At 70.1% G+C, this 55,096-nt stretch carries 58 protein-coding genes and 1 tRNA gene; 26 read left to right on the top strand and 33 right to left on the bottom strand.

The genetic code is table 11. The features are described from left to right. Positions 1-178 precede the first annotated feature (178 nt). Positions 179-322: a hypothetical protein gene (locus tag ACWEOO_RS28000; RefSeq protein ID WP_452145557.1), complete on the top strand. Its 144-nt coding sequence runs from the start codon at positions 179-181 to the stop codon at positions 320-322. Here ACWEOO_RS28000 and ACWEOO_RS27995 read toward each other — a convergent pair. Beyond that, complete coding sequence (locus tag ACWEOO_RS27995) at positions 319-759, bottom strand: MarR family winged helix-turn-helix transcriptional regulator (RefSeq protein WP_359941224.1); 441 nt, start codon at positions 757-759, stop codon at positions 319-321. The genes ACWEOO_RS28000 and ACWEOO_RS27995 overlap by 4 nt on opposite strands. 47 nt (positions 760-806) lie before the next feature. After that, a complete protein-coding gene (locus tag ACWEOO_RS27990; RefSeq protein WP_359941227.1) occupies positions 807-1,151 on the bottom strand; it encodes a winged helix-turn-helix transcriptional regulator in 345 nt (114 codons plus the stop codon). Between the two features lie 75 nt (positions 1,152-1,226). Between ACWEOO_RS27990 and ACWEOO_RS27985 the strand changes: the two genes are divergently transcribed. After that, the gene (locus ACWEOO_RS27985; RefSeq protein ID WP_452145556.1) at positions 1,227-1,829 is read left to right on the top strand and encodes an NAD(P)-dependent oxidoreductase; all 603 of its coding nucleotides are present in this window, start codon (positions 1,227-1,229) and stop codon (positions 1,827-1,829) included. Between the two features lie 165 nt (positions 1,830-1,994). Next, positions 1,995-2,669, top strand: a complete 675-nt coding sequence (locus ACWEOO_RS27980) for a sugar isomerase domain-containing protein (RefSeq protein WP_452145555.1) — start codon at positions 1,995-1,997, stop codon at positions 2,667-2,669. A 48-nt stretch (positions 2,670-2,717) separates the two neighbouring features. Here ACWEOO_RS27980 and ACWEOO_RS27975 read toward each other — a convergent pair whose 3' ends face one another. Continuing rightward, positions 2,718-3,476, bottom strand: coding sequence for a GntR family transcriptional regulator (locus tag ACWEOO_RS27975; RefSeq protein WP_452145554.1), 759 nt, complete (start codon positions 3,474-3,476; stop codon positions 2,718-2,720). 199 nt (positions 3,477-3,675) lie between these two features. Here ACWEOO_RS27975 and ACWEOO_RS27970 point away from each other — a divergent pair, with 199 nt between their 5' ends. Further along, complete coding sequence (locus tag ACWEOO_RS27970) at positions 3,676-4,623, top strand: glutathione S-transferase family protein (protein WP_452145553.1); 948 nt, start codon at positions 3,676-3,678, stop codon at positions 4,621-4,623. On the opposite strand, the gene ACWEOO_RS27965 is transcribed toward ACWEOO_RS27970, so the two are convergent. Next, the gene (locus ACWEOO_RS27965) at positions 4,624-5,205 is read right to left on the bottom strand and encodes a TetR/AcrR family transcriptional regulator (protein ID WP_452145552.1); all 582 of its coding nucleotides are present in this window, start codon (positions 5,203-5,205) and stop codon (positions 4,624-4,626) included. 50 nt (positions 5,206-5,255) lie between these two features. Here ACWEOO_RS27965 and ACWEOO_RS27960 point away from each other — a divergent pair, with 50 nt between their 5' ends. From ACWEOO_RS27960 to ACWEOO_RS27945, 4 genes are all read left to right on the top strand, one after another. Continuing rightward, on the top strand, positions 5,256-5,918 hold the full coding sequence (locus tag ACWEOO_RS27960; protein ID WP_452145551.1) for a haloacid dehalogenase type II: 663 nt from the start codon (positions 5,256-5,258) through the stop codon (positions 5,916-5,918). A 71-nt stretch (positions 5,919-5,989) separates the two neighbouring features. Next, positions 5,990-7,204, top strand: a complete 1,215-nt coding sequence (gene nhaA / locus ACWEOO_RS27955; protein WP_452145550.1) for a Na+/H+ antiporter NhaA — start codon at positions 5,990-5,992, stop codon at positions 7,202-7,204. A 52-nt stretch (positions 7,205-7,256) separates the two neighbouring features. Further along, the gene (locus tag ACWEOO_RS27950) at positions 7,257-7,700 is read left to right on the top strand and encodes a phage holin family protein (protein WP_452145549.1); all 444 of its coding nucleotides are present in this window, start codon (positions 7,257-7,259) and stop codon (positions 7,698-7,700) included. A 116-nt stretch (positions 7,701-7,816) separates the two neighbouring features. Beyond that, entirely contained in the window at positions 7,817-8,629 is an 813-nt protein-coding gene (locus ACWEOO_RS27945) for an alpha/beta fold hydrolase (RefSeq protein ID WP_452145548.1), read from the top strand. Here the strand turns inward: ACWEOO_RS27945 and ACWEOO_RS27940 are convergent. From ACWEOO_RS27940 to nth, 6 genes are read right to left on the bottom strand one after another with little or no spacing between them, the layout of a single operon-like run. Then, the gene (locus ACWEOO_RS27940) at positions 8,592-9,242 is read right to left on the bottom strand and encodes a hypothetical protein (RefSeq protein ID WP_452145547.1); all 651 of its coding nucleotides are present in this window, start codon (positions 9,240-9,242) and stop codon (positions 8,592-8,594) included. The two genes, ACWEOO_RS27945 and ACWEOO_RS27940, sit on opposite strands and share 38 nt — an antisense overlap. A gap of 1 nt (position 9,243) precedes the next feature. Next, complete coding sequence (locus tag ACWEOO_RS27935) at positions 9,244-9,729, bottom strand: SigE family RNA polymerase sigma factor (RefSeq protein ID WP_452145546.1); 486 nt, start codon at positions 9,727-9,729, stop codon at positions 9,244-9,246. A gap of 42 nt (positions 9,730-9,771) precedes the next feature. Further along, positions 9,772-10,950 (bottom strand): MarP family serine protease, encoded by a 1,179-nt coding sequence (locus tag ACWEOO_RS27930; protein ID WP_452145545.1) that lies wholly within the window; start codon positions 10,948-10,950, stop codon positions 9,772-9,774. Further along, positions 10,947-11,717, bottom strand: a complete 771-nt coding sequence (locus ACWEOO_RS27925) for an NUDIX hydrolase (protein WP_359941264.1) — start codon at positions 11,715-11,717, stop codon at positions 10,947-10,949. Before ACWEOO_RS27925 ends, ACWEOO_RS27930 begins: the two co-directional genes overlap by 4 nt. Beyond that, positions 11,714-12,319 carry a TlpA family protein disulfide reductase gene (locus tag ACWEOO_RS27920; RefSeq protein WP_452145544.1) on the bottom strand — a complete coding sequence of 202 codons (606 nt, stop codon included), beginning with the start codon at positions 12,317-12,319 and terminating at the stop codon, positions 11,714-11,716. Before ACWEOO_RS27920 ends, ACWEOO_RS27925 begins: the two co-directional genes overlap by 4 nt. Then, entirely contained in the window at positions 12,316-13,095 is a 780-nt protein-coding gene (gene nth / locus ACWEOO_RS27915) for an endonuclease III (RefSeq protein ID WP_359941269.1), read from the bottom strand. The genes ACWEOO_RS27920 and nth overlap by 4 nt, the downstream gene beginning before the upstream one ends. 211 nt (positions 13,096-13,306) lie before the next feature. Between nth and ACWEOO_RS27910 the strand changes: the two genes are divergently transcribed. Next, the gene (locus ACWEOO_RS27910; RefSeq protein WP_167203704.1) at positions 13,307-13,984 is read left to right on the top strand and encodes a cyclic nucleotide-binding domain-containing protein; all 678 of its coding nucleotides are present in this window, start codon (positions 13,307-13,309) and stop codon (positions 13,982-13,984) included. Here the strand turns inward: ACWEOO_RS27910 and ACWEOO_RS27905 are convergent. From ACWEOO_RS27905 to ACWEOO_RS27890, 4 genes are all read right to left on the bottom strand, one after another. Next, on the bottom strand, positions 13,981-14,742 hold the full coding sequence (locus ACWEOO_RS27905; protein WP_452145543.1) for an MBL fold metallo-hydrolase: 762 nt from the start codon (positions 14,740-14,742) through the stop codon (positions 13,981-13,983). The genes ACWEOO_RS27910 and ACWEOO_RS27905 overlap by 4 nt on opposite strands. Continuing rightward, positions 14,739-15,569, bottom strand: a complete 831-nt coding sequence (locus ACWEOO_RS27900; RefSeq protein ID WP_452145542.1) for an NUDIX hydrolase — start codon at positions 15,567-15,569, stop codon at positions 14,739-14,741. Before ACWEOO_RS27900 ends, ACWEOO_RS27905 begins: the two co-directional genes overlap by 4 nt. Before the next feature lie 169 nt (positions 15,570-15,738). Continuing rightward, complete coding sequence (locus tag ACWEOO_RS27895; RefSeq protein ID WP_359941278.1) at positions 15,739-16,200, bottom strand: RidA family protein; 462 nt, start codon at positions 16,198-16,200, stop codon at positions 15,739-15,741. Continuing rightward, positions 16,197-16,358 (bottom strand): DUF4177 domain-containing protein, encoded by a 162-nt coding sequence (locus tag ACWEOO_RS27890; protein ID WP_166679940.1) that lies wholly within the window; start codon positions 16,356-16,358, stop codon positions 16,197-16,199. The genes ACWEOO_RS27895 and ACWEOO_RS27890 overlap by 4 nt, the downstream gene beginning before the upstream one ends. Before the next feature lie 84 nt (positions 16,359-16,442). Here ACWEOO_RS27890 and ACWEOO_RS27885 point away from each other — a divergent pair, with 84 nt between their 5' ends. The 4 genes from ACWEOO_RS27885 to ACWEOO_RS27870 all read left to right on the top strand — a co-directional run bounded on the left by ACWEOO_RS27885 (position 16,443) and on the right by ACWEOO_RS27870 (position 23,609). After that, on the top strand, positions 16,443-17,393 hold the full coding sequence (locus tag ACWEOO_RS27885; protein WP_359941282.1) for an ArsA-related P-loop ATPase: 951 nt from the start codon (positions 16,443-16,445) through the stop codon (positions 17,391-17,393). Further along, positions 17,390-18,511 (top strand): ArsA family ATPase, encoded by a 1,122-nt coding sequence (locus ACWEOO_RS27880; protein ID WP_359941285.1) that lies wholly within the window; start codon positions 17,390-17,392, stop codon positions 18,509-18,511. Before ACWEOO_RS27885 ends, ACWEOO_RS27880 begins: the two co-directional genes overlap by 4 nt. A 218-nt stretch (positions 18,512-18,729) precedes the next feature. Next, positions 18,730-21,081 (top strand): endopeptidase La, encoded by a 2,352-nt coding sequence (gene lon / locus ACWEOO_RS27875; RefSeq protein ID WP_452145541.1) that lies wholly within the window; start codon positions 18,730-18,732, stop codon positions 21,079-21,081. Positions 21,082-21,212: 131 nt separating this feature from the next. Continuing rightward, entirely contained in the window at positions 21,213-23,609 is a 2,397-nt protein-coding gene (locus tag ACWEOO_RS27870) for a penicillin-binding protein (protein ID WP_452145540.1), read from the top strand. A gap of 51 nt (positions 23,610-23,660) precedes the next feature. Here the strand turns inward: ACWEOO_RS27870 and ACWEOO_RS27865 are convergent, their stop codons facing one another. Beyond that, the gene (locus ACWEOO_RS27865) at positions 23,661-24,128 is read right to left on the bottom strand and encodes a GatB/YqeY domain-containing protein (RefSeq protein ID WP_452145539.1); all 468 of its coding nucleotides are present in this window, start codon (positions 24,126-24,128) and stop codon (positions 23,661-23,663) included. A 26-nt stretch (positions 24,129-24,154) separates the two neighbouring features. Here ACWEOO_RS27865 and ACWEOO_RS27860 point away from each other — a divergent pair, with 26 nt between their 5' ends. The 9 genes from ACWEOO_RS27860 to ACWEOO_RS27820 all read left to right on the top strand — a co-directional run bounded on the left by ACWEOO_RS27860 (position 24,155) and on the right by ACWEOO_RS27820 (position 31,003). Next, entirely contained in the window at positions 24,155-25,090 is a 936-nt protein-coding gene (locus ACWEOO_RS27860) for a metallophosphoesterase (RefSeq protein WP_452145538.1), read from the top strand. A 24-nt stretch (positions 25,091-25,114) separates the two neighbouring features. After that, positions 25,115-25,191, top strand: a tRNA-Pro gene (locus ACWEOO_RS27855). Between the two features lie 67 nt (positions 25,192-25,258). Next, positions 25,259-26,650, top strand: coding sequence for a J domain-containing protein (locus ACWEOO_RS27850; RefSeq protein ID WP_452145537.1), 1,392 nt, complete (start codon positions 25,259-25,261; stop codon positions 26,648-26,650). A gap of 4 nt (positions 26,651-26,654) precedes the next feature. Next, entirely contained in the window at positions 26,655-27,284 is a 630-nt protein-coding gene (gene lipB, locus ACWEOO_RS27845) for a lipoyl(octanoyl) transferase LipB (protein WP_452145536.1), read from the top strand. Positions 27,285-27,293: 9 nt separating this feature from the next. After that, positions 27,294-27,776 (top strand): hypothetical protein, encoded by a 483-nt coding sequence (locus ACWEOO_RS27840; RefSeq protein ID WP_452145535.1) that lies wholly within the window; start codon positions 27,294-27,296, stop codon positions 27,774-27,776. Next, entirely contained in the window at positions 27,769-28,467 is a 699-nt protein-coding gene (locus ACWEOO_RS27835; RefSeq protein ID WP_452145534.1) for a carbohydrate-binding family 9-like protein, read from the top strand. Before ACWEOO_RS27840 ends, ACWEOO_RS27835 begins: the two co-directional genes overlap by 8 nt. A gap of 61 nt (positions 28,468-28,528) precedes the next feature. Beyond that, a complete protein-coding gene (locus ACWEOO_RS27830; protein ID WP_359941318.1) occupies positions 28,529-29,452 on the top strand; it encodes a tetratricopeptide repeat protein in 924 nt (307 codons plus the stop codon). 131 nt (positions 29,453-29,583) lie between these two features. Continuing rightward, the gene (locus ACWEOO_RS27825; protein WP_452145533.1) at positions 29,584-30,372 is read left to right on the top strand and encodes a CoA transferase subunit A; all 789 of its coding nucleotides are present in this window, start codon (positions 29,584-29,586) and stop codon (positions 30,370-30,372) included. 1 nt (position 30,373) lies between these two features. Further along, entirely contained in the window at positions 30,374-31,003 is a 630-nt protein-coding gene (locus ACWEOO_RS27820) for a CoA transferase subunit B (protein WP_363707485.1), read from the top strand. On the opposite strand, the gene ACWEOO_RS27815 is transcribed toward ACWEOO_RS27820, so the two are convergent. Continuing rightward, positions 30,993-32,252 carry an alpha/beta hydrolase family protein gene (locus ACWEOO_RS27815; RefSeq protein WP_452145532.1) on the bottom strand — a complete coding sequence of 420 codons (1,260 nt, stop codon included), beginning with the start codon at positions 32,250-32,252 and terminating at the stop codon, positions 30,993-30,995. The two genes, ACWEOO_RS27820 and ACWEOO_RS27815, sit on opposite strands and share 11 nt — an antisense overlap. A 76-nt stretch (positions 32,253-32,328) precedes the next feature. On the opposite strand from ACWEOO_RS27815, the gene ACWEOO_RS27810 reads away from it, so the two are divergent. Further along, positions 32,329-33,234 (top strand): carbohydrate kinase family protein, encoded by a 906-nt coding sequence (locus tag ACWEOO_RS27810; RefSeq protein ID WP_452145531.1) that lies wholly within the window; start codon positions 32,329-32,331, stop codon positions 33,232-33,234. A gap of 3 nt (positions 33,235-33,237) precedes the next feature. On the opposite strand, the gene ACWEOO_RS27805 is transcribed toward ACWEOO_RS27810, so the two are convergent. After that, complete coding sequence (locus ACWEOO_RS27805; RefSeq protein ID WP_452145530.1) at positions 33,238-33,921, bottom strand: NUDIX hydrolase; 684 nt, start codon at positions 33,919-33,921, stop codon at positions 33,238-33,240. A gap of 75 nt (positions 33,922-33,996) precedes the next feature. Here ACWEOO_RS27805 and ACWEOO_RS27800 point away from each other — a divergent pair, with 75 nt between their 5' ends. Further along, positions 33,997-34,989: an SPFH domain-containing protein gene (locus ACWEOO_RS27800; protein WP_452145529.1), complete on the top strand. Its 993-nt coding sequence runs from the start codon at positions 33,997-33,999 to the stop codon at positions 34,987-34,989. Then, a complete protein-coding gene (locus tag ACWEOO_RS27795; protein WP_452145528.1) occupies positions 34,986-35,861 on the top strand; it encodes a hypothetical protein in 876 nt (291 codons plus the stop codon). The genes ACWEOO_RS27800 and ACWEOO_RS27795 overlap by 4 nt, the downstream gene beginning before the upstream one ends. Before the next feature lie 131 nt (positions 35,862-35,992). Here ACWEOO_RS27795 and ACWEOO_RS27790 read toward each other — a convergent pair whose 3' ends face one another. Further along, complete coding sequence (locus ACWEOO_RS27790; RefSeq protein WP_452145527.1) at positions 35,993-36,739, bottom strand: SDR family oxidoreductase; 747 nt, start codon at positions 36,737-36,739, stop codon at positions 35,993-35,995. Between the two features lie 92 nt (positions 36,740-36,831). Between ACWEOO_RS27790 and ACWEOO_RS27785 the strand changes: the two genes are divergently transcribed. Further along, positions 36,832-37,656 carry a helix-turn-helix transcriptional regulator gene (locus ACWEOO_RS27785; protein ID WP_452145526.1) on the top strand — a complete coding sequence of 275 codons (825 nt, stop codon included), beginning with the start codon at positions 36,832-36,834 and terminating at the stop codon, positions 37,654-37,656. Here ACWEOO_RS27785 and ACWEOO_RS27780 read toward each other — a convergent pair. The 15 genes from ACWEOO_RS27780 to ACWEOO_RS27710 all read right to left on the bottom strand — a co-directional run bounded on the left by ACWEOO_RS27780 (position 37,653) and on the right by ACWEOO_RS27710 (position 55,013). Then, positions 37,653-38,624: a hypothetical protein gene (locus ACWEOO_RS27780; RefSeq protein ID WP_452145525.1), complete on the bottom strand. Its 972-nt coding sequence runs from the start codon at positions 38,622-38,624 to the stop codon at positions 37,653-37,655. The genes ACWEOO_RS27785 and ACWEOO_RS27780 overlap by 4 nt on opposite strands. 311 nt (positions 38,625-38,935) lie before the next feature. Next, positions 38,936-40,093, bottom strand: a complete 1,158-nt coding sequence (locus ACWEOO_RS27775) for a glycosyltransferase (RefSeq protein WP_452145524.1) — start codon at positions 40,091-40,093, stop codon at positions 38,936-38,938. Next, positions 40,094-42,727 carry a glycosyltransferase family 4 protein gene (locus ACWEOO_RS27770; protein WP_452145523.1) on the bottom strand — a complete coding sequence of 878 codons (2,634 nt, stop codon included), beginning with the start codon at positions 42,725-42,727 and terminating at the stop codon, positions 40,094-40,096. Continuing rightward, positions 42,724-44,025, bottom strand: a complete 1,302-nt coding sequence (locus ACWEOO_RS27765) for a nucleotide sugar dehydrogenase (RefSeq protein ID WP_452145522.1) — start codon at positions 44,023-44,025, stop codon at positions 42,724-42,726. Before ACWEOO_RS27765 ends, ACWEOO_RS27770 begins: the two co-directional genes overlap by 4 nt. Positions 44,026-44,050: 25 nt before the next feature. Further along, positions 44,051-45,115 carry an acyltransferase family protein gene (locus tag ACWEOO_RS27760; protein WP_452145521.1) on the bottom strand — a complete coding sequence of 355 codons (1,065 nt, stop codon included), beginning with the start codon at positions 45,113-45,115 and terminating at the stop codon, positions 44,051-44,053. A gap of 142 nt (positions 45,116-45,257) precedes the next feature. Beyond that, complete coding sequence (gene wecB, locus ACWEOO_RS27755) at positions 45,258-46,310, bottom strand: non-hydrolyzing UDP-N-acetylglucosamine 2-epimerase (protein WP_452145520.1); 1,053 nt, start codon at positions 46,308-46,310, stop codon at positions 45,258-45,260. A gap of 2 nt (positions 46,311-46,312) precedes the next feature. Continuing rightward, entirely contained in the window at positions 46,313-47,314 is a 1,002-nt protein-coding gene (locus ACWEOO_RS27750) for a Gfo/Idh/MocA family protein (protein WP_131292813.1), read from the bottom strand. Between the two features lie 2 nt (positions 47,315-47,316). Further along, complete coding sequence (locus ACWEOO_RS27745; protein WP_359941398.1) at positions 47,317-48,408, bottom strand: DegT/DnrJ/EryC1/StrS family aminotransferase; 1,092 nt, start codon at positions 48,406-48,408, stop codon at positions 47,317-47,319. Beyond that, positions 48,405-49,016, bottom strand: a complete 612-nt coding sequence (locus tag ACWEOO_RS27740; RefSeq protein ID WP_452145519.1) for an acyltransferase — start codon at positions 49,014-49,016, stop codon at positions 48,405-48,407. The genes ACWEOO_RS27745 and ACWEOO_RS27740 overlap by 4 nt, the downstream gene beginning before the upstream one ends. Continuing rightward, positions 49,013-50,200 (bottom strand): hypothetical protein, encoded by a 1,188-nt coding sequence (locus ACWEOO_RS27735; RefSeq protein WP_452145518.1) that lies wholly within the window; start codon positions 50,198-50,200, stop codon positions 49,013-49,015. Before ACWEOO_RS27735 ends, ACWEOO_RS27740 begins: the two co-directional genes overlap by 4 nt. Before the next feature lie 11 nt (positions 50,201-50,211). Further along, entirely contained in the window at positions 50,212-50,928 is a 717-nt protein-coding gene (locus ACWEOO_RS27730) for a hypothetical protein (RefSeq protein ID WP_452145517.1), read from the bottom strand. Then, a complete protein-coding gene (locus ACWEOO_RS27725) occupies positions 50,925-52,247 on the bottom strand; it encodes a glycosyltransferase (protein WP_452145516.1) in 1,323 nt (440 codons plus the stop codon). Before ACWEOO_RS27725 ends, ACWEOO_RS27730 begins: the two co-directional genes overlap by 4 nt. Further along, positions 52,244-53,338 (bottom strand): glycosyltransferase, encoded by a 1,095-nt coding sequence (locus tag ACWEOO_RS27720; RefSeq protein ID WP_359941386.1) that lies wholly within the window; start codon positions 53,336-53,338, stop codon positions 52,244-52,246. Before ACWEOO_RS27720 ends, ACWEOO_RS27725 begins: the two co-directional genes overlap by 4 nt. Before the next feature lie 3 nt (positions 53,339-53,341). Then, on the bottom strand, positions 53,342-54,130 hold the full coding sequence (locus tag ACWEOO_RS27715) for an ABC transporter ATP-binding protein (protein WP_452145515.1): 789 nt from the start codon (positions 54,128-54,130) through the stop codon (positions 53,342-53,344). Between the two features lie 16 nt (positions 54,131-54,146). Further along, positions 54,147-55,013, bottom strand: a complete 867-nt coding sequence (locus ACWEOO_RS27710; RefSeq protein ID WP_359941389.1) for an ABC transporter permease — start codon at positions 55,011-55,013, stop codon at positions 54,147-54,149. Positions 55,014-55,096 lie beyond the last annotated feature (83 nt).

Here is a 55,096-nt window from a genome sequence, read left to right as displayed (position 1 = left end):
GCGCTGGAGCGCCCGGTTACCTTTCTACCAACGCCGACCCCGCCACGGGAACCGGCGTATCGCCGAGCCGGTCCGAATCTGCGCCGAACAGGCCGCGCCGGAGGACGGGCGGCCCGGGAATTCCGGTGTACGGCGGAACCAAACCGCCCGGGCGTGCATCGGACTTGATGTGAACCCGATGCAGCCGAACGCCCAGACGCCGACTCTCGCCGCCGAGGAACGCCGGAAGATCTCCTGGGCCGCGCGCCGCCGGGTGCACGCCCGCGAGCTGCGCGTCCGCCGGACCCAGAAGGCCGCCCGCGCGCAGCTGCCGACGTACTAGGCCTGGTGGTAGGCGAGGAGCTTGCCGAGGATCGTGGTCAGCCGGGTACGGTCCGTGGCCGACAGCGGGGCGAAGATCTCCTCCTGCGCCTTGCCGACCAGATTCGTCAGCCGCCGGTACTGGCGCTTGCCGGCCGTGGTGATCGTGATGACGTTGCGGCGGCCGTCCTCCGGGTCCGGGCTGCGCTCGACGTACCCGTCCGCCTCCAGTTCGTTGAGCGCGGCAACCACATCGCTGCGGTCGATCGAGCTGCGCCGACCGAGCTCGGCCTGACTGGCCGGCCCGAACTCGACCAGCGTCGCGAGCAGGCGGAAGTGGTACGCCCGCGCGCCGCCGGCCGCGAACGACTCGGTGACGACCCGGTGCGCCTGGGCCGCACTCTGGGTCAGCAGCCAGCTCGGCAGTTGGGTCAGGGCGGTCGGAGTCTGCTCATCCACCCGCGCAGTCTAAGCGCTGACCGGTTCGTCGCCAGCGTTGGCACAACCTACGATTCGCGGGCGTCCAGAAGCTCGTCCCAGTGATCCTCGGCCCAGTCGCAGAACGCGCGCAGCGGACCGAGCAGGCTGCGACCCAGAGCGGTGAGCTCGTAGGTGACCCGTCGTTCGTCCTGCGCCCTGCTGACGAACCCGTCGCGCTCGAGGTTGCGGAGCGACTGGGTGAGCATCTTCGGGCTGATCCGGGCGAGCGGGACCCGCAGCTCGGAGTACCGGCGGGGGCCGTCCTCCAGGCAGCGCAGCACCAGGCCCGCCCACTTGTCACTGCCGATCCGGAACGGCAGCACCGTCGACGGGCAGATCTCCTCGAACATGTCCGCTCGCAGCGCCTCCATGCCTCCCAAGGTATCCAATCGGTAACCACACCCCCTTCTACGGTCGCCGTACCTGTTTCGGAGGAGGAGGTTGCGGTGAGCAAGATTCTGGTGATCGGAGCCCGTGGACGGGCGGGTGCGGCGGCGGTCGCGGAGGCGCGGGGGCGCGGGCACGACGTGCTCGGGGTCGCCCGTACGGCGGAGGGTGGGCTGGTTGCGGGGGACGTGACGGACGCGGGACGGATCGCCGGCCTGGCCGCCGGGTACGACGCGGTGATCGCCGGTGTATATGACGGCGGGAGTGACCCGGGCGAGTTCTTCCCAGCGGCGGCTCAGGCGCTTGCGGAAGGGCTGGAGAAGGCCGGCGTGTCCCGGCTTGTGTGGGTCGGGCTGGCGTCGATCCTGCCGACCGCCGACGGGACGTTGCTGATGGACACCGGCGGGTATCCGACCGAGTACCGCTCGTTCTTCCTCGCCCATCAGGCGGCGCTGGACATCTTCGTTGCCTCGTCACTCGACTGGGTGTCACTCGCACCCACCGGCGACTTCAACCACGCGGACCCGTCCCGCAAGGGCAGCTACCGGGTGGCGCCGGCGGACGCGCAGGACCTGATCTCGTACGCCGACTTCGCAGTCGCCCTCGCCGACGAGGCAGACAACCCGACGCACCACCGCACGGCGATCGGCGTGACCGTCTAGCCTGCAGCTCGACAGTACGTATACGTCCACTGCGTCGGTGACGGACGGAGCGCCAGGCGTGTGAGCGGCGCCGGTGGGCCTATACGTACTGTCGAGCTGCTGCTCGAGGTAGTGGTCTAGACGGGTGCCTAGCGTGGCCTGGCGTGCGGACGATAGGTTCGGGGCATGGCTGGGGCCGAGGAGTACTTGGGCAAGGCGTTGGCGATCGCGCAGCGGGCCGCCGACACGCAACTGGGGGCGATCCGGGTGGCGGCCGGGCTGGTCGCCGATGCGCTCGCCGGCGGGAAGACGTTCTGGGTGTTCGGGACCGGGCACAGCCACGCGCTGGCCGAGGAACTGTACGGGCGCGCCGGCGGGCTGGCCGACGTACGGGCGATCCTCGAACCAGGCCTGATGCTCCACGAGGGCCTGCAGAAGAGCTCACTGCTCGAACGGCTCCCCGGCCTCGCCGACGTCCTGCTCGAGATCAACCCGCTGACCGCCGGCGACGTCGTCCTCATCGCGTCCAACTCGGGACGGAACGCCGTACCCGTCGAGTTCGCCCTGGGTGCTCGTGCGCGCGGCGTCCAGGTGATCGCACTGACCTCCCTGGCCCACTCCAACGCGGTGACATCCCGAGCCCCCGGCGGCCAACGCCTCTTCGAAACCGCCGACGTCGTCCTCGACAACTGCGGCGAACCAGGCGACGCCCTCATCGAGGTCCCCGGCACCCCAGAACCCACCGGCGCCACCTCAACCCTGGTAGGCGCCCTACTCCTCCAGGCCCTGACCGTAGAAGTAGTAACCCGCCTGACAGACCGCGGCCAACCGCCAAACGTCCTCCGCAGCCTGAACGTGTAGCCGCGCGCGGATCACAACAAGCTCCGGATGGTGGCAGAGCCAAACACCTCAGGTCGCGCGGTAGGCGACGGTGATGTCGTAGCGGTCGGAGCGGTAGACGGAGCGGCCGAATTCGATGACCTGGTCGGTGGCGGTGCGGGGGGCGACGGTGATGATCAGGCAGGGGGTCGAGCTGTCGATCTCGAGGAGTTCGGCGTCGCCCGGTTCGGGTGGGGCGGCGACGATGGAGGCGGAGACCATGCCGAGGGTCACGCCGTACCGGGTGGAGAGCTCGGTGTAGAGGGACTTCTCGGCGAAGTCGATCTCGTCGAGGCCGGGGTAGCGGTGCAGGGACAGGGCGGTGCGCTCGATCGCCATCGGGTCGCCGTCGGCGGTGCGCAGCCGGACCAGGTGCAGGACCGGCGTGCCGATCGGTTCCTCGAGCTCGCGGGCGAGGTGCTCGTCGGCGGCGCCGACCCGGTGTTCGAGGACCTTGGCGCCGGGCTTGATGCCGCGGTTGACCATGTCCTGGCTGAACGACGACGCGAGCATCCGGGACGGGCGCGGCTCGGCGACGAAGGTGCCGCCGCCGGGACGGCGGTTGGCCAGGCCTTCGGCCACGACGCGGTCGACCTCCTGCCGCACGGTCATCCGGGCGACGCCGAAGCGTTCGGCGAGAACACGTTCGGACGGCAGCACGGTGCCGACGGCCAGCGAGCGGGTGAGGTTCTCCAGAATCTCGCGGATCTGGTCACCCTTCGGGCGATCGGGCCGCAGCTCGGTGGGGAGCTCGGCGAGGTCGCCGGGGTTGTTCCGTGGGCGGGCCATGAGGTCAGTATCCCTGGGAATCTGCCCGGCAAACCGGTTGCCGGGGACACGGGCCGCGGTGGGGTCGTACCGCGCAGGCCGCCCGTGACCGCGTTGTCGCGGACGACCTAGTCAGCCCGACTGTAACGTCCGGTGCCGCCTCACGGCCAGTGACGGCTCACGGCCCCAGGCAATTCACAGCGGGGGTAGTTTTAGCGCTATGACCCCGGGACAGTTCGTACAGGAGACGTCGTCGACCGGCGAATGGAAACGCCAGGGCAACAGATTCACCGGCCGCATCACCCGGGACTCAGCCGCGGCGCCCGGCGAAGGACCGGACGGCCATGGCCGCTGGCCGGTCGAGCCGGGCCGGTACCGGCTGGTCGTCAGCCTGGCCTGCCCGTGGGCGCATCGGTCGATCATCGTGCGCCGGCTGCTCGGCCTCGAGGACGCGATCGGCCTCGCGGTCGTGGACCCGATCCGCGACGAGCGCGGCTGGCGGTTCACGCTCGACGCGGACGGTCGCGATCCGGTGCTGGGCATCGAGTACCTGTCCGAGGCGTACCTGCGCACGGATCCGTCGTACGACGGCCGCGTGACGGTGCCTGCGATCGTCGACACGACGACGGGCGTGGTCGTCACCAACGACTACCCGCAGATCACGCTCGACCTCTCCACGGAGTGGACCGCCTTCCACCGTGCCGGCGCCCCGCGGCTGATCCCCGACGGCCGGGCGGAGATGGACCAACTGATCGACGAGATCTACCGGGACGTGAACAACGGCGTGTACCGCTGCGGTTTCGCGACCAGCCAGGAGGCGTACGAGGCGGCGTACGACGCGCTGTTCGCGAGGCTCGACGTCCTCGAGGATCGCCTGAAGGACCGCGAGTACCTGCTCGGCGACACGCTCCGCGAGGTGGACGTGCGGCTGTTCACGACGCTGGTCCGCTTCGACGCTGTGTACCACGGGCATTTCAAGTGCAACCGGCAGAAGCTCACCGAGTTCCCGAACCTGTGGGCGTACGCGCGCCGCCTGTACGGGCTGCCCGGCTTCGGCGAGACCGTCGACTTCGACCAGATCAAGCGGCACTACTACGTCACCCACGACAGCATCAACCCGACCGGCATCGTCCCGAAGGGGCCGGACCCGCGCGTCTGGACCGCCTGATCAGGCGGCGAGCGCGTCCAGTGCCGCGGTGACCGCGGACCGCAGTTGCGCCCGCGTCGCACCGGACCGCGAGCGCAGGTTCACCGCGTACGCGAGCAGCGTCAGCATCTCAGCCGCGCCCGCGACCTCGACCCCGGAGCGCAACTCCCCGTTGCTCTGAGCAACCTTCAGCGCGGCGGCCAGCGCGCCACGCAGGACGGAGTGGTGCTCGGACAGGACCGCCCGTACGGCGTCGGGCGGGTTCTCGGCGTTCGCGTTCGCCATCATGCAGCCCCAGCCGGCGTACTCGCCCGCGCACCGCAACCGCAGCAGCTGGTCGAAGAACGCCCGCACGGCCGCGAGGCCACGCCCGTCGGCGGCCAGCCGGTCGAACATCGGCCGGGACCGGTGCTCCAGGTACCGGCGCGCCGCCGCCGCATACAGGTCGTCCTTGCCGCCGAACGCGTTGTACAGACTCGACCGGCTCAGCCCGGTCGCAGCGACCACGTCCTGGATCCCGGTCGCCGCGCTCCCGCGGCGCCAGAACAGCTGCTCGACCGCGGCCAGCGCTTCCGCCTCGTCGAAATGTTTGACATCCGGCATACCCGGCATCATATCTTGGAACGACCGATCCAAGATAGCGAGGAGTCGTGATGATCGACGTGCTGGTGCTCGACGTCAACGAGACCCTGACCGACATGGAGCCGCTGCGCGACGGGTTCGCGGCGGCCGGGCTGCCGCGGCACGGCCTCGACGCATGGTTCGCGGCGATCCTGCGGGACGGGTTCGCGCTGACCGCGGTCGACGCGTACGCCGCTTTCCGCGACGTGGCCGCCGACCTGCTGACGGACCAGCTCGTCGACGCCGGGATCGAACCGGATGCGGAAACGATCCAGAACGTGCTTTCCGGATTCACCCGGCTGCCGCTGCACGCGGACGTCGCACCGGGGCTGCGGCGGATCCACGACGCCGGCGTCCGGATCGTCACGCTGACCAACGGCGCGGCCGCGATGTCGGAAAACGTGTTCAGAAACGGCGGAATACTGCCGTACCTCGAGCACCGGCTCGACGTCTCGGCGCCGCAGCGCTGGAAACCGCACCCGGACGCCTACCGGCACGCCGCCGAGGTCTGCGGCGTACCCGTCGACCGCATGGGCCTCGCCGCGGTCCACCCGTGGGACATCGACGGCGCGCAGCGCGCCGGCCTCCAGGGCTTCTACGTCGACCGGCGGAAGACGCCGTACCCGACGGTGTTCAGCACGCCGGATCACGTCGTTCCGGATTTCGAGGCGCTGGCCGCGCGGATCACCGGGTAAAATCCTCGGCAGGGTGTGCCGGGAAGTCTGGTCGGCGTCCGTCCGACCGACCCCGAAAACGAAGGGCCGACATGAGCCAGCACCCTCGGATCCGGCAGAAGAAGCGCGCCTTCCCCCGCATCCTCGGGCGCGAGCGGGCGTTCCTCGCCGAGACGTTGCGCGCCGAGACGACCGGCGGCCTGCTGTTGCTCGCGGCCACGGTGGTCGCGCTGGTCTGGGCGAACTCCCCCTGGCAGGACGCGTACCACCACCTCAGCGACACGGAGCTCGGCCCGCTGACCGTCGAGGCCTGGGCGTCCGACGGAGCACTGACGCTGTTCTTCTACCTGGCCGGCGTCGAGCTCAAGCGCGAGCTGGTCGTCGGCACGCTGTCGAAGCTCAACGAGGCGGTCGTGCCGGTGGTCGCGGCGATCGCCGGAATGGTGCTTCCGGCAATCATCTACCTGGCCGTCAACCTGGCCGCGGACGACGGCAGACCGCAGGGCTGGGCAGTGCCGACAGCGACAGATATCGCGTTCGCGCTCGCCGTCCTGGCGATCGTCGGGTCGTCGCTGCCGAGCGCGCTGCGGGCGTTCCTGCTGACGCTGGCGGTGGTCGACGACTTCGGCGCGATCCTGGTGATCGCCGTGTTCTTCTCGCACGGATTCCACCTGCTCCCGCTGCTCGCCGCGATCGCCCTGATCGCCCTCTGGTACCTGCTCCAGCGCCGCCGCGTCCGTACGCCGTTCCTGTACGTGCCGGTCGCGCTCGCGGCCTGGTGGTTCATGCACGAGTCGGGCATCCATGCCACGATCGCCGGCGTCGCGCTCGGCCTGGTCACCCGCGTGGTCGCCGATCCCGGTGAGGAGCATGCGCCGGCCGAGCGGATCGAGCACCGGCTGCGGCCGTGGTCCGCGGGCGTCGCCGTACCGCTGTTCGCGCTGTTCGCCGCCGGGGTGACGTTGAGCGGCAGCGCCGTACGGCAGCTGCTGACCGACCCGGTCGCGATCGGCGTGGCCGCCGGGCTGCTGGCCGGGAAGTCGATCGGGGTGTTCGGCGGATCGTGGCTGACCGCGCGCTTCACCCGCGCCGAGCTGAACTCCGATCTGGCCTGGCGCGACGTCGGCGCGGTGTCGGTGCTGGCCGGAATCGGCTTCACGGTCGCGCTGCTGATCGCGCAGCTCGCGTTCGGGTCGGACGCTGCCCAGGTCGAGCGCGCGAAGGCCGCCGTCCTGATCGCCTCGGTGGCCGCCGCACTGATCGCGTCGCTGTTGCTGGCTCGCCGAAACCGCGCGTACGCCGATTGACCGCGGTACTGCCGGTAGTGTCGGGGCCACGGACGTGTGGGAAGGAGTTGCGATGTCGATGGGACAGAACGGGGACGAGCCCACGGTCGGTCAGCTGGTCGCGAACGTCAGCAAGGACCTGTCCAGCCTGGTCCGCAGCGAGGTGGAGCTGGCGAAGACCGAGCTGAAGAAGACCGCGGCAGCGGCCGGGACCGGAGCCGGGATGTTCGCGGCGGCCGCGTTCCTCGCGCTGCTCGCGATCATCCTGCTGAGCATCGCCGCGGCGTTCGGGCTCACCGCGGCCGGCTTGCACCCGGCCATCGCGTTCCTGATCGTCGCCGGCGCGTACCTACTGATCGGCGTGGTCCTGGTGCTGATCGGGATGCGGGCGCTGAAGAGCGCGAAGGGTCCGCAGCGCACGATCGACAGTGCGAAGGAGTCGGTCGAGGTCCTCAAGGCGATCGGCAAGGGCACCGAGGAGCACCCGGCCCTGCCCGAGCCAGGCGTACGGCGCTGAGCCCGGCGGGAGTCGTCGACCTGCTGGTCGACGGCCCCTGGTCGCACTCGCTGGTCGCGGCCAACGGGGCCCGGTTCCACGTCGCGGAGTGCGGCGCGGCGGACGATCCGCTCGTCGTGTTCCTGCACGGCTTCCCCGAGTTCTGGTGGGCCTGGCGGCATCAGCTGCCGGTCGTCGCGGCGGCCGGGTTCCGCGCGGTGGCGATGGACCTGCGCGGGTACGGCGCCAGCGACAAGACGCCGCGCGGCTACGACCCGTACACCGCGGCGGCGGACGTGTCCGGGGTGATCCGCTCGCTCGGCGCGACGGATGCCGTGCTGGTCGGGCACGGGTGGGGCGGGTTCATCGGCTGGTCGGCCGCCGTCCTGACGCCGCGGCAGGTCCGTGGACTGGCAGCCGTGTCGGCGCCGCACCCGTTGCTGCTGACTCGGTCCGGGCAGACGAAGGCGTTGACGCGGAGCGCGTGGTTCCAGCTGCCGATCCTGCCCGAGCGCCGGCTGCTCGCCCACGACGGGATCCACATCGAGCGACTGCTCCGCGCCTGGGCCGCGCCGGGCGGGACGTTCCCCGACGCGGAGGCGTCGCGCCGCTACCGGGCCGCGCTCCAGGTCTGGCCGGCACCGCACTGTGCGCTCGAGTACCACCGCTGGTTCGCCCGGTCCCGCTTGCGGCCGGACGGGCGGAAGTACTCCGCGAAGATGCGCACACCGGTCGCCGTACCGGTCCTGCAACTCCAGGGCGCTCAGGACGCCGCGGTGTCCCCCACCGCGACCACACCTCCGGACCTGGTCAGCGCACCGCTCCGCCACGAACTCATCACCACCGCCGGCCACTTCCCGCACGAAGAGACGCCGGAGACCTTCAATCGCGTGTTGCTCGACTGGCTGCGCGCTACCAGCTCGCCGAGCTCGTCGACACAGTCCCAGTGACCACCCAGCTCGGGCCCCGGTGCTCGACGCGGTACGTCGCGTTCGACGCGTGGTTGCAGTCGTGGAAGAGACTCGCCCGGGCCTCGACGTGGTCGCCCTTGTCGACCACGTCGGAGATCATCACCACTCCGACCCGGTTGTCCTGGCACGTCGGCGGCGCCGGCAAGAGGTGCCCGCGGAACTGGAGCGGCGCGATCCTGCGCACCAGGTAGGTCATCATCTCCTGCTGGTCCGCGGAGATCGGCGGTCCCTTGGGGGGGTGGTTCGTCCCATCGTCGGACTGGTCCAGCACGATCACCGACCGCCAGGCGCCGGAGCCGGGTTTCACGGACCGGAGCAAGGTCTCGATCGAGGCCGTCCAGATCAGCGCGTCGTCCGACGCGGTCCGCGTGGGCGTCGGAGTCGCTGCCGGCGGTGCCGGGTCGGCGGCTCCAACCCGGCTGACGCCGTACAAGGCACCGGCGAGGACAGCCAGTACGGCGGCCGCGGCGAACAGGACCGGTGCGATGCGGTGGCGCTTGGTCGCCTCGGGCAGGTGGTCGGCCAGGTGCTCGTGGTCGGCGAACGTCTCGCGGAGGAGGTCGCCGAGTTCGTCGTCGGTCAGCTTGGGCATGTCAGTTCGCCTCCTCGGCGGACAGGTGGTCGCGCAGGGTCGCCAGGGCGCGGGCGGCGTTCGAGCGGACGGTGGCGGGGCTCACGCCGAGGATCTCGGCGATGTCGGAGTCCGCAAGGTCCTCGTAGTACCGCAGGACCAGGACCGCGCGCTGCTTGCGCGGCAACCGGGTGAGCAACCGCCAGGTGGCGTCGCGCTGCGCCTGGCGGGCGCCGAGGTCGAAGTCCGCCGGACGCTCGATCGGCTCGGCGAGCGGCACTTCGCGGTTCTTCAGCAGCCGCCGCCACCCGAGGTACTCGTTGACCACCATGGTCCGCAGGTACGCCTCGGGATGCTCGAGACCGCCGATCCGCTCCCACTGCCGGTGGGCCCGGGCCAGCACGCTCTGGACCAGGTCCTCAGCGTTGTGTCTGCTTCCGGACAACATCAATGCCAGGCGCAGGAGCCGATGCTCCGTCGAGCGCACCACGTCGTCCAGCGAAGTCACCGTCACACCTCTTCAATGCGGCGACCGGCGGAAGGTGCTGCATCACGTGCAGGATTGGGTGGAGACCTCTTGGGTGGCCCCGGCGCCGGCGCGGGCGTCGGCCGCGACCTGTTGCGCGGTGAGGACGTAGCCGGTGCGGTTGTCCTCGACCGAGGCCGCGAACACCACGCCGTACACGACGCCCTTCGCGGACAGTAACGGGCCGCCGGAGTTGCCCGGGCGGACCGAGGCCCAGATCGAGAACGCCTCGCGGGTGACCGTCTTGTCACCGTAGATGTCCGGGCCGCGGAGCCGTTCCTCGGAGCGGATCCGGGCCGGCTCGGAGTCGAACGGACCGTTCTCCGGGTAGCCGAGCACGACCGCCGGGTCGTCGGCCTTGCCGGTGAGGTCGAACGTCAGCGGCTTCACCGACTCGCTCAGATCCTTCACGTACAGCACCGCGATGTCGGTCTCCGGGTCGAACACCACGACCTTGGCGTCGTACTTCTTGCCGCCCACCTCGACCTGCGGCGAGCTGACACCGGCGACGACGTGCGCGTTCGTCATCACGCGCTTCGGCGCGTACACGAAGCCGCTGCCCTCGAGTCCGCGCGAGCAGCTGGCGACGCCGGTGACCTTGGCGATCCGGCTGTACGCGTCCCGCACCGACTGCTGCCGGGCGATCCCGCTGTCCGGCGGCTGGGTCTCCCGGATCCGCTCCGGGACGAACGGGTCGAGGAAGCGCGGGAACAGGTCCGTGTTCACCACGTCGTTGAACGACTGCAGCGCGCGGTCGGCGCTGTCCGGCAGGACTTCGTCGGTCTTGGCCAGCACCTGCGAACCGCGGACCGCCGACGTCACGCTCGGGATCCGCGCGCCGCTCACCGCGACACCGAGCACCCAGGCGACGATCAGCACCGACGCGGCCGCCAGCGCGGCGCCGCCGAGCGCGTCCAGGAACCGGATCGGCTTCCAGGACAGCTTGTTTCTGACCCGCGACCCGATCAGGGCCCCGAGCGTTCGCCCGATCGAGGCGAGCAGGACGACGAGCACCAGCGCCGCGAACGACACCGACACGCTCGGTGAGAAGTTGTCCAGGACCTTCGGCACGCCCCAGACCCCGAGCGCGGCGCCGGCCAGCAGGCCGACGGTGGCGCAGGCGCCCAGCACGAAACCCTCGATGTATCCCGAGATCGCCACCAGCGCGGTGACGATCAGCAACGCCCAGTCGAGCTTGCTCACTCCACACCTTCCGGCTCCGGACCCTGCGTATGGCCGAGGTCGTGCTCGATCGCTGTCATCCGGCGAACGTCCGCCGGCCGCCGCCCCTCGCTCCGCCAGGCCGCCTCGACCAGCCGGTCGGGCAACGGTACGACGTGCGAGGGGTCCCAGTCGCGGTACCAACCGCCGAGCTGCAGCATTTTGTCGAGCAGACCGGCCGTGAAGCCCCAGATGTAGAGGTTGCCGATCGTGAACGCCGGGCCGGTGAAGCCGCTCGGGTGCAGGCAGCTGATCCGGTTCGCCGGGTCGGCGAGCGCGCTGATCGGCACCTCGTGCACGGACGCGACCTCGGCCGGGTCGACGACCGCGACCGGCGACGGCTCCCGCCACCAGGCCAGCACCGGCGACACGCCGAAGTTGCTCACCGGCACCCACAGCGCCGGCCAGATCCCGAACGGCACCACACCGTCCGGGTCCAGGCCGGTCTCCTCCTCGGCCTCCCGCAGCGCCGTCCGGACCAGACCGCTGTCGCCGGTGCCGTCCTCCGGGTCCGCGCCGCCGCCCGGGAACGCCATCTGCCCGGCGTGCTTGCGCAGCGTCCAGGCCCGCTCCGTGAGCAGCACCTCCGGACCATCGTTGCCCTCGGCAAGCAGGATCAGGACGGCGGACTTGCGCACCGACGGGTCGTCCGGCGGCAGGAACCGGGACAGCACGTTCGGGTCCACATCCTCGGACGCCTTGGCCAACGGTCGCAGCCAGTCCGGGATCCCCACGTCGGCGAAGATCATGGGGTTACTCCCAGCTTGTCCTTGACCAGCTGGTCGAGCTGCTGCTGGGAGGTGAGTACGCCGCGGTGCACGTACGCAACCGCGCCGTCGCCGTCGACGAAGACCGTCAACGGCGGGCCGCCGACCTTCAGCGCGCGCTGGATCGCCTTGTCCCGGTCGACGACGTGCGGGTACGCCAGGCCTTCCTCACTCGCGAAGGTGACCGCGAGCTCCGGCCGCGGGTCGTCGTAGTCGATCCCGAGCATCGACACCTTGCCCGACTTCGCGAGCGCGGCCAGGTACGGCGCCTCGTCGCGGCACGGTCCGCACCACTGCGCCCACACGTTGATCACCAGCGGCCCCCGCAGGTCGGCGAGCCGGACATCGGGGCCCGAGCCGAGGCACGGCAGGCTGACGTCCGGCAGTCCGTTGCTGACCGGCGGCTTCGAGGGCGCGGCCGGGCACGCCTCGAGCTTGTCCGCACCCGCCACCGCGGTCCGCCCGGACGACGGCGTACCGCTGTCATCGGCTCGCTCCGATCCACACGCCGCCAGTGTCACCGACAGCACCAACGCGACCGCCCATACGAGGTGCGGCCTGCGGAGCGGCGTACCGGATCTCATGCCGGGGTCTTCACCAGCTTCGCGGCGGCCTCGGGGTCGACGGGGCCGGCGCCGTACGACGGGCACCACTGGGCGATCGGGCAGGCGCCGCAGGCCGGCTTCTTGGCGTGGCAGCGGCGGCGGCCGTGGAAGATCAGCCGGTGCGACAGCATCGTCCAGTCCTTCTTCGGGAACAGGTCGCCGATGATGTGCTCGACCTTGACCGGGTCCTCCTCCGCGGTCCAGCCGAACCGGCGGACCAGGCGGCCGAAATGGGTGTCGACAGTGATCCCGGGGACACCGAACGCGTTGCCGAGGACGACGTTGGCGGTCTTCCGGCCGGTGCCGGGGAGCTTCACCAGCTCGTCCAGCTTGTTCGGCACGACGCCGTCGTAGTCGTCGACGAGGGCCTGGCCGAGCTTGATCACACTGTTGGTCTTCGCCCGGAAGAAGCCGGTCGGCTTGAGGATCGCCTCCATCTCGTCCCGGTCCGCCTCGGCGTACGCCTGGGCGGTCGGGTACTTGGCGAAGAGGGCCGGGGTCACCTTGTTCACCGTGACGTCGGTGGTCTGGGCGGACAGGATGGTGGCCACCAGCAACTCGAGCGGGGTGGTGAAGTCCAGCTCGCAGTGCGCGTCCGGGTAGGTCTCGGTCAGCACCTTGTGCATCTTCCGCGCCCGCCGGACCAGCTGGGTGTGGGTCTCGTCGACGAACACCGGGGCCTTGCGGGGGAGCTTCAGCGGGACCAGGACGGCTGATTCGGCGGAGGCGGGAGCCTCGACACGCTGGGTCGGCATGGAGGCCAGCCTACGTCCGGCCACCGACAGGCGCCGGGCGGATCCGGGAGGCGTCCCGGAGAGTGCTCCGGCGAGTCCGGACGGGCCTACGTGGCGGTGCCGCCACCCGAGGGGCTACGGTTTTGTGGCGACCGGGTGTACACATATCGGTCGACGGGCGTGGCGGATCCCATGTCCGGAGTCGTGGTCGAAGGTCCTAGGAGGCCCAGAAGTGGATGCCGCAGTGCTCCGACAGGCACCGCTGTTCAGTCAGCTCGACGACGAGGCGGCCGACGCGCTGGCAGCCTCGATGACCGAGAGCCGGCTGCGCCGCGGCCAGGTGCTGTTCCACGAGGGTGATTCCGGTGACCGGCTGTTCATCGTCGTCGAGGGCAAGGTCAAGCTGGGCCGCACCTCCGCCGACGGCCGGGAGAACCTGATCGCCGTGCTCGGGCCGGGACAGATGTTCGGTGAGCTGTCGCTGTTCGACCCCGGACCGCGGTCCGCGACCGTCACCGCCGTCACCGACGCCTCGCTGATGTCGCTGACCCACGACGAGCTGCTCCGCTGGCTCGACGGCCGCCCGGCGGTCGCCCGCGGCCTGCTCCTGCAGCTGGCCTCCCGGCTCCGCAAGGTCTCCGACGTGGTCGCCGACCTGGTCTTCTCCGACGTACCGGGCCGGGTCGCGAAGGCCCTCCTGGACCTCGCCAGCCGCTTCGGCCGCACCGCCGACGACGGCGTCCACGTCCACCACGACCTCACCCAGGAGGAGCTCGCCCAACTGGTCGGCGCCTCCCGCGAGACCGTCAACAAGGCCCTCGCCGACTTCGCCTCCCGCGGCTGGGTCCGCCTCGAGCCCCGCTCCGTCGTCCTCCTCGACGTAGACCGCCTCCAACGCCGCGCCCGCTAGGCGTTCAAGTAGTCCAGCTGGGCCCGGACCGAGCGTTCGGCGGCGGGCCAGAGGGTTTTGTCTACGTCGGCGTAGACGTGTTCGACGATGGACTCGGGGGTGGTGTGGCCCTCGGCGATCGCGGCGCGGACCTGGGCGAGGCGTTCCTGGCGGTGGTCCAGGTAATAGGTGAGGACGCCGGTGGGGTCGTCCACGACGGGGCCGTGGCCGGGGAGCAGGCGCAGTACGTCGGCCGGGCTGTTCGCGAAGGCCCGTAGGCGTTCGAGGGAGTCGAGGTAGGGGCCCAGCGCACCGTCCGGGTGCGCGACCACCGACGTACCGCGGCCGAGGACCGTGTCCCCGGTCAGCAGCGAGCCGTCCTGCGGGAGCCAGAAGCACACCGAGTCGAGGGTGTGGCCCGGCGTCGGGAGCACCTCGACGCGGAGGCCGTCGACCGTGATCACGTCACCCTCAGCCAGGCCGTGCGCGTGGTCGGTCGGGATGCGGAACGCCGGGTCGACCGCGCGGACGCCGCAGCTGGCCTGGTTGGCGAACCACGCGGCGCCCTCGGAGTGGTCCGGGTGCTTGTGGGTGAGCAGTACGACGGCGACCTGGCCGGCCCGCTCGAGGACCGCGCGGAGGTGGTCCTCCAGCAGCGGGCCGGGGTCGACGACCACCGAGCGTTCCGCGCCGGGCGCCCGCAGGATCCAGGTGTTCGTGCCGTCCAGCGTCATCAGGCCGGGGTTGTCGGCGCGTACCAGCGTGGCGTACTCGGTCATGTGGTCTCCAGATAGGCCTGGTCGCCGTCGACGCGCACGGTGGGCATGATCGCCCGGATCGCCCGCTCGCCGGCCGCGTCCAGGATCGCGGCCACGTCGTCGTACTGCGAGAGTTCGTGGCAGCAGACGTACGTCGGGGGCAGCATCAGCACCTCACCCGCGTCGACGGCCGCGACCGCGTCCGCGGGGCGGATCCAGGTGACCTGGTCGGACTCGCTCGTCACGTCCCGCGTCACCTGCCCGGACGGGAGGGCGGCGACGAAGAACGCGGTGTCGTACCGCTTCGGCTCGAACTCCGGCGTGATCCAGTGCGCCCACGGGCCGAGCAGGTCCGCCCGGAGCACGAGACCGCGCCGGTGCAGGAACTCCGAGAACCCCAGCTCCCGGGTCTCCAGCGCGACCCGGTCGGCCTCCCAGCCGGCGCCGGTGGTGTCGCCGACGACCGAGTCCGCCGAAGGGCCGGCCAGCAGTACGCCGGACTCCTCGAACGTCTCCCGCACCGCTGCCGCGACGTACGCCGCCGCGGTCTCCGCCGAACACCCGAGCCGCTCCGCGAACCAGGCCGGCGAGGGGCCGGACCACGAGTCCGCCACGGTGGAGTCGGTCGCGTCGACCCGCCCACCGGGAAACACCGTCATCCCGGCGGCGAAAGCCATCGTCCGTTGCCGCCGCAGCAGATAAACCTCCGGCCCACCGCTGAGCGCGTCGCGGAGGAGGATGACGGTGGAGGCGGGGCGGGGTGCGACCGGGGTTCGGTCGCCGCGGGCGTAGTCGAGCGCCACTTCGGCCATCCGGCCGGTCATCAGCTGCGACTTCAGATCACGCACGACGGCTCCCGGAACAACAAGCCGCACGCGCCGACAGGCCGGGAGCGGCGTACGGCGTTCCCGGACGGCACGCGGCGGGCGTCGCACGGCTTGCCTGAGCGCTCGGACGGCAGGCTGCGGAGGCGACCGGCTTGGGCCGGTCGCCTCGCCTTGCGTGTGTGGCGGTGGATCAGTTGACCTCGACGATCAGCTCGACCTCGACTGGGGCGTCGAGCGGGAGGACCGGGACGCCGACGGCGCTGCGGGCGTGCTGGCCGGCCTCGCCGAAGACCTGGCCGAACAGCTCGGACGCGCCGTTCGCGACCTGCGGCTGGCCGGTGAAGTCGGGCGTGGAGGCGATGAACGCGACTGCCTTCACGATCCGCTTCACGTTCGCCAGGTCGCCGATCTCCGCCTTGACCGCGGCCAGTGCGTTCAGCGCGCACTGCTGGGCGCACTCGCTGGCCACCTCGGGAGTGACCGCGTCGCCGACCTTGCCGGTGGCGATCAGTGTGCCCTCGCGCAGCGGCAGCTGGCCGGACGTGTAGACCAGGTCACCGGTCCGGACCGCCGGGACGTACGCCGCGACCGGCTTGGCCACCTCGGGCAGCTTCAGGCCGAGCGCGGCGAGCTTCTCCTCGGGGTGGCTCATTTGTCCTCGATCTCCCGCTTGAAGTACGCGACCAGGTTCTCCGGGTTGAGGCCCGGGATCACCTGGACCAGCTCCCAGCCGTCCTGGCCGAAGTTGTCCAGGATCTCCTTGGTCGAGTGGACCAGCAGCGGCGCGGTGAAGTACTCGAACTTCTTCATGAAGGGGACTGTACCGAGACCTTCCCCGCCCCACCGCCCCGGTCAGGAACGGTGTGTCCTGCACCACGCCCTACCCTGGGACGTATGGCGCGACTGCACGTGGTGACCGGCAAGGGCGGCACCGGGAAGACCACGGTCGCGGCCGCCATGGCGCTTGCGCTGGCCGAGGAAGGCAAGCGCGTCCTGCTCGTCGAGGTCGAGGGACGCCAGGGCCTCGCCCAGCTCTTCGACGTACCGCCTCTGCCGTACGTCGAGCGCCGGATCGCGCAGGGCCCCGGCGGCGGTGAGGTGTTCGCGCTGGCTGTGGACGCCGAGGCCGCGCTGCTGGAGTACCTCGACATGTACTACCACCTCGGCCGCGCCGGGAAGGCGCTGGAGAAGGTCGGCGCGATCGACTTCGTCACCACGATCGCGCCCGGGCTCCGCGACGTCCTGCTGACCGGCAAGGTCTACGAGGCGACCCGCCGCAAGGTGCACGGCCGGCTCGCGTACGACGCCGTGGTGCTGGACGCGCCGCCGACCGGGCGGATCGCCCCGTTCCTGAACGTGAACACCGAGGTCGCCGGACTCGCCAAGGTCGGACCGATCCGCAACCAGGCGGACGCGATCATGGGCATGCTGCGCTCGGACGTGACCCGGATCCACCTGGTCACGCTGCTCGAGGAGATGCCGGTCCAGGAGACGCTCGACGCGTTCGAGCAACTCGAGGCGCTGGACCTGCGGATCGGGTCGGTGGTGGTGAACATGGTCCGGCACAGCCCGCTCGACGACGACGCGCTCGCCCTGGCGGTGAAGGAGAAACTGCCCACCGCCGAACTCACCCGGGGCCTGAAGGCGGCCGGGATCACGATCGGCGCCGACCTGGTGCGGACGCTGGCCGCGGAGGCCCACGACCACGCCATCCGGGTCGGGCTCGAACGCGAGAACCGGGACCGGATCGATGCCCTGGGCAAGAAAGTAACGGAGCTGATGCTGCAGCCGGAGGGCATCGACCAGGGCACGTTGCTCGACCTGGCAGAGGAGTTCCGGGCATGACCGAGCTCGACCTGGACGCGTTGATCGACGATCCCACGACCCGGATCGTGGTCACCTGCGGCGCCGGCGGGGTCGGCAAGACGACCACGGCAGCCGCGCTCGGCCTGCGGGCCGCGGAACGCGGGCGGAAAGTCGTCGTGCTGACGATCGACCCGGCGCGCCGGCTGGCGCAGTCGCTCGGGCTGACCGAGCTCGACAACACCCCGCGGGCGGTGGCCGAGGTCGAGGCCGCGAACGGCGGCCGGCTGGACGCGATGATGCTGGACATGAAGCGGACGTTCGACGACGTCGTGCTGCAGCACGCGACGCCGGAGAAGGCCGAGCAGATCCTCGCGAATCCCTTCTATCAAGCGCTTTCCTCGTCGTTCGCGGGCACCCAGGAGTACATGGCGATGGAGAAGCTCGGTCAGCTGCACAAGCAGGCCGAGCGGACCGGCGACTGGGATCTGATCGTCGTGGACACTCCTCCGTCGCGGTCGGCGCTGGACTTCCTGGACGCGCCCGAGCGGTTGGCGTCGCTGCTCGAGGGCCGGTTCCTCCGGTTGCTGCTGGCGCCGGCGAAAGGCCCGTTCCGGCTGATGTCGGCCGGGGTGAACATGGCGATGTCGGTGCTGAACAAGGTGCTCGGCGCCCAGGTGCTGACCGACGTACAGACGTTCGTGGCCGCTTTCGACACGCTGTTCGGCGGGTTCCGGCAGCGGGCCGAGCAGACGGTCGCGCTGCTGCGGGAGCCGCACACGGCGTTCCTGGTCGTGGCGTCGCCGCAGAACGACGCGCTGCGCGAGGCGTCGTACTTCGCCGAGCGGCTGCGCGCCGAGGGAATGCCGCTGGCCGGCGTCGTGCTCAACCGGGTGACGAATGCGCAGGCGCCGGACCTGTCGGCGGAGCGCTCCCTCGCCGCGGCGGAGAAGCTCGAGGAAGCGGACAAGTCCCCGCTGACGGCCGCCGTACTGCGGTTGCACGCGGACAAGATGCAACAGGTCGTCGGCGACCACAAACGCGCCGACCGCTTCCGCCGCGGCCACCGCGCGATCCGCACCGTCGAGGTCCCGGCCCTCCCTGACGATGTCCACGACCTCACCGGCCTACGCCAGATCGGCGACCTCCTCACCGCCTGATGCGGACCTGCGCCACTCACCAAGCGGCCGCACGTGGGGCGACCGCCCAGGCGCTGAGCGTGAAACCTCGCCTGGCGGAGCAAGTTGGGCGGGTTGATGAGTGGTGGGCGTCCGGTCTCCGCGAGTTCACCGTGAGCGAACGCTCCGGGGTCCGGGAATTACTTGCTTACACCTGTGGTTGAGCCTGTCAGACTCAATCTTGAAAAGGGTGTGACAGCGTGACCGATACGTTGAATCTTCCTGTTCTGCCGCTGGACGACGTGGTGGTCCTGCCGGGGATGGTCGTGCCGGTCCGACTCGCCGACAGCGAGGCCCGGGCGGCGATCGATGCCGCGCAGGCTGCTGGGCAGGACCAGGTGCTGCTGGTGCCGCGACTGGACGGGAAATATGCCAAGGCCGGGACGCTCGGTGAGATCGAGCAGATCGGCCGGCTGCCGGGCGGTGCCCAGGCGGCCGTGATCCGTGGGGCCCAGCGGGTCCGGATCGGCGCCGGGACCACCGGTCCGGGTGCCGCGCTCTGGGTGGGCGCGACGGTGATGCACGAGATCACCGACGACCGCTCCGCCGAGCTGGCCCGCGAGTACAAGACCCTGACCACCTCGGTGCTGCAGCGTCGCGGCGCCTACCAGGTCATCGACTCCATCAAGGGCGTCGACGACCCGGCGGAGCTGTCCGACCTGGCCGGCTACGCGTCGTACCTGAACACCGAGCAGAAGTCCTGGCTGCTGGAGAACGCGAACGTCTCCGAGCGGTTGGAGAAGCTGGTCGGCTGGGTGAAGGACCACCTCGCCGAGCTCGAGGTCTCCGAGACGATCCAGAAGGACGTCCAGGAGGGTATGGAGAAGCAGCAGCGGGAGTTCCTGCTGCGCCAGCAGATGGCCGCGATCCGCAAGGAACTGGCCGAGCTGGACGGCAAGGCCGAGTCCGAGGAAGAGGACTACCGGGCCCGCGTCGAGGCTGCCGACCTGCCCGAGCACGTCAAGAAGGCGGCGCTCGCCGAGGTCGACAAGCTGGAGCGGACCGCGGAGCAGTCCCCCGAGGTCGGCTGGATCCGGACCTGGCTGGACACCGTTCTCGAGCTGCCGTGGAACGAGCGGACCGAGGACAGCTACGACATCCGCGAGGCGCGGGCCGTGCTGGACGCGGACCACGCCGGTCTGGACGACGTGAAGCAGCGCATCACGGAGTACCTGGCCGTACGGCGTCGTCGTGCGGACCGTGGTCTCGGTGTCGTCGGCGGCCGCCGCAGTGGCGCCGTCCTGGCACTGGTCGGTCCGCCTGGCGTGGGCAAGACCTCGCTGGGTGAGTCCGTGGCGCGTGCGATGGGGCGGAAGTTCGTCCGGGTCGCGCTGGGCGGTGTCCGCGACGAGGCCGAGATCCGTGGCCACCGGCGGACGTACGTCGGCGCGCTGCCGGGCCGGATCGTCCGCGCGATCACCGAGGCGGGCTCGATGAACCCCGTCGTGCTGCTGGACGAGATCGACAAGGTCGGTGCGGACTACCGGGGCGACCCGACGGCCGCGCTGCTGGAGGTCCTCGACCCGGCGCAGAACCACACCTTCCGGGACCACTACCTGGAGGTCGAGCTGGACCTGTCCGACGTGGTCTTCCTGGCCACGGCGAACGTGCTGGACTCCATCCCGGCGCCACTGCTGGACCGGATGGAGCTGGTGCAACTGGACGGGTACACCGAGGACGAGAAGGTCACGATCGCCCGTGACCACCTGCTCCCGCGTCAGCTGGAGCGGGCGGGCCTGACGGCGGACGAAGTGACCGTCCAGGACTCGGCGCTGCGGGTGCTCGCGGGTGAGTACACCCGGGAGGCCGGCGTACGGCAGCTCGAGCGCTCGATCTCGCGGGTGCTGCGGAAGGTGACGGCCAAGCTCGCTCTGGGCGAGGACCTGGACAACCTGACGATCGGTTCGACCGACCTGAAGGAGTACCTGGGTTCGCCGAAGTTCACCCCGGAGTCGGCCGAGCGGACGGCGCTTCCGGGCGTGGCGACCGGGCTGGCGGTGACCGGTGCGGGTGGTGACGTGCTCTTCGTCGAGGCGTCGCTGGCCGACAAGGAGACCGGCCCGACCGGAGTCACGCTGACCGGACAGCTCGGTGACGTGATGAAGGAGTCGGCGCAGATCGCCCTGTCGTACCTGCGCTCGCACGGCGCGGAGCTGGGGCTGCCGGTCGGCGACCTGGCCGAGCGGAACGCCCACATCCACGTGCCGGCCGGCGCCGTCCCGAAGGACGGACCGTCGGCGGGTGTGACGATGACGACGGCGCTGGCCTCGCTGCTGTCCGGGCGGCCGGTCCGCTCGGAGGTCGCGATGACCGGTGAGGTGTCGCTGACCGGACGGGTGCTCCCGATCGGCGGCGTGAAGCAGAAGCTGCTCGCCGCGCACCGGGCCGGGCTGACCACGATCCTGATCCCGAAGCGGAACGAGCCGGACCTGGAGGACGTGCCGGCGTCCGTGCTCGCGGAGCTGACCGTGCATCCGGTGAGCGACGTCCGCGAGGTGCTGGACCTGGCGCTGGAGCCGGCCGAGGTGCAGAGCCACCAGTACGCCGCGTAACGCCGTACCGAACGAGGGCCCGGGCAACTGTCCGGGCCCTCGTCCTTTCGGATAAACTTTGTCCAGCGTGAGTGACCGAACTCACACGCGCAGCGGTAACCCAAAAAGCTGATCCCGTAGTCTTTACAACCATGCGCGTCAGGGAGAAGGGCGACCGGGGAGTCGTCCAATCTGTGGTTCTGTTCCTCGGGGTGAGCGTGCTGTCGGGGGCCTTGGCCGCCGGTCTCGCGATCCCCCTCGCCGGCCTCGCCGGGTTCACCACGGAGAAGACTTCCGACACATTGCAGGACCTGCCGCAGCAGTTCGACGAGGTGCCGCTGAAGCAGAAGAGCACCATCCTGGCGGCCGACGGGTCGGTGATCGCCACCCTCGCCGAGCAGAACCGGGTCCCGGTCAAGCTCAAGGACGTCGCCTCGATCATGCAGAAGGCGATCGTCGCGATCGAGGACGACCGGTTCTACGAGCACGGCGCCCTGGACGCGAAGGGCACGCTGCGCGCACTGCTGCAGAACCAGTCGTCGGGCTCGGTGCAGCAGGGCGGTTCGAGCATCACCCAGCAGTACGTGAAGATCAGCCTGGTCGAGAAGGCGAAGACGCCGGCCGAGGTGGCCGCCGCGACCGCCGACACGTACCAGCGCAAGGTCGCCGAGCTGCGGTACGCGATCGCGGTCGAGAAGCAGTACTCGAAGAACGAGATCCTGGAGAAGTACCTCAACCTCGCCAACTTCGGCGACGGCGCCTGGGGCATCCAGGCCGCCGCCCAGCACTACTTCTCGGTGAACGCGTCCCAACTCACGCTGCCGCAGGCCGCGATGCTGGCCGGCCTGGTGAAGAACCCCACCGGCTACGACCCGACCAACAACGCCAAGCGCGCCAAGGACCGCCGCGACGTGGTCATCCGCCGGATGCTCGAGCTGCACGTCATCTCGGTCGCCCAGGCCAACTCGGCCCTGAAGACCCCGGTCATCGACCCGGCCAAGGTCCGCCCGAACAAACTGGGCTGCGCGAACGGCCCGTACCCGTTCTACTGCGAGTACGTCGTCTCGCTCCTCGAGGACAACCCCGCCTTCGGCAAGTCGACCGTCGACCGCGCGAATTACATCAAGACCGCAGGCCTTACCGTCAAGACCTCGCTCGACCCGAAGATCCAGGCCGACGCGCAGCGCTCGATCGACACCCACTCGCAGACCACCGACCGCGCCGTCGCGGCGATCACGATCGTCGAACCCGGCACCGGCCTGGTGAAGGGCATGGCCCAGAGCCGTGCGTACGGCAGCAAGCGCGGCCAGACGTCGTACAACTACAACGTCCCGAAGACCTACCCGGGCGGGTTCGGCGGCTGGCAGAACGGCTCGACGATGAAGGCGTTCACCATCGCCGCGGCGATCCAGAAGGGCATTCCGCTCAACTACAAGATCAACTCGCCGAGCCCGCTGCCGATGGGCGGCCAGAAGTTCAGTACCTGCAACGGCACCGTGCCGGTCGAGAAGGGATACTCGCCGAAGAACTCGACGACGAACGTCCCGGTCCCGACCATGATCGAGGCGGCACAGAAGTCGACCAACACCTACTTCCTGCAGCTCTCGCAGCGGACGGGCCTGTGCCCGATCGCCAAGATCGCCAGCGCCTTGGGGATGTACCAGGCCCAGTCCGGTGAAGCGCTCCAGCAGGTCCCCTCGATGACCCTGGGCATCGACCAGATCTCGCCGCTGCAGCTGGCCAACGCGTACGCCGCTTTCGCCGCCCGCGGGATGTACTGCACGCCGTGGCTGATCACCTCGGTCAAGGACTCGGCCGGTAAGTCGGTGAGCATCCCGGGCGCGCAGTGCAAGCAGGCGCTGTCGCAGGAGGTCGCCGACGGAGTCAACGCGGTGCTCCACCAGGTCATGGAGACCGGCGGCACCGGTAGCAAGCTGAAGTTCGGCAAGAGCGACCTCGCCGGCAAGACCGGAACCATCAACGAGGCCAAGGCGGTCTGGTACGCCGGGTACTCGAGCAAGCTCGCCGCTGCCGCCACGGTGGCCGACGCGTCCCCGCCGTACACGGAACTGCAGGGCCAGACGCTGAACGGCAAGCCGATCCACGACGCGTCCGGTTCGGGTACCGCCGGCCCGATCTGGGAGGCCGCGATGAAGGCCGCGCTGCAGGGCTACCCGACGACGAAGTTCGTCGCGCCGTCCAGCGTGATCCAGCGCGGCAACGTGAAGGACCTCCCGTTCGTGAACGGCATGAACCCCGAGGACGCCGCGAACAAGCTGCGCCAGGCCGGCTTCGAGGTCGCGATCGCCTCCGGCACGGTCAACTCCGAGGAGACCGCCGGCACCGTCGCGTACACCGACCCGCGGCAGCGTGACGGCGCCCCGGCCGGCTCGCTGGTGACGATCTACGTCTCCAACGGCAGCAAGAAGAACCAGCCGAAGCCAGGGACGACCACCAACACCCCGCAACCACCGCCCACAACGCTGAATCCGAACTGCCCGCCCTGGAACCCGAAGTACCCCAACTGCGGCGGCCGCGGCCACGGCTGACAGCACTGAGGGCCTCGTCCACCACGGACGAGGCCCTCAGTCTTTTGATGCTCAGGCGCCGAGCTGGCGCTTCACCTCGGCGGAGACGACTGCGCCGTCGGCCTTGCCCTTGACCTTGGGCTGGAGGGCGCCCATGACCTTGCCGATGCCGCGCGGGCCGAGCTCGGCGGCGCCGGTGGTGGCAATGGTTTCGGTCACCAGGGCCTTGATCTCGTCCTCGGTGAGCTGCTCGGGCAGGTACTCGGCCAGGATGTCCGCCTCGGCCTGTTCCTTGTCGGCGAGCTCGGCGCGGCCTGCCTCGCGGTACGCGACGACGGACTCGCGGCGCTTCTTCGCCTCGGAGCTCAGCACGTCGACGATCTCGGTGTCGCTGAGTTCGCGGGCCTCCTTGCCGGCAACCTCCGCCTTGGTGATCGCGGTGAGCGCCATCCGCAGCGTCGACTTGCGGATCTCGTCGCGCGCCTTGAGGGCGGCGGTCATGTCGTCGTGCAGGCGCTGCTTCATTCCGGAGTTGGACATACCTGAGATTGTGGCAGGCTGGTGAAATGAGTATCGCGAGGACCGCCCTGAAGACCGCCGCGGCGGTCACGGCTGTCGGCGCCGCGTGTGTCGGGTACGCGGCCGGGATCGAGGTGCGCTGGTTCACACTGCGCAAAGTCACCGTGCCGGTGCTGCCTGAGGGGTCGGTGCCGCTGCGGGTGCTGCACCTGTCCGACCTGCACCTGATGCCCACGCAGGAGAAGAAGATCCGCTGGGTCAACGACCTGGCCGCGCTCGAGCCCGACCTGATCGTCAACACCGGCGACAACCTCGCGAGCGAGCACTCGGTCCCTCCGCTGCTCCGCGCGTACGGCGACCTGCTCGACCTGCCCGGGGTGTTCGTGTTCGGCTCCAACGACTACTGGAAGCCGCACTTCAAGAACCCGGGCAAGTACCTGCTGCCCGCGAACAAGCAGCGGCACAAGCCGCACGGCCCCGACCTGCCGTACGAGGAGATGCGCCGCGCGTTCACCGGCGCCGGCTGGACGGACCTGAACAACGCCAAGGCCACCCTCAAGGTGAACGGCCTGCGCCTCGACTTCGCCGGCACCGACGACCCGCACATCAAGCGCGACCGGTACGACGACGTCGCGGGCGAGGTCGACCCGGCCGCGGACCTGTCGATCGGCGTCACGCACGCGCCGTACCAGCGGGTCCTGAACGGGTTCGTCGGCGACGGCTATCCGCTGGTGCTCGCCGGCCACACGCACGGCGGCCAGCTCGCCGTCCCGTTCTACGGCGCCCTGGTGACGAACTGCGACCTCGACACGTCCCGCGTGAAGGGCCTCACCACCTGGGGGTACGGCGGCCGTCAGGCGGCGCTGCACGTGTCCGCAGGCCTCGGTACATCGCCGTACGCGCCGGTCAGATTCGCCTGCCGGCCGGAGGCGACACTGCTGACTCTGGTCCCTCGGAATAACCCGATTTCGTCCGGACGCTGAGCCCATGTAAGCTACTCGCGACTTCGGGCTGTGGCGCAGCTTGGTAGCGCGCTTCGTTCGGGACGAAGAGGTCGCAGGTTCAAATCCTGTCAGCCCGACCACCATTGAGGGTCAGTCACTGCGGTGACTGGCCCTCAGTGCGTTAGGACGTGTCGCGGAGGTGCTTGGGTGGGCGGGGCCGATCACTACGAGGTGCTCAACGTCGAGCGCACGGCCAGCACCGCCGAGATCAAGTCCGCGTACCGGAAGCTCGTCCGGCAGGTGCATCCGGACCAGGGCGGCAACGCGGCGCTCTTCCGCCTCGTCCAGGACGCCTGGAACACCCTGTCCGACCCGGCGAAGCGCGCCGCGTACGACCGCGGCCTCGACCGGCCGGCGGAGGCACCGCGCGCCAACCCGCGCCGGGAGCCGGATCCCGAGCCGGAGCCGACCTGGACCTGGTCGACCGACCAGCCGTGGTACGACGAGCAGTCCCGCTCCACCGACCAGTCCTGGTCGTCAGAGCAGGCGTGGTCCGACGGGCAGCCTCGCGCGGCCGACGAGTCCAGGACAACCAGTACGACCGGCGACCCGGCTCGGCCGGTCGATGCCGGCCTGGTCCAAGCCCGCCCGGGGTTCGGCCGCTGGCGGCTGCCGGCGCTCATCGCCCTGGTCGCCTTCGCCGCCCTGGTCATCGGCATCCTGGTCAGCGCCAGCTACCAAGGCTTCTGGGACATCGCCTTCGGCATCTGCACCGCCGCGATGATCGTGGTCGCGCTACCTCCGCACTGGAGCCGGCGAGTGCCGTTCCGCGGCCTGTTCATGACCCTCGGCGTCCTGACCGCGGCGTTCTACCTGCTGGCGCTCGTGCTGACCGCGCTTCCGTTCGCGGCGGACAACGGGTCCGCCGTCGGCCGCATCCTGATCGGCGCGACGGTCGTCGGCCTCGTGGTCACGCGGATCCTCACCGGCCGCTGGTCGAAGGCGCATGCCCTCGACCGGGCCATCGACCGCACGGCGGCGTACGAGTTCAACCTGTGGGGCCGTCCCGGCGAGCCTCTCGTCGACGACGCCCTGGCCGCGCCGATCACGCCGTACGACGTCCTGCTGCAGCGGCGGACGGCCAACCTGCTCGATCCGGTGATCACCGCCCTGCCCGCGGCGAAGCTCGTCCACGGCGCGCAACTCGGCGCGGTCGCCGTCGACCACATGCTGCTCAACGGCCACCGTGTCGCGCTGATCGTCTCGCTGGTAGGACCGCCCGGCGTGTACTCCCTGGACGCCTACGGATCCCTCGTCTTCAACGGCCAGCCGCTGGACAGCCCCGTGGCCGCACTGGAAGCCGCCGTCACCTCCTGGCGCGGCCGCCTCCGCACGGCCGAGGTCCGCGGCTTCCTGATCGTCCACCCGTCCGCCGACGGCCGCATCAGCACCCGCCCCACCACCGACACCGCCGTCACCTGCCTCCCCTCGCAGTCCGCCGCCGACGACCTCCTCACCTGGCTCCAACCAGAAGGCAACCTCCTCGACCGCCGCCTCCTGTACGACGTCCTGCACCGCGCGCCGTACGGCCTAATCTGAACGTATGCAGCGGGTTGATCTCGGTGAGGTGGAGTACGGCGTTGCCGCGAAGGACATGCGGGAGTGGGTCGAGGAGCGGGTTGCAGGCAAGGTTGGGGATCGGCTGTTTCTGCTGAGTCATCCGCCGGTGATCACGTACGGGCCGCGGACCGGGCTCGACGATCTGCCGGCGGAGGCGGCCGGGATTCCGGCGGTGGAGGTTGATCGGGGTGGGTTCGCGACGTATCACGGGCCCGGGCAGCTGGTCGGGTATCTAGTGATCGATCTGCATCAGCGCGGGCCGGTCGACGTCGTGCGGTGGGTGGAGAACGGGCTGATCGACGCGCTCGGGTCGCTCGGGTTCCCGCTGGTGCGGCGGCACACCCCGAAGGGTGCGAGCAGCCTGGTCGGGGTCTGGACCGCGGACGGCCGGAAGCTGTGCTCGATCGGGATGCGGATCCGGCGGGGCGTGACCAGTCACGGGTTCTCGATCAACGTGGACCCGGACATGACCGTTTTTCACACGTTCACGAGTTGCGGACTGCACGACGTCACGATGGTGTCGCTCGCGGAGCTGGCCGCCGAGCAGGGCCTGGCCGCGCCGAGCGAGGCCGACGTGCGCGATGCCGTCGCGCACAGCCTGGGAGCCCGATAGCCTGCGGCAATGAGTCAGGAGGACGACGGCGACCGAATGCCAGCGGATCTGGAGGCCGTCCTGGAAGCCGCCGACGAGGCGGAGCAGGCCGAGAAGGGGCGGTACGACGCCCCGCCGCTGCCGCCCGCGCTGATCCTCGGTGTCGTCGGGCTGCTGTGCGGGTTCGCGACCATCGCGCTGGTGTGGCTGAGTGAGCGCAGCTGCGAGCGGTTCCGCGACACCACGAACTGCGGCGCCCTCGGACTGCCGCTGCTGGTGTTGATCGTCGTCGTGACGATGGTGCTCGGCGGCCTGGCGCTCAGCCGGCTGGCGATGCCGCACCCGAAGCTGATCCCGTTCCTCGGCGTCGCGTTCATGGTCGCGCTGGTCATCGCGTTCCTGACCGGCCACCTGGACTCGCCCTGGATCCTCGCCGTCGTACCGGCGCTGACCGCCATCACCTTCCTGCTCGCCGATCTCGTCGCCCGACTGCTGGAGCGTGCCGATGCCTGACCTGCCCGTCTACGAGTGCCCGCGGACCGCCACCACGCCGAGTCTCGACGGCACCCTGACCGACCCCGCCTGGGACGCCGCGCCCTGGACCACGGACTTCGTCCCGATCCACGACGGCCCCGCGCCGCGGTTCCGGACCCGGGCCAAGCTGATGTACGACGACCGGTACCTGTACGTCGGCGGTCTGCTCGAGGAGCCGCACGTCTGGTCGACGATGACCGAGCACAACAGCAAGCTGTTCCACGAGAACAACTTCGAGCTGTTCCTCGACCCGGACGGCGACGGGCTGAACTACTACGAGTTCGAGATCAACCCGCTCGGCACGATCTGGGAGCTCACGCTGCCCAAGCCGTACGTCGACGGCGGCGTCCCGATCGACCCGACGAACCTGCCCGGTCTGCGGACCGCGATCCACGTCGACGGCACGGTCAACGACCCGTCCGACACCGACACCGGCTGGTCGGTCGAGCTCGCCGTACCGTGGGCGGATCTGGCCGCCTACAACCAGGGCCGCGCGACGCCGCCGAACCCGGGCGACGAGTGGCGGATGAACCTGATGCGCTGCGAGTGGCCGCACGAGGTCGTCGACGGGGCGTACGTGAAGGGTGAGGACATCGAGTTCTGGGTGTGGTCGCCGCAGGGCATTGCGGACATGCACCGGCCTGCTACCTGGGGCGTGCTCCGTTTCTGACTCCGTGACTCCCATGACCCCTGTGACCCGGCGTTAACACGACCAGGAGACAATGAGGTACGTGAACTTGGGGGGCAGCGGCGATCTCGACGGCGACCAGGTCGTCAGTGCGATCGAGCGTGCCTGCGAGAGCGATCTGCGGACGGCTTTGCGGCTGGTTGCGCGCTACTCGGCGTACTGGTGGTCGAACGGGCTTCAGGACGAGGCCGCGGCCGCGGCGGAGCGCGTGCTGAGCATGCTCGGCCGGACCGTCCCGGTCGGGCTCGACGAGGAGTACCTGCTCGCGGTCGTCCACGGAGCCGCGACGGCCGAGCAGGAGCAGGTGGAGCTGGCCCAGCAGATCGTGCTGACGACGACCGGCCCGTTCCGGTACTCCGTGACGGTGCTGCTCTGGTCACTAGTGTTCGGGCCGTTCGAGCCGGCCGCCGTGGTCGAGGACGTGCTGGAGCGGAACGAGGGCGGTGACGCGTGGACGCGCGCAGCCGTCGAGCTGTGCCGCGGGTACCCCGGTCTGACCACGGCTGCGCCGGGTGACGCCGTACAGGCGTTGCGTACGGCGCTGGGCCGGTTCCGGATGCTGGAGGACCGCTGGGGCATGTTCCTGGCGCTCAACGGGCTCCGGCAGGTCGTCGACGAGCCGCTGGACGTCATCACGGAGGCGATCCGGCTGGCCGAGGAGCTCTGTCTGGGTGACCACACAGCCCTGCTGCTGTGTGAGCGCGCCGCCCTGTACCTACGGTCCGGCAAGCTGGAGGACGCGCAGGACGACTACAGCCGCGCACTGTCGATCGGTGAGCACGCCGACCTCCCGGAGAGCGTCGCCGCGGCGCGGATCGGCCTGAGCCGTGCGGCGCGCGGCTCGGGGAACCTCCCGGCAGCCCGCGCGCACCTGTCCGCCGTGCTCGCGCTCCCCGACCTGGACGTCGCCCACCACGAGGCGATCCTCGAGCTCACCGCGCTGAACGCCTCCGAAGCGTCCGCGTAGGACCCGACCACACAGCCGGGTGGTACGCCGCCACATCTGTGGCACCGCCCACATCGCGAGACACCGTTCCTCTGGTTAGAGTCGGAGCGAATCGGCAGAAGACAACACCGGCCACTGCAACGGAGCAGCTGATGGACAAGACGTACGGGTCGCCGCAGGAAGCGGTGGCGGACATCGGGGACGGCGCCAGCCTCGCCGTCGGCGGCTTCGGGTTGTGCGGCAACCCGATGCAGCTGATCAGCGCTCTGCACGACAAGGGGGTGTCCGGGCTCAGCGTCGTGTCGAACAACTGCGGCGTCGACGACTGGGGCCTCGGCATCCTGCTCGCGGACAAGCGGATCGCGAAGATGACCTCGTCGTACGTCGGGGAGAACAAGGAGTTCGCCCGGCAGTTCCTGTCCGGTGAGCTGGAGGTCGAGCTGACGCCGCAGGGCACGCTGGCCGAGAAGCTCCGGGCCGGCGGCTGCGGGATCGCCGCGTTCTACACGCTGGCCGGCGTCGGCACCCAGGTCGCCGACGGCGGGCTGCCGCAGAAGTACAACGCGGACGGTTCGGTTGCGAAGGCGTCCGAGGCCAAGGAGACGCGGGAGATCAACGGGACGACGTACGTCCTGGAGGAGTCGATCACCACCGACTTCGGGCTGGTGCACGCGCTCAAGGGCGACACCCACGGGAACCTGGTCTTCGACCGCAGCGCGCGGAACTTCAACCCGCTCGCCGCGATGGCCGGCCGGGTGACGATCGCGCAGGTCGAGGAGCTCGTCCAGCCTGGTGAGCTGGACCCGGACTCGATCCACCTGCCGGGCGTCTACGTCCAGCGTGTCGTTGCGGTCGGCAAGGACATCGAGAAGCGGATCGAGAAGCGCACGGTGCAACCCCGCGAGGCCTTCGAGGCGCAGCGCGAGAAGCTGGAGGCCTGAGATGCCACTCACCCGTGAGCAGATGGCGGCCCGCGCCGCGGCGGAGCTCGAGGACGGCTCGTACGTGAACCTCGGGATCGGCCTGCCGACCCTGGTCCCGAACTACATCCCGGACGGCGTCACCGTCGTCCTGCAGTCGGAGAACGGCATCCTCGGCGTCGGGCCGTACCCGGTCGAGGGCGAGGAGGACCCGGACCTGATCAACGCCGGCAAGGAGACCGTCACGACGATGCCCGGCGCGTCGTTCTTCGACTCCTCGCTGTCGTTCGGGATGATCCGCGGCGGCGCGATCGACGCGGCCATCCTCGGCGCCATGCAGGTCTCGGCCAAGGGCGACCTGTCGAACTGGATGATCCCCGGCAAGATGGTCAAGGGGATGGGCGGCGCGATGGACCTGGTGCACGGCGCCAAGAAGGTGATCGTGCTGATGGAGCACGTCGCCAAGGACGGCTCGCACAAGATCCTCTCCGAGTGCGACCTGCCGTACACCGGCCGCGGCGTGGTGAACCGGATCATCACCGACCTGGCCGTGCTGGACGTCACCGACGACGGCCTGCGCCTGGTCGAGCTCGCCGAAGGCGTCACCTTCGACGAGCTCCAGTCCAAGACGGGTGCGCCGATCAAGCAATGAACTTCGTCTCCGGCAGCGCCTGGCTCCAATCGGAGGGGCGCTGCCGGAGGTGCTGGTCGAAGAACGCCGGGATGTAGGTGCGGAGGGCGCGCAGCACGTGGCCCGCGTCCGCCGTACCGACGGTGTTCGCGATCAGTTCCGGCGGGACCGGGAAGAACCGCTGGAACCACGGGATCAGCGCCTGGTAATCGACGAAGCTGTAGTGCCGGCCGTTCGGCAGGTTCAGGTCGCGCTTCCAGCCTGACGAGCGGTCCCAGAACAGTCCCCAGGACGGGTCGGTCCGGTGGTCGTGCGGCCCCGGACCGATCGCGCCCGAGCCCATCAGCAGGAACGGGCGCGTCGTCCCTCGCGCGACGGTCGGGCAGTCGGCCGGGTCGTCGTACCCGTAGCCGAGCTCGCCGTCCATGTCGATCGCGGCGCGGATCCGCGGGTCGGCGACCAGCAGGTCGATCGAGCTGAGACCGCCGGCCGAGTGGCCGTACGCCCCGATCCGGTCGAGGTCGAGGACGGCGCCGAGTCCGGCCGGGAGGCGGCGGTGCTCCGCATCCGGGTTCTCGCCGCGGGCGAGCCGGCCGAGGGCGTCGAGGACGAAGCGCAGGTCGTCGAAGCGCGCAGTGCGGGCGAGCAGCGCGTACGGCGCCGGCGGGAGCGTCTGCACCTCGATCCGGTTCCCCGGGAACTCGACACCCGCGACCTCGTACGTGTGGTCGACGGTGACCACGACGTACCCGCGACTGGCGAGCTCCGCGACGCTGATCGACGCGAGCCCGCGCGGCACGCCGAACCCCGGCGAGAACAGCACGACCGGCCGCTTCCCGGGCAGGACCGGTGCGAGCAGGCCGCCGTGGCTCTTCGCGCCGGCCCAGTCGATCGTCCCGACGGGCTGCTGGAGCGCGATCGCCGCACCTTCGCCGAACACCTGCGCGGTCAACGGCGGCAGGTACGGCGCGGGCGCGGCCGGGCGGGCCGCCGGGTACCAGACGCTGACCATCAGCTCCCGGGGCCGCCCCGGCACGTACGGGTCGTCCCGCCGTTGGTCGACAAGGTGCAACTCCGTCGTACCCACCGGAAACACCCCAGTCGGCCGCGGCAACCGGATGGCCACGGTCCCGCCACTTCCGTACCCCACCGCCGGCGCCACACCCCCGCCCGCCGCGAGGGCGCTTCCTCCTCCCTTCAACGACGAGCCGGCGAAGCCGGCGAGTGGGGCGAGGAGGGCTGAGACCACGAGCTTTCGGCGGTTGAGCATGGCCACGACTCTGCCCGGACACCAACTATCCGTTCAGCTTGCGAAAGACACCTGTGATCCCTGGCGAAAGTCGGGTATGACGGGACAGGTGGAGCTGGATGTGCTGGTGATCGGCGGAGTAGGCATCGACACGATCGTGCGGGTGCCCGGCCTGCCGTTGGCGGATGTGGACACAGTCCCGGTCCAACCGATCGAGTCGTACCTGGCGCACACCGGTCACGGCGTCGCGCTCGGCTGCCACCTGCTCGGGCTGCAGGCCGGACTGGTGGACGTGATCGGCGACGACCCCGAGGGCGCGCGGATCCGGCGCGCGTACGACGAGCTCGGCATCCCGCTGCGCGTCGTGCTGCACCCGAGCGGCACCCGCCGGTCGGTCAACCTGGTCGCCCCGGACGGCCGCCGGCTGTCGATGTACGACGGCCGCCACCCGCGCGGTCTGCGCGTCGACCCGAACCTGTGGCGCCCGGTGCTGCGCAGCGCGCAGCACGTCCACGTCTCGATCATGGACTTCGCCCGCGACGCCCTCGGCGACGCGATCGCCGCCGACCGGTCGATCTCCACCGACCTGCACGACTGGGACGGCCGCAACGACCACCACAAGGACTTCGCCACCGCCTCCGACATCGTCTTCGTCTCGGCCACTGCGCTGCCGGCCGACGGCGTCGACTGGATCCTCGCGAACGGCCGCGCCGACGTGGTGGTCGCGATGGCCGGCGCGGACGGCAGCTACCTGCACGTCCGCGGCGAGCCGGTGCGGCACTTCCCCGCGATCACGTTCCCCGACCGCCCGATCGTCGACACCAACGGCGCCGGCGACGCCTACGTGGCCGCCTTCCTGGCCCGCTACCTCGACGGCGCCCCCTGGCCGGACGCCGCCACCGCCGGCACCGTCGCCGCCAGCTGGGCCTGCAGCTCCCCCGGCACCCACACCAACCTGATCACCGCAGAAGAACTCGCCGTTCGCAGCAGAACGCTCGGCTGAGGGTCAGCCCCGGGTCATCGGCGGGTGCAGGGTGGTGGCGGTGCCGCGGTGGAAGAGTTGGGCTGGGCGGCCGCCGTCGCGCGTTGTGGTGGTGCCTACGGGGGCGACGAAGTCGGGTGTCTTGGTGACCTTGCGGTGGAAGTTCCGCGGGTCGAGCGGGATGCCCCAGACCGCCTCGTAGACGCCGCGAAGCTCGGAGATCGTGAACTCCCGCGGGCAGAACGCGGTGGCCAGCGGTGAGTACTCGAGCTTCGCGCGCGCCCGCTCCACGCCGTCGGCCAGGATCCGGTGGTGGTCGAACGCCAGCCGCCCGGCGTCGTCCAGGACGTCGGTCGCGTCGGCCCAGCTCGCCGACGCCGCGTCCGAACCGGCGACCGGCGCGGGCAGGTCCGGCACGAGGGCCAGGTACGCGACGCTGACCACTCGGCCGCGCGGGTCGCGGTCCGGAGCGCCGTACGTCGCGACCTGCTCGAGGTGGATCCGCTCCGCGGACAGCCCGGTCTCCTCCGCGAGCTCGCGGCGCGCGGTCGTCTCGAGGTCCTCGGCCGGCCGGACGAACCCGCCTGGCAGCGCCCAGCGGCCCTGGTACGGCGGGATGCCGCGGCGGATCAGCAACACCTGGAGGCGGCCGTCGCGGACGGTCAGGATGACCAGGTCGGTGGCCAGGCCGAGCGGCTCGAAGTCCATCATCCCACTCTAATCGTCACCTTGACGAAAAGTCATCCAACCCCTTATCGTCACAGTGACGACAAGGAGTACGAGATGGCAGACATCACCCGGTTCCGGTTCATCAGCCACCTGCGGGCCAACCCGACCACCCACGTGCGGCACCTGCGCAACGGCAAGGTCGCGCACGACGGCGCCGGTCAGGCGTTCTGGTTCCGGGCGCTGAACTCGTCGCTGAGCGAGATCCCGATCGACGACCGCGAGCAGCCGTTGCTGTTCCACGGCCGCACGCAGGACTTCCAGGACGTCGCTGTGCAGGCCACCGTCACCTACCGGGTGACGGATCCGGCGCTAGCCGCGAGCCGGCTGGACTTCGGCATCGACCCAGGCACCGGGTTGTGGCGGTCCACGCCGCTCGAGCAGCTCGGCGGTCTGCTGACCGAGCTGGCTCAGCAGACCGCACTCGACGTACTGGCCCGGATGACGCTGACCAAGGCGCTCTCCGAGGGCATGACCGCGCTGCGTCAGGCGGTCGGCACCGGCCTGCGGGAGGACCAGCGGCTGACCGGCCTCGGGATCGGCGTCGAGGACGTCCGCGTCGTCGCCGTGCGGGCCGAGCGTGACGTGGAGAAGGCGCTGCAGACGCCGACCCGCGAGATGGTGCAGCAGGCCGCGGACAAGGCGACGTACGAACGGCGCGCGCTCGCCGTCGAACGGGAGCGCTCGATCGCCGAGAACGAACTGCAGAACCAGATCGAGCTCGCCCGGCGCGAGGAGCAACTGGTCAACCAGCGCGGCCAGAACGAGCGCCTCCGGGCGACCGAGGCGGCGGCCGCCGGTCAGATCGAGACGCACGCGGCGGCCGGTCGCCAGCGGGCCCTGGCCGAGGCGGAGGCGGACGCCAAGCGGGTGATCGGCGCCGCGGAGGCTGCAGCCGAACAGGCGATGCTGGCGGCGTACGCCGAGCTGGACCAGGGCACGATCCTGGCGATGGCGATCAAGCAGGGCGCCCTGCCGGAGATCGGCACGCTGAACCTGACACCGGACCTGCTGACTCCCATCCTCAGCAAGCTGGCCGAACAGCGATGACACTTCCTCCGAGGGCGGTGATCGTGCACCGGGCGACCGAGCTCACCGAGCTGGTCGCCCGGCACGGGACGCGCCAGCAGGCCGGGTTCTTCCTGGCCGGGCGCGGACGGGATCTGGCGGAGCTGGATGCGCGGCACCAGGCGCAGCAGGACGCCCTGGCGACCGTTTCGGCGGCGATCCCACTGGACTGGCGGCGCGCGGTCGCCGAGCGCGACGATCTCGACCGGTTCGGGTTCGGGCCGGAGGACGTGGTGATCGCCGTCGGGCAGGACGGCCTGGTCGCGAACGTGGCGAAGTACCTCGACGGCCAGCCGGTGATCGGGATCAACCCCGAACCGGCCCGCAACCCCGGCGTACTCGTCCCGCACGAACCCGAGGCGATCGGCGACCTGCTGGTGTCACGGCAGGTCGCCGAGCGGACGATGGTTGCCGCCAGCACCGATGACGGACAGCACCTGGTCGCGTTGAACGAGGTGTACGTCGGCCACCGCACGCACCAGTCCGCGCGCTACCGGCTGAGCGCGCCCGACGCGCTGCCGGAGCGGCAGTCGTCGTCCGGGATCCTGATCGGCACCGGGACCGGATCGACTGGCTGGTGCCGATCGGCCTGGCAGGAACGCCGCAGTCCGCTGGCGCTGCCGACGCCGACCGATCCGGTGCTGTGCTGGTTCGTGCGCGAGGCCTGGCCGTCGCCGGCGACCGGCACCGACAACACCGAAGGACTGCTGAAGGCGCCGGATTCGCTGACGATCACGGCCGAATCGGACCTGGTCGTCTTCGGCGACGGAATGGAGTCCGACACCTTGAGCATCAGCTGGGGCCAGCGGATCGAGGTCGGCGTCGCCCCGGTCAAGCTGTACCTGGTGGTCTGATCGTGGCCGGGGCGGCGATGGTGTGCACGCCCGACAGGTAGTGCACCGGCGAGACACTGTACGCACAAACAGTTTCACGCTCAGGTGCACTACCCGGCCGACCGACACCTCCTGTCGAGGATGCACGCCGGTTAGTTCTCTCTCGACGGCTGGATGATGACGTGTGGGAGGTTGACCTCGCGGGGGCGGCTGGTGACGTAGGCGATCAGGTCGGCGACCTCGGTGGCTGGGACGGCGGGGAGGGTGGACCGGAGGTCGTTGACCATCGACTGCAGGTCGGGCGGGAAGCTGTCGGCGAGTTCGGTGCCGTCGATCATGCCGGGTTCCAGGTCGGTGACGCGGATGCCTTCACCGGACAGTTCGGCGCGTAGCGTCCGGGTCAGGTGGCTGACGGCCGCCTTCGAGGCCCCGTACACCGCCATGCCGGGGTTGATTCGCTCGCCGGCCAGCGACGACACGTTGATTAGGTCGGTGGTGCGCGTAGCGGCCGACCTGCGCAGCGCTGGCAGGAACGCGTGGGTGACGTTGATGACGCCGGCGAGATTGACGTCGACCGTCCGCCGCCACGCCTCGACCGGCCCGTCGGCGAACGGGATCACCTCCATGACCCCGGCGTTGTTCACCAGCAGGTCGATATCACCCAGCCGGTCCTGCACCAGTGCCGCGGCCTCAGCGACGGACTCCCCGGAGGTGACATCGGCCGGTACGACGAGCGCCGTGCCGCCGGCCTCGGCGATCTCGGCGGCGACCTTCTCGAGCCGGTCACGCCGCCGGGCGAGCAGTGCGACGGACGCGCCGTCGGCGGCGAGACGAGTGGCGACGGCGCGGCCGATTCCGCTGGCGGCGCCGGTGACGAGTGCGATGCGTGAGGTTGTCATGGCTCCACCTTCGTCCGCCCGGCGCGGGCTCAGGAGATCCGCTTCGACCCTAGGTCCGGCAGTACCACCCAGGCGGCGGGGATACTGGTCGGGTGAGCGCGAGACCGCAACTGGGAGAGTTCCTGCGGAGCCGACGGGCCCGGGTACGGCCCGAGGACGTCGGGTTGCGGCCAGGCCGGGACCGGCGGGTGTCCGGGTTGCGCCGTGAGGAGGTCGCGCTGCTCGCCAACGTGAGCGTCGACTACTACGTACGGCTCGAGCAGGGTCGCGCCGGGAACCCGTCGACGGCTGTACTGACCGCAGTGGCCGACGCGCTGCGGATGGATGATGCGGAGCGGGACCATTTGCGGCTGCTCGCCTGCGCGGCGCCGCCTGCCGTACCGCCGAAGGCCGGGGTCCGCCCGCAGTTGAAGGCGATGCTCGACGCGATGCAGGGCGTGCCGGCGCTCGTCGTCGACCGGCTGAGCAACGTCCTCGCGTGGAACGCGGCGGCATGCGAGGTGGTCGCGGACTTCGAGAACCCCCAGCAGCGGAATCTCGCTCGTGTCTACTTCCTCGATCCCACCTCTCGGGAGTACTACGCGGACTGGCCGACCGTGGCGCAGGACGCGGTCGCGCTGCTTCGGCGGGCATCGGCCGAGTACGCCGACGACACGGAGCTGGCGGCGCTCGTCGCGGAACTCCGCGCCGCCAGCCCCGACTTCGAGCGGTTCTGGATCTCCCAGAACGTCCAGAACCGCTCGCACTGCCCGAAGACGGTGAACCACCCGCTCGCCGGGCAGCTGACCTTCTCGCTGGAGTCGCTCCAACTCCCCGGCGACGACGGCCAGTACGTCCTCACCTACACCCCCGCCGACGCCGCGACGCGAGAGCGCCTCGCGGCGTTGGGGAGTCGACCGGTGTCCGGCCGGTCCTAGTCGCCGTTCGCGACGTCGTAGACCGGGATCGGGACCCAGCGGAAGTCGACCGGGTCGTCGAACGTTCCCGGGACCTGGCCGCGCGACTGGATTACCGTCGACAGGCCGTTCGCGTGCCCGACGGCATACAGGTAGCCCTTCTTGGTGTCCTTGTCGATGCCGAGCAGCAGCGTGCCGTACTGACCGCAGCCCATCGCCGACAGCGTCTCGAAGCCCTGCCAGCTACGGGTGCGGACAGGCTTGACGATCGGCTTCGACGAGCCGACCGTGAGCCGGATCGTGTACAGCGCCCCGCCCCGGGTATTGGCCAGGAAGGTGTCGTACGTCGGAGTCTTCGCGATCAGCGTCATCGTCTTGACCGCGGACAGGCCCGCGAACGACCCGGTCGACCGCCAGACGCCCTTGTCGCTGACGGTCCAGCGGTACAGGACGTCGCCTTTCAGCCCGTACGCGGCGTTGCGGTAGATCTTGTTGTCCGGGCTCAGGTACTCGGCGGCCTCCAGGAACCTGAACGTACTCCAGCCGCCGCCGACCCGCGTCAGCGAGACCGGACCGTCGGTGGTCCCGTCCTCGTATCCCGTGTAGCCGCTGAAGTAGAGCGCGTCGCCGATCACGAGGTACCCATAGCGGTCGGTGCCGGAGATGTTCGGCTCGATCGTCTGCCGGGCGCTCAACCGAACCTGACCGGGTTTGTACACCTTGGGCGTCTGCCAGTCGTTCGGCACCTGGGGCGGAACGGTGGCGGTCGGGTCCTTGAAGTGGTGCGAACCGTCGGCGGTGACGCCACCCTGCCAGACGAAACAGGCCTGGGCCTGCGCGGCGGTGATCGTCCTGCTCGTGCCCGGCACCTTGGCGCCGGGCTTGGTCGGGTCGGGCTTGGCCGTTCCCTGTGCGTGCGCGGCAGCCGGCACCAAGGCGGTCAGCGCGAGTACAGCGCTCCCTGCAAGGGCAGTCAGTCGTGGATTCATGTCGCCCCCTCTCAGAACTCTTGATACGAGGCGGACACAGAAAGTTGCGGGTGAAGTATTACCCGTGCTTGTTCACGAATGGTGAGCGCGCGAGTGAGTTCTGTGCACAAAATAGAGCCTCACCTACCGCCCATAGGGGGAGATCCACCCATGCGCAGAACTCGGTTACGTGCCGGGCCCGCTAGCCACCGGTCGTTTGCGGGGTTGACCCCTGAGTTGGCCGGTTGCCCACTGAGATTCTCGGGAGGCAACCGTCCATCTTGGGGGTTGACCCCTGAGACGGACGGTGGACGGTGCGGGTGCGGGCCGCGTTAGCCGGCGAGGTCGGTGTAGGCGGCGACCAGGGTGGCGGCGTCGTGTTCCCAGTTGAGTTCGGTGGCGGCTGAGCGGACGCCGTCGGTGTAGGTGGTGTAGTTGTCGATGACCGAGCGGACAGCGGTGGCCAGGGACTGCGGGTTTCCGGGCTCGTACAGGCCGCCGAGCTTGTACTGGGTCACGACCACGCGGAGTTCGGGGAGGTCGGCGGCGACCACGGGGACGCCGGCGCGGACGGCGTGGAAGAGTTTGTTGGGGAGAGCCAGGCGGTGGTTCTCGCAGGTGTTCGTCAGCGTGACGAGCGAGATGCCGTACGAGCGCAGCGTGTCGTCGACCTCGTCGATCGAGCGCTCCGGGACAGTCTCGACGGGACCCAGATCCAAGCGGTAGTTGGGATCCACCGACCCCATCAGCACCGTGCGGAACGGCGCCAACTGACGAGCCGCCGCCACCACGGTCGGCAGGTCCCGCCCAGCTCCGACGCGTCCGGCGTACAGCAACCCCTCGGGCTTCGAAGGTGCAGCCGGTACGTCGTCCGCGCGCGGGAACGTGTTCCGTACGACGCGCACGTCCGTCAGACCGCGCGAACGCAACCGCGCGGCGATCCCGTCCGACACGGTGAAGACCACCCGCGCACGAGACGCCAGCGAGACCTCGTGTCGCCGCCCACGCGCACGCCACAACGGCGTCGGCCGTCCGGGCAGTGCGCGGTCGAACCACAGCTCATGACTGTCGTACACCAGCGCCGCAGACCATCGCGAGGCATACTCCGCGGCGAGCTCCAGCGTGTTGAAGTCGTGCGCGTGCACGACGTCGACCGGACCGGCCGCAGCCACCAACGGCGCCGCGGCGATCCGCCACTGCTTCTCGGTGCGCAACCGGTGCTCGGGCAGCAGCAACCACCGCCCGAACCGTTTCGCCAGCACCTTCGGACCGGTGTGCCCGTGCCCGACCGTCAGCCCGCCGTTCCCGGTCCGGAGACCGGAGGAGCGGGAGACCGACGCCACCGTGATCCCGGGGCCCACCTCGAAGCCTTCCGGAACGTCGCGGCCGATCACGTGCAGCGTGTGACCGGCCGCGGCGAGCGCCGTCGCCTCCCGCAGGATCCGCGAGTCCCCGGCGATCGGGGACTGCGCGATCATCAGAATCCGCACTTACTCGCTCTCGTCCTCGGCGTTGTCGAGGCTGAGCTCGTTGTTCAGGAACGGCAGCAGCACCTCGACCGACTTCCGCCCGTCGTGCAGGTCGCGGACGAACGACGGTCCCGCGTCGGCGATCTTGCGGGCGGTGTCGCGCTCGGCGACCAGCCGCTCGATCACCTCGGCCAGGTCGTCCGGGTTCGCCTCGGCGATCGGCAGGTCGGTCGGCAGCAGGTCCCGGACCGGGTCCGCGATGTGCCCGACGGTGACCCGGCCGGCCGCCATCGCCTCGCACGCGAACACGCCGTACGAACCGAGCAGCAACTGGTCGACCACGATGTCGGCGCTCTTCACCATCTCGGCGAGCTCCGCGTGCGGCACACCCTGGACGCGGTTGTACTTGATCAGCCCGCGCGCATCCAGGTCGGTGAGCACCGGGTCGACGTACGCCGAGCCCTTCAGCGCGGACGCCGACGGTGCGTGCAGCACCACCGGGACCTCACGCTCGAGCACCGGCTGGGTCGACACGAAGCCCTCGACGTCGACGGCCAGCGGCAACCAGATGCCGTTGTCGACGAACTCGAGCAGGTCCGGCGTCGTGACGAAGACCGGGCCGTTGTAGCCCTCGAGGTGGTGCCGCATCAGGTTGTTCGCGGCCTGCAGGCGCACCGTCAGCTCGTCGTCCGGGTCGCGGAACGGCGAGTAGCGGTACTGCTCGCGGTGCTGGGCGGGATCGCGGATCTCCGACCCGTGGAACACCAGGCCGTGCTTGATGCCGGCCTGGTCGAGCATCGGGACGTCGGTCGTCCACATCTGCCCGCGCTGCTGACCGAACATCGGCCGGCCCGCCTCGAACAGCACGTGGGTGACCTCGCGCAACGCGTACGCCGTGAGCTCCAGCTGCCAGCGCAGATCCGACCGGTACTGGCGGTAGGTGCCCGTGCGGTGCACGCGGAAGTCGAACGCCCCGCTGCCCGTGGTGAGCGACTCCGCCTTGATGTCCGGCACCTCGCGCTCCAGCGCGGTCGCCCACAACCACGCCTGGCCCGCACTGTTGACCGGCCCGAGCAGCAGGTGCCGCCCGGTCTTCGTGATCTTGCCGCCCGGCCGCGTGATCTCGAGCTGCCGCGCGGTCAGCTCGCCGTACAGCGCGCGCAGCTTGGTCGCCTGTCCGGCCCAGGACACCTCTTGCTGGTACGCCGGATCGGCGACCCGCTCGCGGTACGCGTCCAGGTCGCCGAGCACCGTCCGGACCTTCGACGCCAGGTCGTGCGCGTCGGCCGCGGTGAAGACCTCGCCGATCCGGGTGCGGTCGACGAACTCCTTCATGCTCGGCATGTCGCTGACCACCACCGGCAGCCCGGCGAAGGCGTACTCGAACAGCTTGTTCGGCAGCGCCATCTCGTGGCTCGGGTAGCGCAGGATCGGGATCAGCCCGACGTCCGCGGTGCGCAGGAACGCGACCACCTCGTCCGGCTTCACCGGGTCCAGGCAGTGCAGACGGTCCTGCACCTCCAGCTGCACGGCCTGCGCCTGCAGCTCGCGAACCGCGTCCGTCGCCACACCAGGCACACACACGACGGCCAGATGCGCGTCCGGCAGGTCCACGAGCGCCTGGACGGCGGTGTGGATGCCGCGCGCCCGCGTGACGCCGCCGCTGTAGACGAGCAGCGGTACGTCGGAGGCGAGGCCGATCTGGCTGCGAATGTCGGACACCTCGACCGACACGTCAGCAGGGTTCGGCGTGTTCATCACCACGGTCGGCTCGTCGCGCAGCTTGTGCTCGCGCTGCAAGCGGGTCGCGATCGCCGGGCTGACGGTGATCACCCGGTCCGCCTGACCGATGTACTCGCGCTCGTGGTTGGCCCAGGCCGCGATCGACCGCCGGGTCCGGGCGCCGTACTGCGAGAGTCCGGCGACGTACTCGTGCGCGTCGTACACGACCTTCAAGGAGCGGCCGCGGAGCTTCGCCCGGCCGGCGGCGCGGGTGGCGACGCCGATCACGTGCATGTCGTGCGCGTGCACGACGTCCGGCTCCAGACGGTCGATCAGGTCGCCGAACGCGATCTCCAGGTCCAGCGCCTCCGGGTGCAGCTTGCGCCACGGCGCCGGCCACGGCAGCCGGTGCAGCACCCCGTCGTACGCCCGCCAGCTGAACTTGAACGGGGCGTCCGCCTTGTTGCCGACCCCCTTGCGCACCCAGGTCGCCCGCTCGGCGGCCTTCCAGCGCGCGCGGCGGACCAGCCGGGTGGCGACCCCGGCCTTGAACTTGAGCGGATTCCCCTGGCCCGCCTTGGCCCGCGCGATCGCGTGCCCGGAGTCGGCCTTGAGCTCCTTGAGCTCGGCCGCGATCCGCTGGTTGCGCGCCACGTAGGTCGTGCGGTTTCGGTACCCCACCAGCGGCGGCCGCCAGTTGCGGCGCGCCGTACGGCTTCGTTTCCGTTCCTCACGCAGTGCGAAAGGCACCGCCACCCGGACGATCAGCGCACCGTCGAGCATCTCCCTCGACGGGAGGCCGCTGGCCGAGACCCCGAGCACAGTCACCTCTGCTCCGGTCTCGGCCAGTGCTGCGGCCTCTTTGCGGACCCGGCTGTCGTTGGTGACGTCGTTGGCGACCATCATCACGACCCGCAGGCCGGCATCTGTCACTGGCTGACCGACCTTCCGATCACAATCCTCCGCACGCCCGCCCACTTGGCCGCGTCGGTGCGGTCCCGGCCGTCGACGAGCACCTTGACACCCGGCAGGTCCGCCGGGCCCAGCTGCGCGTACTCCGCGTGGTCCGCCTGCAGCACTGCCGCGTCCACCGGCGCGCCCAGCGTGTACGGCGTGAAGCCGAGACCCTGGAGCTCCTCGTCGGTGTACATCGGGTCGTGCACGGACACCTCGGCGCCGCGCGCCTTCAGCGCCTCCACGGCCGGGAAGACCCCGGAGAACGCCGTCTCCTTGACCCCACCACGGTACGACGCGCCGAGCACGACGACCTTCGCGCCCTTGAGGTCGCCGAACGCGCCCTCGAGCAGACCGATGGTGTAGTCGGGCATGCCGGCGTTCGCCTCGCGGGCGGCCCGGACGACGGTGGCGTCGGGGTCGGTGTACAGGTACAGCCGCGGGTAGACCGGGATGCAGTGCCCGCCGACCGCGATGCCCGGCCGGTGGATGTGGCTGTACGGCTGCGAGTTCGACGCCTCGATGACGGCGTGCACGTCGATGCCGTTCTGGCCGGCGAACCGGGCGAACTGGTTCGCCAGGCCGATGTTCACGTCCCGGTAGGTGGTCTCGGCGAGCTTCGCCAGCTCGGCCGCCTCGGCCGAACCCAGGTCCCAAACACCATTCTGGCGCTCCAGGTCGGGGCGGTCGTCGAAGTCCAGCACGGCCTCGTAGAACGCTCCTGCGCGCTTCGCGCCCTCCTCGGACAGGCCGCCGACCAGCTTCGGGTACTTGCGCAGGTCCGCGAAGACCCGGCCGGTGAGCACCCGCTCCGGCGAGAACACCAGGTGGAAGTCGGTGCCCTCGGTCAGGCCGGAGATCTCCTCGATCATCGGCTTCCAGCGGCCGCGGGTGGTGCCGACCGGCAGGGTGGTCTCGTAGCTGACCAGGGTGCCCGGGGTGAGGTGCTCGGCCAGCGAACGGGTCGCGTTCTCCATCCAGCCGAACTCGGGCTGACCGGTCTGCTCGTCCACGAACAGCGGCACGACCACGACGACCGCGTCGCTGTTCGGGATCGCGTCCGCGTAGTCCGTGGTCGCCCGCAGGCGGCCGTCGGCCACGGTCTCGGAGAGCAGCTCCTGCAGGTGGGCCTCACCCGGGAACGGCTCCTGGCCGGCGTTCACCAGCTCGACGAACTTCTCGTTGATGTCGACGCCGACGACCTGATGGCCCTTGGCCGCGAACTGGACCGCCAGTGGCAGTCCGATCTTGCCTAAGGCAACTACACTGACACGCACAGCAACTCCACTAGGTTGTGATTCTTCATCGGGGGCCTCGGAGCTTCCGTTCCAGCGGGTGCTCCACGAGCTCGTAGAGCAGCGCCGAGGCGAAGATCGAGAGGGCACAGACACCGGCGTACCAGGTCAGGTTGGACCAGCCGATCGGGCCGGCGATCCCGTGGTACTCCTTGATCGCATACATGATCGTGGCGTGCACCAGGTAGAACGCGTACGACCACTGGCCGAGCTTGACCAGCGGCTTGCTGCGCAGCAGCGACCGGCCGCCGCGCATGTCGCGGGCGGCGACCGCCAGGATCAGGAAGCCGTACAGGAAGGTGAGGATCTCCTTCTGGCACAGGCCCATGGTGATCGCGCCCGGGACCTTTGCCGGGTGCAAACCGGAGTAATAGAGCAGGTACAGGCCGCCGCCGGTGACCAGGAACGCGAACCACACCGGGATCCGCGGCTTCCAGCCGGAGCGCAGCGCGATCGCCAGACCGATGCCGAACAGAAACGCCACCGAGTGCAGGACCGGCTGCGGCAGCACCGGCACGTCGTCCTTGTAGTGGAACAGCGCCAGCCGGTAGGCGCCGCCGGCGACGATCACCGCGACGCACAGGATCAGGCCGCCGACGGTCTTCAGCTTCTGCGTGGCCCGCCAGACGAACGGGAAGTACGCGTAGAAGAACGCCTCCACCGACAGCGTCCAGCCGGCCGGGTTCCCGCCGTACAGGACGGTCGGGTTGTTCGACCAGCCCTGCAGCAGGAGCCCGGACAGCACCAGCACGGTCACCGAGACCGGCTTGATCCAGGACATCCCAGCCGGCGGCTCGAACCGGTAGAAGACGAAGATCGCCGCGACCAGCGTGAGGAAGTACAGCGGGAAGATCCGCGCGAAGCGGCGCCGGTAGAACGTGCTGATCTTCGTGCCCGGCCGTGACGACCAGGTGAGCACGAACCCGGACAGCACGAAGAAGAACGTGACGCCGGACGTACCGTACTTCAGGAATTTCCAGACCGGCAGCGGCGCCAGCTGGGTCATGTGGTGGCAGAACACGAAGAAGGCCGCCCACCAGCGCAGACCGGTGAGCGACTCGACTCGTGGCAACCTCCCACTGGGGGCGGCCGGCGGTGCGGCCTCCCCCGGGAAGGTACTGACAGGCGCGCCGGGAGGTGGGGTCCCCACATCGGCCGACCCAGGCAGATCCTGGGTCGGTGTCTGGTTCTCTTCGGCGGCCTTCGTCATGTAGTTACTCCGCGAGAGTAGAGACGACACGCTCTGCAGCGTGACCGTCGCCGTACGGCATCGGGCGATCCCCCGTGGGCGCCGGCCGGGCGGCCAACTGGGGCAGCTTACTCACGTCGGATGTCAACACGTTCCATCCGTCGTCCAGCGTCTCGACCCACTCGGTCTCGGTGCGCAGCGTGGTGCACACCCGGCCGAGCAGGAAGGCCTCCTTCTGCAGGCCCCCGGAGTCGGTCACCACACCGGCCGAACCGAGCACGGCCTGGACCATCTCGGGGTAGGCCAGCGGCTCGCGGACGTGCAGCGAACCGTCCGGGCGCTCGAGCTTGATGCCGTGCTCGGCGCACTTTGCGACCAGGCGCGGGTGGGCGAGCAGCAGCACCGGCGTACCGGTCGCGGCGAGACCGTCGACGATCGCGGCCAGCCGCTCCGGGTCGTCGGTGTTCTCGGCCCGGTGGATCGTCGAGACGACGTACTCGCCGCGCTTGAACGGCCCGCCGAGCTCGTTGTCCTTGACCGCGTCGCGGACCCGGAAGCACACGTCCGTCATGACGTCGCCGACGAGCCGCGACTTGCCCGCCAGACCCTCGGTGGCCAGGTGGTCCATCGCCACCTGGGTCGGGGCCAGCAGCAGGTCCGCCGCGTGGTCGGTGAGCACCCGGTTGTGCTCCTCCGGCATCAGCCGGTTGAACGAGCGCAGCCCGGCCTCGAGGTGCGCGACCGGCAGGTGCATCTTCACCGCGGACAGCGCGCCGGCGAGCGTCGAGTTGGTGTCGCCGTACACCAGCACCCAGTCCGGCTTGTGCTCGTCCAGGACGGCGTCCATCGCGGCCAGCATCGCGCCGGTCTGGACACCGTGGCTGCCGGACCCGACGCCCAGGTGGACGTCCGGGTCCGGGATGCGCAGGTCGGCGAAGAACACGTCCGACATGTTCTTGTCGTAGTGCTGCCCGGTGTGCACGATCACGTGCTGGTGCTCGGTGGCGGCAAACGCCTCCGCCACCGGCGCCAGCTTCACGAACTGCGGGCGGGCACCGACAACGCTCAGAACCTTCATGACTACAGGGTCTCCCCGGCGACAGCGACAGTCCGGTCCTCGGTCGCCGACTGCAGAACGGCCTCGGCCACCCGAACGGTGGTCAGACCCTGCTGCAGCGTGACGATGTCCGCCTCCTTGCCGAGCACCGCGTCGCGGAACTGCTCGTGCTCGGTCTTCAGCGGCTCGGGCTTGCTGATCGCGTACCGGACCATGTCGCCCTCGCTGACACCACGGAAGTGCGCGACGTCGTCCCACGCGGTCTGCACGGTGCCGTTGGCGTGGAAGGTCAGGTCGGCGGTCAGGGTGTCGGCGATGAACGCGCCCTTCTCACCGGTGACGACGGTGAGACGCTCCTTCATCGGGGACAGCCAGTTGACCAGGTGGCTGGTGACGGTGCCGTTGGCCAGCTTGCCGGTCACCGCGATCAGGTCTTCGTACTGCCGGCCGGACTTGTGGGCGCTCTGCGCGGCCACCGTGACGAACGGCGACTGCGTCACCCACGCGGTCAGGTCGATGTCGTGGGTGGCCAGGTCGAGCACCACGCCGACGTCGGCGATCCGGGCCGGGAACGGGCCCTGGCGGCGGGTGGTGATCTGGTAGATGTCGCCCAGCTCGCCGGCCTCCAGCCGCACCCGCAGCGCCTGCAGCGCCGGGTTGTACCGCTCGATGTGGCCGACCGCGCCGACCAGGCCGGCCGCCTCGAACGCCTTCGCGATCTCGGTTGCCTCGGCCGAGGAACCGGCCAGCGGCTTCTCGATCATCGCGTGCACGCCGGCCTCGGCCAGCGCCTTCGCGATCTCGGCGTGGTACTGCGTCGGCACCGCGACCATGCAGTAGTCGATCTTCTCGGCGATCAACTGCTCGATGTTCTCGTGCACCGGACGACCGCCGGCGACGCCGAACTTGTCACCACCCGGGTCGGCGACCGCGACCAGGTCGACGCCCTCGAGGGACGCCAGCACCCGGGCGTGGTGCCGGCCCATCATGCCCAGGCCGATCAGGCCCGCACGCAGGTTCGCCATGCTCATGCACCCGCCTTCGCCACGGTGTTCACCGCGGCCACGATCCGGTTCAGGTCTTCCTCGGACAGCGAGGGGTGGACCGGCAGCGAGAGCACCTCGGCCGCGGCCTTCTCGGTCTCCGGCAGGTCCAGCTCGCGCTGGAACGAGGGGAGCCGGTGGTTCGGGATCGGGTAGTAGACGCCGCAGCCGACGCCGTACTCGGTCCGCAGCGCGTTCGCGAAGCCGTCGCGGTCCTCGGTCACCCGGATCGTGTACTGGTGGTACACGTGGCTCGCCTCGGCGGCGACCGCCGGGACGCCGACACCGGCGAGGTTCGCGTCCAGGAAGGCCGCGTTCTCCTGCCGCTGCTTGGTCCAGCCGCCGATCTTGGTGAGCTGCACGCGGCCGATCGCGGCGTGCAGGTCGGTCATCCGGTTGTTCAGGCCGACGACCTCGTTCTCGTACTGCTTGAGCATGCCCTGGTTGCGGAACAGCCGCATCCGGCGCTCGAGGTCGGCGTTCGCGACCGAGTTCATGCCGCCCTCGCCGGACGTCATGTTCTTGGTCGGGTACAGGCTGAACATCGCGAACTCGCCGAAGGTACCGACCGGCGCGCCGTTCCAGGTGGCGCCGTGGGCCTGCGCGGCGTCCTCGTAGATCTGGATGCCGTGCTTGTCCGCGATCTCCTGCAGGGCGGTCATGTTCGCCGGGTGACCGAACAGGTGCACCGGCATGACGGCCTTGGTCTTCTCGGTGATCGCGGCCTCGACGGCCTGCGGGTCCAGGCAGAAGTACGTCGGCTCGATGTCGGCGAACACCGGGGTGGCGCCGGTCAGCGCGACGCTGTTCGCGGTCGCGGCGAAGGTGAAGGACGGGACGATGACCTCGTCACCCGGACCGACACCGGCGGCCAGCAGGCCCAGGTGCAGACCCGAGGTGCCCGAGTTGGTCGCGACGCACGCCCGGCCGGAGACCAGCGCTGCGCCGAACTCCTGCTCGAACGCCGCAACCTCGGGGCCCTGCGCCAGCATCCCGGACTGCATGACCCGGTCGACGGCTTCGCGCTCCTCCTTCCCGATGATCGGCTTCGCGGCCGGAATCGGCTGCACCATCAGTTCTCCTCCTGGTTTTCTCCGGCCGGCCGCAGCCGTCCGTCGGTTTCGATGTACATCTCGCCCGTGTTCGGGCACTTCCACTCGCCGTTCCCGACGTCGAGCAGCGGAACCCCGGCCTTGCCGACCCACTTGAGCCGGCGCGCCGGGACCCCGGCGACCAGCGCGAAGTCTGGCACGTCCTTGGTCACCACCGCACCCGCGGCGACGGTGGCCCAGCGGCCGATGGTGACCGGTGCCACGCACACGCTGCGCGCTCCGAGCGAGCAGCCTTCCTTCATCGTCACCCCGACCGGTTCCCAGTCGTGGCCGCTCTTCGGCGACCCGTCCGGGTTCACCGCGCGCGGGAAGTAGTCGTTGGTGAGCACCACCGCCGGGCCGATGAACACGCCGTCCTCGAGGGACGCGGGCTCGTACACCAGCGCGTAGTTCTGGATCTTGCAGTTGTCGCCCATCCGGACCCCGGTCCCGACGTAGGCGCCGCGGCCGACGATGCAGTTCTCGCCGAGGACCGCGTTCTCGCGGATCTGGGCCAGGTGCCAAACCGACGAACCGTCGCCGATCTGGGCGCTGTCGTCGACGTCGGCGGATGGCGCGATGCGGGCCGTCACAGGGTCTCCTTCTTGGTGAGCCAACTACTCAGTACTTCGGCCGAGCGGCGTCCGTCGTGCAACTCCGCCACGAACTCCGGGCCGGCCGCCGCCCGCTCGGCGGCGGCGTCACGATCCGCGATCAGACCGCAGACGACATCACCCAGGGTGTCGGGATCCGCCTCCACGATCGGCACCTCTCGCCCGGCCAGACTACGCACCCGGTGGCGCACGGCGTCACCGACGTACGAAACCACGATGCGCCCGGCGGCCAGGGCCTCCGCGGCCGCCACGCCGTACAAGCCGATCCGGAGCTGGTCGACCACGATGTCCGCATCGCCGATGACGCTCGGCATCCGCTCGTGCGGTACGCCGGTGATCCGCCGGTACTCGATCCGGCCGCTCTCGTGCAGCTGGGTGAGCACGGCGTCGATCTCCTGCGTGCCCTTGAGTTTCGCGTTCGACGGGACGTGCGCGACGACCGGCTTCGCGCCCGCGAACAGCGGCTGCGCGGCCTGCTGCCAGGGCGCCGGGTCGATCGCGACCGGCAGCCAGGTGGCGTCGGGTACGTCGTCCAGCAGGTCGACCGTGGATACGAAGACGGGGAGCTGCAGCGACGCGACCAGCTCGGCGTGCCGACGGGCCTGCGGCTCGAGTCGCTCGGTCAGCTCGTCGCCCGGGGTGAACGGCGACCAGCGCTCGCGCTTCGCGTGCCGGCTCGGCAGCCGGATGTCGGAGCCGTGGAACAGCAGCGAGACGTTGATGCCGCGCGCGACCATCGCCTCGATGTCGGCGGAGGCGTCCGAGAAGCCGCGGGCGCCGAACAGCGGACGCAGCGACTCGACCATCACATGCGTGTAGTTCTCGACGACGTACTTCTGCTGGGCGCGCTGCCAGCGCGGCTGGCCGAACCAGGCCAGTGGCACGCCGTAGTCACTCTTGAACGCGAACTGGCCCTTACGGTGCAGGGCGAACGAGACGGCGTCGACGTCCGGCAGGGTCTTCGCGGCCTGGGACCAGGCGTGCCCCTGACCGGCGGAGTTGGTCGGTCCGACCAACATCCGCACCGGCGTCGTCGCTACCGGCGGGAAGGCCGGCAGCTGCGCGTACGAGTACCGCAGGCCCCGAAGGCGCCGCCGGACCGCTCCCGCGGTCCGGGCCAACGGCGCCGGCAGGTGCTCGCGGATCGCACGCGTCACCGTCACTGTGTCACCCATTACGTAGTCGGGGCCTTCATCATGTCGAGCTCGCGGCGGGCGGCCGGCAGACCCAGCACCACCGGGGTGCCGGCCTTGCGCTGGCCGAGGTTCCAGCCGGCCCAGATCGCGCCGGCGTCCAGGGCGATCACGACGTCGGCCTGGTCGATGGTCGTCAGCACGTCGCGACGGCTGAGCACCCGCTCCCAGTAGGTCTTGCCGAGATCCTTGTTCGCGCGGTTCCCACTCAGGAACTTCACCGGCGCGGAGGTCTTGATTGCCTTCGGCAACATCCTGCCCGCTACCTTGCGCGCCTTCCGGGCCCGCCACTCCACAGCCTTCACGACCCGCTTGGCCCCGGTAGGCCGCGGCTTCGCCGCAGCAGGCGGAGGCGTGGCCGAAGCCGCGCCGGCAGCGGCGACCTCGGCGGCGGCCGGGGCGACCTTGGCCTCGTCGGCGACGACGGTCTCGGGGGCTGCGACTGCTTCCGGCGCGATGACGGCGTCCGGGGCGGCGTCGGTCGGCTCGGCGGCCGGCTCGGGCTCGGGGGCCGGCTGGGCCGGCATCCGGCCGGGGCCGATCAGCGTGAACGTGTTGACCTTGTCGGCCACCCACGCCGACGGCGCGACCCAGCCGACGACGTCGATGGTGATGTTCTGGTCGCCGAGGTCCTCGCGCACCTGGTCGAAGTACGTGGGCGGCAGCCGCCGCGTCGACAGCAGTACGACGTTGCTCATGCCGCCACTCCCTTCACACTCGCCGCCAGCGCCTCGATCCGCGGATCCAGCTGCAGGTCCCGCCGGTACGACGCACCGAACTCCCGCGCCTTCGCCCGGATCCCCTCGTCGGCGGTGCGCGCCGCGTGCGCCGCCTCGATCAGCGCCGCCGCGATCGCCTCCGGCGTCACGTCCGCGACCGGGAACCACAGCGGGTGCCCGCGCAGGACGTCGGACGCCGCGTTCTCCGGGTCGTGCACCGACACCACCGGCAACCCGGTCGCGAGGTACTCGAACACCTTGCCGCTGGTCACGTACCGCCCCTTGCCCAGCATCAGCAGCTGCGCGTCGAACTCGTCGTACGCCTTGGCGATCTCGGCCTTGCCGACCGGGCCCTCGTAGCTGACACCGGCGTCGGCGGCGCTGTTGATCGTCGCGAGCATGTCGGCCCGCGGCTGCGCGTAGTACCCGAGGTAGCCGTGGATCTTCGCCTTCGCGCCGGCCAGCTCCTCGGACTGCTCCTTGGCGAGCTGCCAGCCCTCGACGAACTCCTTCAGCGGCACCTTCGGCGACACCGTGCCGACGTACCCGAAGACGAGCGGCCGGTCGGTGACCGCGCCGCGGTCCTGGGTGTCCGGCACCAGGTCCGGGTCGAAGCCGTTGGCGACGGTGTGCATCTTGCCGGCGTGCGCCGGGTAGAGCCTCTCGTGCCAGTCCTTGATCGGGTCGTTGACGAACCAGACCTCGCGAGCGGACTCGACGAGCTTCTTCTCCCACTTGGCCGCGCGGCTGTTCGGCTCGTGCAGCCGGTCGCCGGTGAAGACGTCCAGCAGCCAGGCGTCGCGGTAGTCCATGACGTACGGCACCTGGAACTTCTTGTGCAGGTGGTACGCCGCGGTGAACGCGACGTGCGGGTTCGCGGTGGCGACCGTGAGGTCGACCTTGTGCGCCTTGTGGATCTGCTCGGCGGCCTTCTCGATCACCGAGCGCCAGGGCCCGTACCCGCTCTCCGGGAACGGGATCTGGTCCTGCTTGGTGCGCCACTTGCTCCACAGCTTCGGGTTCTGCGCCCGGCGCTTGGACCACTTGCGCAGATCGGCCTCGAGGATCGGCCACTCGAACGGGACCCGGACGACCTCGACGGACGGGTCGACCCGCTCCTCGAGGGTCAGGTCCGCGCCGGTGAAGCGGAAGAACGTATCGCGGTCGGCCGTCAGCACGGTCACCTTCCAGCCGAGCGCGGCGAACCGGTTGGCCGTGGCCAGGGCCCGGTAGACACCGCCGCCACGGCAGGGCGGGAAGCCCCAGGCGACGTACAACAGGTGTGGGCGGTCGGTCATGCAGTTCCTCTTAAGAGATTGAGAATCGCGTCGGCCAGGTCGTCGTACGGCGTGTTCGTGGGCAGATGGTCGGCCGCCCACTGCAGCGCGTGGTCGCGCAGCTTCTCCAGCTCACCGGGATCCGCGGACCAGCGCCGCAGGGTCTCGGACGCCTCCGCCACCGAGTCCACCAGTACTCCGCCACCGGACTCCTCGATCACCTTCGACTGCCGGGGCAGCCGGGTGGACAGCACGGGAAGACCGCTGGCGAGGTACTCGTAGATCTTGGACGGCATCGCTTCCACGAACGCCGGGGTGGGCTGGAGCATGGCCAGGCCCGTCCAGGCGCCGTGCGCGATCCGCCAGGCGTCGGCAGGCGGCTGGCGCCCGTGCAACCGGACCCGGCCGTCCAGGTCCGGCTGCGTGATGCGGGATTCGAGCCGGTCCCGGTCCGCCTGCGCGACCGGGCCGACCAGGTCGAGAGACCAGTCCGGCGCCGCGGCGACGGTCTCGACCATGTCGAACAGACCCCGGCTGGCGCGCAGGTCCCCGACGTACACCGCGCGCGGTGTGCCGATCGGCGGGGACGGGGCCAGGAAGCCGTGGTCCGGGAGGTTCTGCACCACCAGGCGGTGCTTGGCCTGGTGCGGGGCGAGGTGCGAGTCGGCGACCACGGTGAGATCGGCGCGCGCGGCCAGCTTCGACCCGGCGCGGACGATCAGCCGGGCCGGCAGTCCCGCCGGCCCCTGCGCCCAGGCGCGGTCGGCGAGCAGCCGCTCGTAGTCCTCGTGTACGTCGACGACGAACTTGCGCCGCCGCATCGTGGTGACCAGCCGGGTGACCGGGATCATGTCCGGGTCGACCGTCATCACCACCTTGGCCTTGGTCCGCCAGGGCAGGACGGCGGTCCGCGCCAGCCGCTGCACCATGTTGCCGCGCGGCCCGGCGTGCACGACCGCGCCGGCCGGTCCGCCCTCGGCATCACCGAGGCCCCACAGCTCGACCGTGAGGTCGCGGTGCTGCAGGGCCGCGGTGATCTTGTGCAGGCGCGCATCGGCCACGTCGTGGCCGGTCGTGATGATCCCCACGTCCGGCGCGGTGCTGCGTGACATTGGTCAGAGGTCCTCGAGTGAGACAGCTTCTGCTTCGCCGACCTGCAGGAACTTCGTGTACGCCTGGATGACCTCGTTGGGCTCGCCGCGCATCATCAGCTTGCCCTTGTGCAGCCAGATGCAGTCGTTGCACAGCTCGCGGACGCTGCTCATCGCGTGACTGACCAGGAACATGGTGCGGCTGTTGGTGACCAACTCGCTCATCTTCGCCGCGGCCTTGGTCTTGAACGACGCGTCACCGGCGGACAGCGCCTCGTCGATCAGCAGGATGTCGGGGTCCATGTGCACCGCGACGGAGAACGCCAGCCGGCTGAACATGCCGGACGAGTACGTCCGCATCGGCATCTCCATGAAGTCGCCGAGCTCGGCGAAGTCGGCGATCTCCTCGTACTTCGCCTCGATCTCCTTGCGGCTCAGACCGGACGCGAGACCGCCGAGGACGACATTCTCCCGGCCCGACAGCGCCGCGTTGAAGCCGACGCCTAGGGCCAGCAGCGTGGACACCCGGCCGTGCACCTCGATCCGGCCCGACGTCGGCGGCAGGATGCCGGCGATCGACCGCATCAGCGTCGACTTGCCGGCGCCGTTCGCGCCGATGATGCCGATCGTGGTGCCGTGGTCGACGTCGAAGGACACGTTCTGGACGGCCTTGACCTCGCGCACCGCGCGCTCGCCGCGGCCGAGCCGGACGATCGCGCTCTTGAACGTCGGCACCCGCTCGAACGTGGTCCGGTAGGTGATCGAGACGTCCTGCACCTTGACGGCCGGAATGCCCGTCGGGGTCTTCTGCATGGGCTTCTTCTCGGTCTCAGAGACGGACAACGAACTCACGCTCCCTCGACATGAAGAACAACGAGCCGACCACGAAGGCCAGAATCGCCCAGAACCCGGCGCCGGCCCACATCTGCCACTTCGGGATGTCGCCGCGGACCAGCAGGTCGGTCCAGCCGCCGATCAGCGAGTAGAGCGGGTTGTACTGGATGAAGCCCTTGAACTTCGCCGGGGCCTGCTCGGCGAACCACAGCACCGGCGACAGGTACAGCCAGATCCGCACGAAGTACGGCAGGAAGCTGGTGGTGTCGCGGAAGTAGACCTGCAGGGCCGCGAAGATCATGCCCATGCCGGCGGCGAACACCGTCAGCATGATCAGGAACGCCGGGGCCAGCAGCATCTGCCACTTGAGCGGCTGCCGCATCGCGACGTGGATGATCAGGTACACCGCGAGGGTCGGCAGGAAGCGGAAGAACGCCGTCCTGACCGCCGACAGCGGCAGCAGCATCCGCGGGAACGACATGTTCATCAGCAGCTTGCCGCCGCCGACCACGCTCGCCGCACCGGCCGTCATCGCACCGGAGAAGTAATAGAAAGCGAAGAGACCGCCGCACATGTGCGCGAACCGCTCGGCCGCGTCCACCTTGGTACCGCCGCCGGCGATGATGTCGACCAGCAGGTAGTACACCGCGGCCAGGAGCAGCGGGTTCAGGACCAGCCACACCTGTCCGAAGAAGGTGTTCGTGTTGGCCGCCCGGATGTTCGTCCGGGACATCTCCGCCGCGAACTCCCGCCGCTGCCACAGCGCCTTGAAGTACGGGCGCAGTGCCGGCAGTCCGACCTTGTGTGGTTCGTACACGTGCACCGACGGGTTGAACTCCTCGTCGACGCTAGTCGCGTTCATTCAGGCGATGCCTCTCTCTGCCGGAAAGTTGGATCCACGATGGCCGATCACCTGGGTTTCGGCGGTTGCCGCCCGGGGTACGG

The organism is Kribbella sp. NPDC004138, assembly GCF_053603655.1.
This window is presented reverse-complemented; position numbering and strand designations above follow the sequence as displayed.

Coding starts and splice junctions, on each gene's coding strand:
- ACWEOO_RS27825 (WP_452145533.1), top strand. CDS start 29,584: ATGGACAAGACGTACGGGTCGCCGCAGGAAGCGGTGGCGGACATCGGG.
- ACWEOO_RS27840 (WP_452145535.1), top strand. CDS start 27,294: ATGAGTCAGGAGGACGACGGCGACCGAATGCCAGCGGATCTGGAGGCC.
- ACWEOO_RS27980 (WP_452145555.1), top strand. CDS start 1,995: ATGGCTGGGGCCGAGGAGTACTTGGGCAAGGCGTTGGCGATCGCGCAG.
- ACWEOO_RS27940 (WP_452145547.1), bottom strand. CDS start 9,242: ATGCCCAAGCTGACCGACGACGAACTCGGCGACCTCCTCCGCGAGACG.
- ACWEOO_RS27965 (WP_452145552.1), bottom strand. CDS start 5,205: ATGCCGGATGTCAAACATTTCGACGAGGCGGAAGCGCTGGCCGCGGTC.
- ACWEOO_RS27890 (WP_166679940.1), bottom strand. CDS start 16,358: ATGAAGAAGTTCGAGTACTTCACCGCGCCGCTGCTGGTCCACTCGACC.
- ACWEOO_RS27730 (WP_452145517.1), bottom strand. CDS start 50,928: ATGAGCAACGTCGTACTGCTGTCGACGCGGCGGCTGCCGCCCACGTAC.
- ACWEOO_RS27715 (WP_452145515.1), bottom strand. CDS start 54,130: ATGCAGAAGACCCCGACGGGCATTCCGGCCGTCAAGGTGCAGGACGTC.
- ACWEOO_RS27795 (WP_452145528.1), top strand. CDS start 34,986: ATGACACTTCCTCCGAGGGCGGTGATCGTGCACCGGGCGACCGAGCTC.
- ACWEOO_RS27870 (WP_452145540.1), top strand. CDS start 21,213: ATGCGCGTCAGGGAGAAGGGCGACCGGGGAGTCGTCCAATCTGTGGTT.
- ACWEOO_RS27790 (WP_452145527.1), bottom strand. CDS start 36,739: ATGACAACCTCACGCATCGCACTCGTCACCGGCGCCGCCAGCGGAATC.
- ACWEOO_RS27725 (WP_452145516.1), bottom strand. CDS start 52,247: ATGACCGACCGCCCACACCTGTTGTACGTCGCCTGGGGCTTCCCGCCC.
- ACWEOO_RS27815 (WP_452145532.1), bottom strand. CDS start 32,252: ATGCTCAACCGCCGAAAGCTCGTGGTCTCAGCCCTCCTCGCCCCACTC.
- ACWEOO_RS27810 (WP_452145531.1), top strand. CDS start 32,329: ATGACGGGACAGGTGGAGCTGGATGTGCTGGTGATCGGCGGAGTAGGC.
- ACWEOO_RS27970 (WP_452145553.1), top strand. CDS start 3,676: ATGACCCCGGGACAGTTCGTACAGGAGACGTCGTCGACCGGCGAATGG.
- ACWEOO_RS27720 (WP_359941386.1), bottom strand. CDS start 53,338: ATGTCACGCAGCACCGCGCCGGACGTGGGGATCATCACGACCGGCCAC.
- ACWEOO_RS27950 (WP_452145549.1), top strand. CDS start 7,257: ATGTCGATGGGACAGAACGGGGACGAGCCCACGGTCGGTCAGCTGGTC.
- ACWEOO_RS27865 (WP_452145539.1), bottom strand. CDS start 24,128: ATGTCCAACTCCGGAATGAAGCAGCGCCTGCACGACGACATGACCGCC.
- wecB (WP_452145520.1), bottom strand. CDS start 46,310: ATGAAGGTTCTGAGCGTTGTCGGTGCCCGCCCGCAGTTCGTGAAGCTG.
- nth (WP_359941269.1), bottom strand. CDS start 13,095: ATGCCGACCCAGCGTGTCGAGGCTCCCGCCTCCGCCGAATCAGCCGTC.
- ACWEOO_RS27710 (WP_359941389.1), bottom strand. CDS start 55,013: ATGAACGCGACTAGCGTCGACGAGGAGTTCAACCCGTCGGTGCACGTG.
- lipB (WP_452145536.1), top strand. CDS start 26,655: ATGCAGCGGGTTGATCTCGGTGAGGTGGAGTACGGCGTTGCCGCGAAG.
- ACWEOO_RS27880 (WP_359941285.1), top strand. CDS start 17,390: ATGACCGAGCTCGACCTGGACGCGTTGATCGACGATCCCACGACCCGG.
- ACWEOO_RS27860 (WP_452145538.1), top strand. CDS start 24,155: ATGAGTATCGCGAGGACCGCCCTGAAGACCGCCGCGGCGGTCACGGCT.
- ACWEOO_RS27920 (WP_452145544.1), bottom strand. CDS start 12,319: ATGAGATCCGGTACGCCGCTCCGCAGGCCGCACCTCGTATGGGCGGTC.
- ACWEOO_RS27835 (WP_452145534.1), top strand. CDS start 27,769: ATGCCTGACCTGCCCGTCTACGAGTGCCCGCGGACCGCCACCACGCCG.
- ACWEOO_RS27960 (WP_452145551.1), top strand. CDS start 5,256: ATGATCGACGTGCTGGTGCTCGACGTCAACGAGACCCTGACCGACATG.
- ACWEOO_RS27780 (WP_452145525.1), bottom strand. CDS start 38,624: ATGAATCCACGACTGACTGCCCTTGCAGGGAGCGCTGTACTCGCGCTG.
- ACWEOO_RS28000 (WP_452145557.1), top strand. CDS start 179: ATGCAGCCGAACGCCCAGACGCCGACTCTCGCCGCCGAGGAACGCCGG.
- ACWEOO_RS27805 (WP_452145530.1), bottom strand. CDS start 33,921: ATGGACTTCGAGCCGCTCGGCCTGGCCACCGACCTGGTCATCCTGACC.
- ACWEOO_RS27925 (WP_359941264.1), bottom strand. CDS start 11,717: ATGATCTTCGCCGACGTGGGGATCCCGGACTGGCTGCGACCGTTGGCC.
- ACWEOO_RS27800 (WP_452145529.1), top strand. CDS start 33,997: ATGGCAGACATCACCCGGTTCCGGTTCATCAGCCACCTGCGGGCCAAC.
- ACWEOO_RS27885 (WP_359941282.1), top strand. CDS start 16,443: ATGGCGCGACTGCACGTGGTGACCGGCAAGGGCGGCACCGGGAAGACC.
- ACWEOO_RS27820 (WP_363707485.1), top strand. CDS start 30,374: ATGCCACTCACCCGTGAGCAGATGGCGGCCCGCGCCGCGGCGGAGCTC.
- ACWEOO_RS27975 (WP_452145554.1), bottom strand. CDS start 3,476: ATGGCCCGCCCACGGAACAACCCCGGCGACCTCGCCGAGCTCCCCACC.
- ACWEOO_RS27895 (WP_359941278.1), bottom strand. CDS start 16,200: ATGAGCCACCCCGAGGAGAAGCTCGCCGCGCTCGGCCTGAAGCTGCCC.
- ACWEOO_RS27990 (WP_359941227.1), bottom strand. CDS start 1,151: ATGGAGGCGCTGCGAGCGGACATGTTCGAGGAGATCTGCCCGTCGACG.
- nhaA (WP_452145550.1), top strand. CDS start 5,990: ATGAGCCAGCACCCTCGGATCCGGCAGAAGAAGCGCGCCTTCCCCCGC.
- ACWEOO_RS27750 (WP_131292813.1), bottom strand. CDS start 47,314: ATGGCGAACCTGCGTGCGGGCCTGATCGGCCTGGGCATGATGGGCCGG.
- ACWEOO_RS27905 (WP_452145543.1), bottom strand. CDS start 14,742: ATGACCGAGTACGCCACGCTGGTACGCGCCGACAACCCCGGCCTGATG.